The organism is Microbulbifer harenosus (assembly GCF_005771435.1).
Classification (GTDB): Bacteria; Pseudomonadota; Gammaproteobacteria; order Pseudomonadales; family Cellvibrionaceae; genus Microbulbifer; species Microbulbifer harenosus.
Window position 1 is genome coordinate 115,343 of the sequence record NZ_VANI01000002.1, and the last position, 57,671, is coordinate 173,013.

Annotated in this window: 43 protein-coding genes (2 of these 43 running past the window's edge); 31 read left to right on the forward strand and 12 right to left on the reverse strand. The window is 60.6% G+C overall.

The annotated features are described in order from the left end of the window. A protein-coding gene (gene gatA, locus FDY93_RS01635; RefSeq protein ID WP_138234006.1) for an Asp-tRNA(Asn)/Glu-tRNA(Gln) amidotransferase subunit GatA crosses the window boundary here: on the reverse strand, positions 1 to 1,206 show its 5' portion. 249 nt of this gene lie to the left of the window's left edge; only the first 1,206 of its 1,455 coding nucleotides appear in the window; it begins with the start codon at positions 1,204 to 1,206; its stop codon lies off the left edge, out of view. Positions 1,207 to 1,254: 48 nt separating this feature from the next. Continuing rightward, a complete protein-coding gene (gene gatC / locus FDY93_RS01640) occupies positions 1,255 to 1,542 on the reverse strand; it encodes an Asp-tRNA(Asn)/Glu-tRNA(Gln) amidotransferase subunit GatC (RefSeq protein ID WP_105103605.1) in 288 nt (95 codons plus the stop codon). 637 nt (positions 1,543 to 2,179) lie between these two features. On the opposite strand from gatC, the gene FDY93_RS01645 reads away from it, so the two are divergent. The 7 genes from FDY93_RS01645 (at position 2,180) to FDY93_RS01675 (ending at position 12,347) form a co-directional block, all read left to right on the forward strand. Further along, the gene (locus FDY93_RS01645; protein WP_138234007.1) at positions 2,180 to 3,214 is read left to right on the forward strand and encodes a rod shape-determining protein; all 1,035 of its coding nucleotides are present in this window, start codon (positions 2,180 to 2,182) and stop codon (positions 3,212 to 3,214) included. 162 nt (positions 3,215 to 3,376) lie between these two features. Then, on the forward strand, positions 3,377 to 4,240 hold the full coding sequence (mreC, locus tag FDY93_RS01650) for a rod shape-determining protein MreC (protein WP_138234008.1): 864 nt from the start codon (positions 3,377 to 3,379) through the stop codon (positions 4,238 to 4,240). Between the two features lie 4 nt (positions 4,241 to 4,244). After that, positions 4,245 to 4,724, forward strand: coding sequence for a rod shape-determining protein MreD (mreD, locus tag FDY93_RS01655; protein ID WP_138234009.1), 480 nt, complete (start codon positions 4,245 to 4,247; stop codon positions 4,722 to 4,724). A 121-nt stretch (positions 4,725 to 4,845) separates the two neighbouring features. Next, positions 4,846 to 5,475 carry a Maf family protein gene (locus tag FDY93_RS01660; RefSeq protein WP_138234010.1) on the forward strand — a complete coding sequence of 210 codons (630 nt, stop codon included), beginning with the start codon at positions 4,846 to 4,848 and terminating at the stop codon, positions 5,473 to 5,475. Continuing rightward, complete coding sequence (gene rng, locus FDY93_RS01665) at positions 5,472 to 6,959, forward strand: ribonuclease G (protein ID WP_138234011.1); 1,488 nt, start codon at positions 5,472 to 5,474, stop codon at positions 6,957 to 6,959. Before FDY93_RS01660 ends, rng begins: the two co-directional genes overlap by 4 nt. A gap of 87 nt (positions 6,960 to 7,046) precedes the next feature. After that, positions 7,047 to 11,414 (forward strand): YhdP family phospholipid transporter, encoded by a 4,368-nt coding sequence (locus FDY93_RS01670; RefSeq protein ID WP_138234012.1) that lies wholly within the window; start codon positions 7,047 to 7,049, stop codon positions 11,412 to 11,414. Positions 11,415 to 11,507: 93 nt separating this feature from the next. Beyond that, positions 11,508 to 12,347, forward strand: coding sequence for a hypothetical protein (locus FDY93_RS01675; protein ID WP_138234013.1), 840 nt, complete (start codon positions 11,508 to 11,510; stop codon positions 12,345 to 12,347). 285 nt (positions 12,348 to 12,632) lie between these two features. Here FDY93_RS01675 and FDY93_RS01680 read toward each other — a convergent pair whose 3' ends face one another. Both FDY93_RS01680 and ypfJ read right to left on the reverse strand, forming a co-directional pair. Further along, positions 12,633 to 12,956, reverse strand: coding sequence for a peptidylprolyl isomerase (locus FDY93_RS01680; protein ID WP_138234014.1), 324 nt, complete (start codon positions 12,954 to 12,956; stop codon positions 12,633 to 12,635). An 85-nt stretch (positions 12,957 to 13,041) separates the two neighbouring features. After that, positions 13,042 to 13,950: a KPN_02809 family neutral zinc metallopeptidase gene (ypfJ, locus tag FDY93_RS01685; protein ID WP_138234015.1), complete on the reverse strand. Its 909-nt coding sequence runs from the start codon at positions 13,948 to 13,950 to the stop codon at positions 13,042 to 13,044. Positions 13,951 to 14,130: 180 nt separating this feature from the next. Here ypfJ and FDY93_RS01690 point away from each other — a divergent pair, with 180 nt between their 5' ends. The 18 genes from FDY93_RS01690 to FDY93_RS01775 all read left to right on the forward strand — a co-directional run bounded on the left by FDY93_RS01690 (position 14,131) and on the right by FDY93_RS01775 (position 36,075). Next, complete coding sequence (locus FDY93_RS01690) at positions 14,131 to 14,706, forward strand: LON peptidase substrate-binding domain-containing protein (RefSeq protein ID WP_138234016.1); 576 nt, start codon at positions 14,131 to 14,133, stop codon at positions 14,704 to 14,706. 165 nt (positions 14,707 to 14,871) lie between these two features. After that, positions 14,872 to 17,550: a DUF2339 domain-containing protein gene (locus tag FDY93_RS01695; RefSeq protein WP_138234017.1), complete on the forward strand. Its 2,679-nt coding sequence runs from the start codon at positions 14,872 to 14,874 to the stop codon at positions 17,548 to 17,550. A gap of 216 nt (positions 17,551 to 17,766) precedes the next feature. Next, positions 17,767 to 19,047: a glutamate-5-semialdehyde dehydrogenase gene (locus FDY93_RS01700; protein WP_138234117.1), complete on the forward strand. Its 1,281-nt coding sequence runs from the start codon at positions 17,767 to 17,769 to the stop codon at positions 19,045 to 19,047. Between the two features lie 187 nt (positions 19,048 to 19,234). Continuing rightward, the gene (gene nadD, locus FDY93_RS01705; protein ID WP_246068419.1) at positions 19,235 to 19,870 is read left to right on the forward strand and encodes a nicotinate-nucleotide adenylyltransferase; all 636 of its coding nucleotides are present in this window, start codon (positions 19,235 to 19,237) and stop codon (positions 19,868 to 19,870) included. A 32-nt stretch (positions 19,871 to 19,902) separates the two neighbouring features. After that, on the forward strand, positions 19,903 to 20,265 hold the full coding sequence (gene rsfS / locus FDY93_RS01710; protein WP_138234019.1) for a ribosome silencing factor: 363 nt from the start codon (positions 19,903 to 19,905) through the stop codon (positions 20,263 to 20,265). A gap of 9 nt (positions 20,266 to 20,274) precedes the next feature. Beyond that, positions 20,275 to 20,751, forward strand: a complete 477-nt coding sequence (rlmH, locus tag FDY93_RS01715; protein ID WP_138234020.1) for a 23S rRNA (pseudouridine(1915)-N(3))-methyltransferase RlmH — start codon at positions 20,275 to 20,277, stop codon at positions 20,749 to 20,751. A gap of 169 nt (positions 20,752 to 20,920) precedes the next feature. After that, entirely contained in the window at positions 20,921 to 22,843 is a 1,923-nt protein-coding gene (mrdA, locus tag FDY93_RS01720; RefSeq protein WP_138234021.1) for a penicillin-binding protein 2, read from the forward strand. Further along, the gene (gene rodA, locus FDY93_RS01725) at positions 22,836 to 23,981 is read left to right on the forward strand and encodes a rod shape-determining protein RodA (RefSeq protein WP_240914309.1); all 1,146 of its coding nucleotides are present in this window, start codon (positions 22,836 to 22,838) and stop codon (positions 23,979 to 23,981) included. The genes mrdA and rodA overlap by 8 nt, the downstream gene beginning before the upstream one ends. A gap of 156 nt (positions 23,982 to 24,137) precedes the next feature. Next, positions 24,138 to 25,127 (forward strand): lytic murein transglycosylase B, encoded by a 990-nt coding sequence (gene mltB / locus FDY93_RS01730; RefSeq protein ID WP_138234022.1) that lies wholly within the window; start codon positions 24,138 to 24,140, stop codon positions 25,125 to 25,127. Between the two features lie 143 nt (positions 25,128 to 25,270). After that, positions 25,271 to 26,170: a septal ring lytic transglycosylase RlpA family protein gene (locus FDY93_RS01735; protein WP_138234023.1), complete on the forward strand. Its 900-nt coding sequence runs from the start codon at positions 25,271 to 25,273 to the stop codon at positions 26,168 to 26,170. A 97-nt stretch (positions 26,171 to 26,267) separates the two neighbouring features. Beyond that, positions 26,268 to 27,419, forward strand: coding sequence for a D-alanyl-D-alanine carboxypeptidase family protein (locus FDY93_RS01740; protein WP_138234024.1), 1,152 nt, complete (start codon positions 26,268 to 26,270; stop codon positions 27,417 to 27,419). A 187-nt stretch (positions 27,420 to 27,606) separates the two neighbouring features. Next, on the forward strand, positions 27,607 to 27,888 hold the full coding sequence (locus tag FDY93_RS01745) for an HP0495 family protein (RefSeq protein WP_138234025.1): 282 nt from the start codon (positions 27,607 to 27,609) through the stop codon (positions 27,886 to 27,888). Further along, positions 27,888 to 28,613, forward strand: coding sequence for a lipoyl(octanoyl) transferase LipB (lipB, locus tag FDY93_RS01750; protein WP_138234026.1), 726 nt, complete (start codon positions 27,888 to 27,890; stop codon positions 28,611 to 28,613). The genes FDY93_RS01745 and lipB overlap by 1 nt, the downstream gene beginning before the upstream one ends. Before the next feature lie 67 nt (positions 28,614 to 28,680). Beyond that, a complete protein-coding gene (lipA, locus tag FDY93_RS01755) occupies positions 28,681 to 29,670 on the forward strand; it encodes a lipoyl synthase (RefSeq protein WP_138234119.1) in 990 nt (329 codons plus the stop codon). A gap of 412 nt (positions 29,671 to 30,082) precedes the next feature. Next, positions 30,083 to 31,183 (forward strand): TolB family protein, encoded by a 1,101-nt coding sequence (locus tag FDY93_RS01760; RefSeq protein WP_138234027.1) that lies wholly within the window; start codon positions 30,083 to 30,085, stop codon positions 31,181 to 31,183. Further along, positions 31,180 to 31,902, forward strand: coding sequence for a hypothetical protein (locus FDY93_RS01765; RefSeq protein WP_138234028.1), 723 nt, complete (start codon positions 31,180 to 31,182; stop codon positions 31,900 to 31,902). The genes FDY93_RS01760 and FDY93_RS01765 overlap by 4 nt, the downstream gene beginning before the upstream one ends. 265 nt (positions 31,903 to 32,167) lie before the next feature. After that, positions 32,168 to 34,150 carry a cellulase family glycosylhydrolase gene (locus FDY93_RS01770; protein WP_138234029.1) on the forward strand — a complete coding sequence of 661 codons (1,983 nt, stop codon included), beginning with the start codon at positions 32,168 to 32,170 and terminating at the stop codon, positions 34,148 to 34,150. Positions 34,151 to 34,347: 197 nt separating this feature from the next. Continuing rightward, positions 34,348 to 36,075: a glycoside hydrolase family 6 protein gene (locus tag FDY93_RS01775; protein ID WP_181954055.1), complete on the forward strand. Its 1,728-nt coding sequence runs from the start codon at positions 34,348 to 34,350 to the stop codon at positions 36,073 to 36,075. Positions 36,076 to 36,221: 146 nt separating this feature from the next. On the opposite strand, the gene FDY93_RS01780 is transcribed toward FDY93_RS01775, so the two are convergent. Further along, positions 36,222 to 36,512 carry a DUF1540 domain-containing protein gene (locus tag FDY93_RS01780; RefSeq protein WP_138234031.1) on the reverse strand — a complete coding sequence of 97 codons (291 nt, stop codon included), beginning with the start codon at positions 36,510 to 36,512 and terminating at the stop codon, positions 36,222 to 36,224. Positions 36,513 to 36,702: 190 nt separating this feature from the next. Here FDY93_RS01780 and FDY93_RS01785 point away from each other — a divergent pair, with 190 nt between their 5' ends. Continuing rightward, positions 36,703 to 40,242 carry a hybrid sensor histidine kinase/response regulator gene (locus tag FDY93_RS01785; protein ID WP_138234032.1) on the forward strand — a complete coding sequence of 1,180 codons (3,540 nt, stop codon included), beginning with the start codon at positions 36,703 to 36,705 and terminating at the stop codon, positions 40,240 to 40,242. 1 nt (position 40,243) lies between these two features. On the opposite strand, the gene FDY93_RS01790 is transcribed toward FDY93_RS01785, so the two are convergent. Beyond that, entirely contained in the window at positions 40,244 to 40,957 is a 714-nt protein-coding gene (locus FDY93_RS01790; RefSeq protein ID WP_138234033.1) for a response regulator, read from the reverse strand. Between the two features lie 157 nt (positions 40,958 to 41,114). After that, positions 41,115 to 43,070, reverse strand: coding sequence for an acetate--CoA ligase (gene acs, locus FDY93_RS01795; protein WP_246068420.1), 1,956 nt, complete (start codon positions 43,068 to 43,070; stop codon positions 41,115 to 41,117). Between the two features lie 256 nt (positions 43,071 to 43,326). Between acs and FDY93_RS01800 the strand changes: the two genes are divergently transcribed. The 3 genes from FDY93_RS01800 to FDY93_RS01810 are packed head-to-tail and all read left to right on the forward strand — an operon-like array spanning position 43,327 to position 46,736. Further along, positions 43,327 to 44,652, forward strand: coding sequence for a DcaP family trimeric outer membrane transporter (locus FDY93_RS01800; RefSeq protein WP_246068421.1), 1,326 nt, complete (start codon positions 43,327 to 43,329; stop codon positions 44,650 to 44,652). Positions 44,653 to 44,702: 50 nt separating this feature from the next. Next, complete coding sequence (locus FDY93_RS01805; protein ID WP_138234035.1) at positions 44,703 to 45,032, forward strand: DUF4212 domain-containing protein; 330 nt, start codon at positions 44,703 to 44,705, stop codon at positions 45,030 to 45,032. Positions 45,033 to 45,035: 3 nt separating this feature from the next. Further along, positions 45,036 to 46,736, forward strand: a complete 1,701-nt coding sequence (locus tag FDY93_RS01810) for a sodium:solute symporter family protein (protein WP_138234036.1) — start codon at positions 45,036 to 45,038, stop codon at positions 46,734 to 46,736. Between the two features lie 141 nt (positions 46,737 to 46,877). On the opposite strand, the gene FDY93_RS01815 is transcribed toward FDY93_RS01810, so the two are convergent. The 5 genes from FDY93_RS01815 to FDY93_RS01835 form a co-directional block, all read right to left on the reverse strand. Further along, on the reverse strand, positions 46,878 to 48,860 hold the full coding sequence (locus FDY93_RS01815; protein WP_220446078.1) for an alkyl/aryl-sulfatase: 1,983 nt from the start codon (positions 48,858 to 48,860) through the stop codon (positions 46,878 to 46,880). Positions 48,861 to 49,047: 187 nt separating this feature from the next. Beyond that, positions 49,048 to 49,590 (reverse strand): GNAT family N-acetyltransferase, encoded by a 543-nt coding sequence (locus tag FDY93_RS01820; protein WP_138234037.1) that lies wholly within the window; start codon positions 49,588 to 49,590, stop codon positions 49,048 to 49,050. Between the two features lie 105 nt (positions 49,591 to 49,695). After that, on the reverse strand, positions 49,696 to 52,089 hold the full coding sequence (locus FDY93_RS01825) for an autotransporter outer membrane beta-barrel domain-containing protein (RefSeq protein WP_138234038.1): 2,394 nt from the start codon (positions 52,087 to 52,089) through the stop codon (positions 49,696 to 49,698). Positions 52,090 to 52,339: 250 nt separating this feature from the next. After that, positions 52,340 to 54,316 carry a BCCT family transporter gene (locus FDY93_RS01830; RefSeq protein ID WP_138234039.1) on the reverse strand — a complete coding sequence of 659 codons (1,977 nt, stop codon included), beginning with the start codon at positions 54,314 to 54,316 and terminating at the stop codon, positions 52,340 to 52,342. A 43-nt stretch (positions 54,317 to 54,359) separates the two neighbouring features. Continuing rightward, the gene (locus FDY93_RS01835) at positions 54,360 to 56,345 is read right to left on the reverse strand and encodes a BCCT family transporter (RefSeq protein WP_138234040.1); all 1,986 of its coding nucleotides are present in this window, start codon (positions 56,343 to 56,345) and stop codon (positions 54,360 to 54,362) included. A 128-nt stretch (positions 56,346 to 56,473) separates the two neighbouring features. Between FDY93_RS01835 and arfB the strand changes: the two genes are divergently transcribed. Together arfB and FDY93_RS01845 are read left to right on the forward strand one after the other, a co-directional pair. Further along, positions 56,474 to 56,890, forward strand: a complete 417-nt coding sequence (gene arfB / locus FDY93_RS01840) for an alternative ribosome rescue aminoacyl-tRNA hydrolase ArfB (RefSeq protein WP_138234041.1) — start codon at positions 56,474 to 56,476, stop codon at positions 56,888 to 56,890. A 31-nt stretch (positions 56,891 to 56,921) separates the two neighbouring features. Further along, positions 56,922 to 57,671, forward strand: the 5' portion of a protein-coding gene (locus FDY93_RS01845; RefSeq protein WP_138234042.1) for an Ldh family oxidoreductase. The gene runs 309 nt beyond the window's last position; only the first 750 of its 1,059 coding nucleotides appear in the window; the start codon lies at positions 56,922 to 56,924; the stop codon falls past the right edge of the window.

The window sequence follows — 57,671 nt, forward strand, 5'->3', positions numbered from 1 at the left end:
CGGTGCCGTGGGGCCCATGATGACGTCCACTTTCTGAAAGGCGTCGACAAAATCCTGCTTGATCAGGCGGCGCACCTGTTGGGCCTTGTTGTAATAGGCATCGTAATAACCGGCGGACAGCGCATAGCTGCCAACGAGAATGCGGCGCTTCACTTCCTCGCCGAAGCCTTCACCGCGGGAGCGCATGTACAGGTCGCGGAGATCCGCGGGGTTTTCGCAGCGGTAGCCGTAGCGCACGCCGTCAAAGCGAGACAGATTGGCGGAAGCCTCCGCCGGCGCAATGACGTAGTAGGCTGGCACCGCGAGTTTGCTGTGTGGAAGGCTGATTTCCACCAGCTCGGCGCCGAGTTTTTCATATTCCTTCAGCGCTTCCTGCACCCGCGCGCCCACTTCACTGTCGAGGCCTTCGCCGAAGTACTCGCTGGGCACGCCGATTTTCAGGCCGGAAATGGATTCGTTGAGGTTGGCGGTGTAGTCCTGCGTCGGGCGGTCCAGGCAGGTGGAGTCTTTTGTATCCGGGCCGGCCATCACCGACAGCATCAGCGCAGCGTCTTCCGCGGTGCGTGCGATAGGCCCGCCCTGGTCGAGGCTGGACGCGAACGCGATCATGCCCCAGCGGGATACACGACCATAGGTGGGTTTCAGACCGGTGGTGCCGGTCATGGCCGCGGGCTGGCGGATGGAGCCACCGGTGTCGGAGGCGGTGGTGGCGGGTACCAGCTGTGCGGCCACCGCGGCCGCTGAACCGCCGGAGGAGCCGCCGGGAATGCGTTCCACATCCCATGGGTTTTTCACCGCACCGTAGTAGCTGGATTCGTTGGATGAGCCCATGGCGAACTCGTCCATGTTGGTTTTACCCAGGCTCACTGCGCCCGCCTGCAGGAAGTTGTCCACCACGGTGGCATCGTAAGGTGGTACGAAGTTGTCGAGCATTTTCGAGGCGCAGCTGGTGCGGACGCCGTTGGTGCAGAAAATATCCTTGTGGGCGATGGGTACACCGCACAGGGCGGGGGCATTGCCCTGGGCGAGGCGCGCGTCGGCGGCGGCGGCCTGTTGGATGGCCTGTTCGCCAGTGACGGTGATAAAGCTGTTGAACTGGCTGTCCAGCTGCTGGATGCGCTCCAGCAGGTGACTGGTGATCTCGACACTGGAGAACTGCCTGTCGCGCAGGCCTCGGATAATCTCGGCGATGGTCAACTGATGCATGGGAAATCCGGTTTCTTGTCTATTCTGTATTCGCTTGCGGCCGCTGGGTCAATCGATGACTTTCGGTACCAGGTAGAGGCCGGCTTCGGTCTGGGGCGCGAGGGCGAGGAATTCTTCGCGGCGGTTGGGTTCTGTGACCTGATCGCGGCGCAGCACCTGCACTTCGTCCAGCGGGTGAGCCATGGGCTCTACGCCGTCGGTGTTGACGGCCTGCAGCTGGTCAACCAGTTGCAGCACGTCGCCAAGGCGGCTGCTGACGTCGTCGATGGTTTCTTTGGATATGGCGATGCGGGCCAGTTCGGCCAGCTTTTCAACGGTTTGCGCGTCCACGGCCATGGGGATAGAGACTCCAGCTTCTCAAAGGCTTACATACGGCCGCGCCCGGGTGCGGGTGGCCGGTGGAAAAGAAGGGCGCAAATTTAACATATCTGCGGGGGAATCTCCCGAGATGGTTTGTGTGGGCAGCCGAAAGCTCTGGTTAGTGAACTATGTAGAACGTCTGTGGCGGTGCCGCTGCCGGGTACGGCCTGGTGAGACACGAGCTAGGCGCCCCCCCCCTAAACCCAGCCCGGCCGCTCCGTGCACTCGCGGCGCCTTCGGCCCATGGGGGCTCTGCGAAAACATCCATGTTTTCGAAGGTCTCACCAGGCCGCACCCGGCATCGTCACCTTCGCATCCTATTAAACGCCTTACAGAACTGTGGAAATACAGGGGTGGTGATTATTCATCCTTGCTCTGAACCGGCGCCGTTGTTAGAGTTTGCCGATTCTGGCCAGGGGTCTCTCGCCGCAGGCCTATTTGACGAAGATCGGGCGAAAACGCTGCCCGGAACACAGATTTATTTGCGCTGACTAACTACCCTGTAACGCTTTCCCCGCCGGGAGCGCTATTGGGCCGTGTGTCCGCGCTCTACGGCACCTGAACCCGATTGTGCTTCAGGTGTTGTACATCAGAATTAAGGTAATCGAACTCCATGTTTAAACGTTTGCGGGGCATGTTCTCCAGTGATCTTTCCATCGACCTGGGCACTGCCAACACGCTGATCTACGTGCGCGATCGCGGCGTAGTCCTCGACGAACCCTCTGTTGTTGCCATCCGCCACTACAACGGCACCAAAATAGTGGAAGCCGTGGGTGTGGAGGCCAAGCGTATGCTCGGCCGCACACCGGGTAACATTACCGCCATCCGGCCGATGAAAGACGGCGTGATCGCCGATTTCCAGGTCACCGAAAAAATGCTGCAGCATTTCATCAAGAAAGTGCATGAGAACAGCTGGATGCGCCCGAGCCCCCGGGTTCTTGTGTGTGTACCCTGCCAGTCCACTGAGGTTGAGCGCCGCGCGATTCGTGAATCCGCCCTCGGTGCCGGTGCCCGTGAGGTGTGGCTGATCGAAGAGCCGATGGCTGCGGCCATCGGCGCCGGTATCAAGGTGGAAGAAGCCAGTGGTTCCATGGTGGTGGATATCGGTGGCGGTACCACGGAAATCGCCATCATCTCCCTGAACGGGGTGGTCTATTCCGACTCCGTGCGCATCGGCGGCGACCGTTTTGATGAGGCCATCGTCAACTATGTGCGCCGCAACTACGGCAGTGTGATTGGCGATGCCACCGCGGAACGCATCAAGGAAGAAATTGGCTGCGCCTACGCGGGCAGCGAGGTGCGCGAGATCGACGTGCGCGGACGCAATCTGGCAGAAGGGGTGCCGCGCAGCTTTACCCTGAACAGCGATGAAATCCTGGAGGCATTGCAGGAGCCTCTCACCGGTATCGTGCAGGCGGTGAAGAGCGCGCTGGAGCAATCTCCCCCCGAACTGGCGTCCGATATCGCCGAGCGCGGTATGGTGTTGACTGGCGGCGGCGCGCTGCTGCGCGACCTGGACCGTCTGCTGATGGAAGAATCCGGTTTGCCGGTGATCGTCGCCGACGACCCGCTGACTTGTGTCGCCCGTGGAGGCGGCAAGGCCCTGGATATGATGGACAAGAGCCGCCTGTACCTGGTCACCAACTGAACGGGGGAGGCTTGATCGGGCCTCCTGGCCGGATTTTTGTCTGCTCTGGCGGCGCTCAGGGAGAAGCGAGTGCCGCCGCATCACCGCGCATGGATCTGGCGCCTCAGCTTATAACAACATCTTTTACGACATCGCTGCTGAACAGGTCGATGGGAGCTGCCCATTAAACCGCTATTTACCCGAGGTCCTTCGCCGGAATCCCGCATCGTGGTGTTGGGGTTGGCCGCGACTGCGTTGATTCTCGTCAATCTCTACACCGATTGGCTGGACCCCGTGCGCGAGCGCCTTTCCAGCCTCGCGGCGCCTTTCTACTGGATTACCGGAACACCGTCCCGTGTGGGCGACTGGGCGGAAGACCAGCTGCGCACCCGCGAAGAGCTGTTGGAAGAAAACAGCCGTCTCAAGCATCAGGTCATGCTCCTGGAGCAGCAGACTCAGCTGCTCGCCGCCGTGCGTGCGGAGAACACCCAGTTAAAAGAGCTGATGAACTCCGCCGAGAGCGTGGACCAGCGAGTGCTGGTGGCTCAGGTGATTGGCGTTTCTCCGGACCCGCTCGAGCATGTCCTGATTATCGACAAGGGCCGCAATGACGGCATTCGCGATGGCACTGCGATCATGGATGCCAGCGGCCTGCTCGGACAGGTGATTGAAGCGGGGCTTTTCTCCAGCCGGGTACTGCTGATCACCGACGCCAACCACGCGCTGCCGGTACAGGTACTGCGCAACAGCCTGCGCGCAGTGGCTGAGGGTACCGGCGATCTGTACCGTCTCAAACTGCGCCACCTTGCCAACACCAGCGACATTCGCGAGGGGGACCTGCTGTTGAGTTCTGGCCTTGGCGGCCGCTTCCCGGCGGGTTATCCGGTGGGTGAGGTGATTGCGGTCAAACGAGATCCGGGCAAGGCCTTTGCCGACGTGGAGGTGCAACCGCGCGGACTGATGAACCGCAGCCGGTTTGTGCTCGCGGTCATCGGCAGCGACGAGCCCGACCCGGCGCAAAGTGTCAACGCCGAAGCGCGGGATTGACATCATGGAAGCCCACAACCGCTGGTTCATCCTGCTGACGTTTATCGTCGCCCTGTTGCTGGCGGTGATGCCGCTGCCGACCAACTGGCTGTGGTTCCGCCCCTCCTTTTGTGCCCTGCTGGTCATTTTCTGGATCACGCGCATGCCGGAAAATCTGGGGGTGGGGTTTGCCTGGCTGATGGGACTGCTGGAGGATTTGGTAACCGGTTCGGTTCTGGGCGCCCATGCCCTGTCCCTCGGAGTGATCGCCTACTTCAGTCTGCTGACATACCGCCGCACCCGCGCATTCAACCCCGGCCAGCAATTGATGTGGGTGTTCGTTCTGGCTGGTATCAACCAGCTGCTGGGCAACTGGGTGCATGGTCTCGCCGGAAAGACGGTGCCCGGGCTTACGTTCCTGTGGCCGGCACTCACCACCGCACTGCTGTGGCCGCTGGTGACACCCTGGCTGGCAGGTATGGCCTCGCGCCTTAGGGTTCGCTGAACATCTGGCTGCAAATAAGTGTTAAGTCGCACCAACGGGGCGGTTATTTTTCGAGCGGGGCCGCTATAATCAGGCCTTCAGCCGAACTCCTAGTCCGAATTGATAACGATAAGTCGAACCCGTGCCAAATCCACAGTCTACTCAACGCCTGATTCTCGCCTCCGCATCGCCGCGGAGGGCGGAGCTGTTGCGGCAGATCGGTGTGCCGTTTGCGGTCGCGGCCACCTCGGTGGAAGAGCGCCGCGGTGCCGATGAGTCCCCGCGCGATTACGTGCTGCGCCTGGCGCAGGAGAAGTCTCGCGCCGGCCTGGCACAGGCACATTCGCAGCGCGATGTGTGGTCTCTGGGCGCGGACACCCTTGGCGTGGTTGACGACCAAATCCTTGAGAAACCCCACGATTTTGCCGATTTTAGCCGCATGATGCGTCTCATGTCCGGTCGCGAACACTCGGTGCTCACGGCGCTGTGTCTGAGTGGCGCTGGCGCTGAATTCAGTGAGGTGGTGGAGACCCGGGTGCGCTTTCGCGCGTTGGACCGCGCATTGATTGAGGGCTACTGGCATACCGGTGAGCCCCAGGACAAGGCGGGTGGTTACGGCATTCAGGGCATGGGCGCATTGCTGGTGGCGTCCATTCGCGGCAGTTACAGCAACGTGGTGGGGCTGCCGCTGGAGACTCTGGCGGAGTTTCTGGAGCGGGCAGGTATCGCCTATTGGCAAACAGGGATGAAGTTGGGAGTATCCAGCCCGTGAGCGAAGAATTACTGATCAACGTGGCGCCGATGGAGACCCGTGTGGCGCTGGTGGAAAATGGTGTGCTGCAAGAGGTCTATCTCGAGCGCAGCGCGCGCCGCGGTATTGTCGGCAATATCTACAAAGGCAAGGTGGTACGGGTGCTGCCGGGCATGCAGGCGGCATTTGTGGATATCGGCCTGGAGCGCGCGGGATTCATCCACGCGTCGGATATTGCGCCGCTGGACGAACACGGTATGGAGTCCCGCGAAGGCGAGGTAGCGGACATCCGCGCACTGGTGCGCGAGGGGCAGTCGCTGGTGGTGCAGGTGGTGAAAGACCCCATCTCCAGCAAGGGGGCGCGCCTCACCACCCACCTGTCGGTTTCCGCGCGCTATCTGGTGTACATGCCCCAAACCCGGCATATCGGTATTTCCAACCGTATTGAAGACGAGGCCGAGCGCGAGCGCCTGCGCGCACTGGTTGATCTGGCGGCCTCGAAACTGGCGGAAGAGGGCCACAGCGGCGACGGCGGCTTTATCCTGCGCACCGTGGCCGAGGGGGTGAGCGAAGAGGAACTGCTGCGGGACATTCCTTTCCTGTACAAGCTGTGGAAGGAACTGGAGCAGCGTATAAAGGTCGAGAAGGAACCGGCGATCATTTACGAGGACCTGCCGCTGTTCATGCGCGCGCTGCGCGACCTGGCGCGGCCGCACACGGAAAAAATCCGCATCGATTCCCGCGAGGCGCACGCGCGTGCCGCCAAGTTCACCAGCAAGTACGCGCCGGAAATCGCCCCGCGCATCGAACACTATCCCGGCGAGCGGCCGCTGTTCGATCTCTACGGGGTGGAAGAGGAAATTCGCAAGGCGCTGCAGAACAAGGTCACGCTCAAATCCGGCGGTTACCTGATCGTCGAGCAGACCGAGGCCATGAGCACCATCGACGTCAACACTGGTGCGTTTGTGGGCCACCGCACCCTGGAAGAGACTATCTTCAAGACCAACCTGGAGGCGGCCACCGCCATCGCCCGCCAGCTGCGCCTGCGCAATCTCGGCGGCATCATCATCATCGACTTTATCGATATGCAGGACCCGGAACACCAGCGCCAGGTGCTGCGCACTCTGGAAAAAGCTTTGGAGCGGGATCACGCCAAGAGCAGTATCACCGGAGTGTCCGAGCTGGGACTGGTGGAAATGACGCGCAAGCGCACCCGCGAGTCCCTCGGCCAGATGCTCTGTGAGCCATGCAGCGTCTGTTCCGGGCGCGGTACCCTGAAAACCGCCGAAACCGTGTGCTATGAAATCTTTCGGGAGATCATCCGCGAGGCGCGCGCCTACGACAGTGACAAGATCATGGTACTGGCGAGCCAGGTGGTGATCGATCTGCTGTTGGACGAAGAGTCCGCCAATGTGGCGGATCTCGAAGAATTTATCGGCCGCCCCATCCAGTTCCAGGTGGAGCCCATCTACAACCAGGAGCAGTACGACATTGTACTGGTGTGAGTCAGCTACCGGCACCCTGCGCGCGCGCCGCCGACACGACGCCGCGATAGGGACCCTCCGTGGAACCATCATCGGGAGCCGTACCTGATGCTGTGGCTGCGCTGGTTTGCCCGCAAGTTCTGGCTGCTGGTGGTCACCCTGGTGATCTCGCTGGCCATTCTGGTGCAGACCGGGCGCATCCTCTCGCCCCAGGTCGGCAAGTACAGTCCCCAGATCGGCCACTGGTTGTCGGAGCGCCTCGGTGCGCCGGTGTCGCTGGATCACATCTCCCTGCGCTGGCAGGCGCTGGAAGTGGCGCTGCAAATCGATGGCCTCAATATCGGCGCCGACAGGCAGGTGAAACTGCGCCGCGGTCTGTTCCACCTGGATCTGTTGTCGAGCCTGTGGAATCGCGAGCTCATCTGGAAAAACCTGGAAGTGGACGGCTTTTCCGCGCAGCTGCAGCAGCGCGCGGAAGGGGGCTGGCAGGTGCAAGGGTTCCCACTGGCGAGTGCCGCGGCACCCACACAGGATGCGGATAAAACCGCGGGCGTCCGCCTCGGCGATCCGGCGCGTATTTTCCAGTTGGGGCCCAAGGTGCAGGTGCGGGATGCCAGTATCGGCCTGACCCTCAGCGGCGGCCAGTCGGCCAATCTCGATCTGCGGGAAATCCAGCTGGAGAATATTGGCAATTTCCACCGCTTGGTGGCCAGGGCCTATGTCACCGGGGCCATGGAGAGCCTTCACCGCGGTGAGGAAAGTTTTCATCTGGTGCTGGAAGGCCGCGGCAACCCGCGCCGCAGCGACGAGTTCTCCCTGCGCGGTTATGCGCAGCTGAACGATCTGCTGGTGGACGCGGATCTGGTGGGGCTGCTCTACCAGCTGTCGCCGCTGCCGGAAAAACTGTATTGGCCCGGGCGCAAGCTTGCGGGCGGTCGCCTGTGGCTCAGTTCCGATGCGAAGGACGGCTACCGTCTGCGCGGTGACCTGAGCCTTGCGCAGTCGGCTGAGGGCCTCGCGGAAGAAACGCAACCGACGGCCCCCCAGGCCGGCGACCGGTCCCGCGGCGCGCTGGAAACCCTGAATGCGCTGTCCAGCAATATTTCCGGGCGCTGGCGTCCCGGTGAATCCTGGGAGCTGGTGCTGCAGCAACTGGGACTCAACTGGCAACAATTGGAAGTGCCCGACGTCAACTTGCAGGCGAGTGGCGACCAGCAGGGCAATCTGCAGCTGGCGGTGGACCAGATCGAGTTACAGGCGTGGCATCGGGTCCTGCGGGTACTGGAGCTGATTCCGGAGAAGGCCGACGAGTGGCTGCAGGCGTTGGAGCCCACCGGTGAACTCATGAATGTGCGCCTGTCGCGCCGCGATGGCGATGTCAGTGTGTCGGCCAATTTGCAGAACGTGGCGGCTGGTGCTCATCTGGGGGCGCCAGCAGTGACGGGGGTCAATGGGTACGTCTCTCTCAATGGCCAGGGCGGCCGTGTGGAGCTCGACAGCGGTCCGGGTTTCAGCGCGCATTTTCCGCAGCTCTACGCGCGACCGTTTTCTTTCGGCGCCGCCCGCGGCACCGTGGCCTGGGATATTGACCGCGAGCACAACACGGTGTCGGTGTACTCCGGCCCGCTGATGCTGGACGCCGCGAATGAACTTCCCGGTGGCGATGCTTCTCTCCCGTCTGGCGGCGCCTTTCGCGGTCAGTTCCTATTGCAGATTCCACTGATTCCCCACAGCCGCGCCGCTGATTTCACACTGGCCCTGGGTTTGCGCGATGTTGCGGTGGCGGAGCAGCACAACCTGGTGCCCACGGTGGTGAGCGATGACCTGCGCCAGTGGTTGAATCAGAGCATCGGCAAGAACAACAAGGGCCGTATTCCCAGCGCCGGATTTGTGTACCGCGGCTACAGCTATCGCGAAGGGGAAGATCGGGACCTGTTGGCGCTCGGTCAACACGAATTCCGCCATACGGTGCAGTTGCAGGCGGATATTGCGGACAGCAGCCTGGAGTACGCCCCCGGTTGGCCGGTGGCGAAGAATGTGGACGGACATCTCGGTATCAACGACCGCGACGTGCTGGTCGTGGCGCCGCGGGCGCGACTCTGGCATGTGGATGGCGCCAATATCGCGGTGCGTGTATCGCCGGAGGAAACCGGCTCGCGCCTCGATGTGCGCGCGGAACTGGCGGGCCCGGCGGCGGACGGCCTCAAGCTGTTGCGGGAGTCGCCGCTGCGGGACAAACTCGGCAAGGCGTTCGATCACTGGACGCTGGATGGTGCTATGCAGGGTGCCCTGCACATTGCCCAGCCTCTCGGCGGTGCGGATGTCGCGTCCAGTCAGCAGATCGACCTGCAACTGAGCGATGCGCACCTGAAGTTGCAGAACCTGAAACTCGATGTCGAACAGCTGAACGGCAATCTGCGCTATCACAGCGTTGAAGGACTCAAAGGATCTACCTTTCAGGGGCAGCTGTGGGGGCAGCCGCTGAAGGCGTCCATTCAGCACCTGGGTGAAGGTGAGGAGCGCGATACCCAGGTGGTGGTGCGCGGCCAGGCGAACACCGAAAGCGTCGCGCAGTGGAGTGGCCGCCCTGAGCTGCAGTGGCTCGACGGCGCCCTTGATTACACCGCGCGTATCACCATTCCCGCCAGCGCCAGGCACAAACCCTACGGTGCAGTGCTGGAACTGCAATCGGATCTCGAACAGGTGGCGGTGAACTTGCCTGCGCCCCTGACCAAACCCTCGGGACAGAAATCCCGCTTCGTGCTGCGGGTGCCCATCGGCGACCAGGGCAACCTGTATCACCTCAGTTACGGCGAGCACCTGCAGGGGCAGATCTGGCAGGTGGACGGCCAGCTGGAGCGCGCCGCCATTGCTCTGAATGCAGAGGCAAAACTGCCGCCGTCGCCAGGTATCGCGATTGTCGGCGACCTGCCGCTGATTGACCTGCCGCTGTGGAAAGATGCACTCGCGATCTACACGGATGAAAAGACCGAGGTGGCGACGGCGAGCACCACAGAGCATGTCGCCGCCACTGAGACAGATGGGCATTCTGCGGAGCCGGACGCTACCCGGGAGGAAATGGTGGATGCCCGCCGCCTGCCCATTACCCTGGATCTCAGTACGGATCTGCTGCGTATTTCCGAGTCCGCTCAGATCGACAATATCCAGGTGAGCGGTCGCGGACTCGGCGAGGACTGGCAGCTCCAGTTTGAGAGCGAAACCGCCAGTGGTGAACTCTCCGGCATGCTGCACGCCAGTACGCCACTGCAGCTCAGGCTCAAGCATCTGCGCCTGCCGGCGATGAGCGGAAACAAATCGGATGAGGAGGGCGCCGCGGAGCACGCTGCCCCTCCAGCGGATCGCTGGCAGGGATTCGATTTCGCCAGCCTTCCAAATGTGGACTTCAGTGCCGAGCAATTGTGGTTGGGCGAGGAGTCCATGGGCCCCTGGTCCTTCCGCGTGCGGCCGTCGGCGGAGCGCCTGGTGGTGAGTGAAATTCGCGGCGCCATGCGCGGTATCCAGATCGAGGGGCGCGGCGAAGGGGATAACCGTCTCGGTGCGCAGTTGATGTGGATGCGCGATGACGCCGGTCGCGAGTCGTCGCAGTTTATTGGCCGTCTGAACGGCGGCAACCTCGGAGACGTACTGCAGGCTTGGGGGCAGGAGGCGGCGATTGAGAGCCGCAGCGCGGTGTTTGATACCGCGCTGCGCTGGAGTGGTTCCCCCGCCATGGTGAACCCCGGCAGCCTCAATGGCGAGATCCGTATCGATATCCGCGACGGCCGTTTCCTGCGCGCCAGCGATAGCGCCGGTACTTCGCTGCTGCGGTTGCTGTCTCTGTTCAACTTTGATACCTGGGCGCGGCGCCTGCGTCTGGACTTTTCCGATCTGGTACAGAGCGGCCTGACGTTTGACCAGGTACACGGTGAGGTATTTTTCGAGGGCGATGGCGAACTGCTGATCGCGGTGCCGATCCAGGTGGTGGGCCCCACCAGTGAATTGCAGATGGCGGGCCGCGTAAACCTGCAGCGGGAAGATCTGAACTTGACCCTGGTGGCGACGCTGCCGGTGGGCAACAATCTGGCCTTCGTGGCTGCGCTCGCCGGTGGCCTGCCGGCGGCAGCGGGGGTTTACCTGATCAGCAAGGTGTTCAAGAAACAGGTAGATCGCGTGGCCAGCGTAAGCTATCGCATCAACGGCGAGTGGTCCGACCCGGAAGTGCGCTTCGACCGTCTGTTTGACGATGGTGCTGCGGACCGGGAGGGCGAGAGCGCCATCGCCGAGCGCCAGCAGGAAATAGATGAGCGCCAGCGGCAAATGGCCGAGGCTGCGGCACGTGAACAGGCCGCAGAAACCCCGGATTCTGCCAGTCCCGGGCCCGCGGCCCGCGGAGAGCCCCCGGTGTCGGCTGCACCCGGCGGAGGCCCGCAGCAGTGGGCACCGGAAGGGCGCGCGCTACCGCTGGGTGCGGGTTAATGGTTGCAATAACCGAATAATTATTCGATATTGGCGTTTCTCAGTAAAAATAATGACAGAAGAATAAAAAACACTATCAGAGGTTCGTTGCCAATGACTGAGGTGGTCTCTTTGGTCGGTATTTCCGTTAACCGCTATACGCTGTTCAAACTGTTCAAATACACCGTCTATTGTCTGCTGGCTTACAATGTTTACGCCTTCTTCGTAGAAAACCACGTCGCTGCGGGTACGATCTTCGCGGACGGGGTCAGCCTCGGCAAGATCATCGAAGCCTACAACGACTCCATCGACACACTGGCCTGGGTTCTGCTTCTCATGGTGTTCGAGCTGGAAACCTGGGTGCTGTCGGACGCAAGACTGAAAGGCGGCACCAAGTGGCTATTGAACGCCGTGTCTGCCTTCTGTTACGTCTTTATCGTTTATTCCTTTTACGGCTATGTCTCGGAGATGGTGTCGCTGACACATCTGCTGCCGATGGCGGGCAGTGCTTGTGATGTGGCGGCGGGCGGCGGCTGGTCGGTGGTGCTGGAGCAGGACGATTACACGCCGCTGACGGTGGCGAACTGCGGCTCACTGGCGGATGTGCATTTGCTGCGTCTCGCGGACGCGCAGATTGTGGGAGACGCGTCTGTGTGGCGGGAGATTCAGTGGCTGGCGTGGGTGGATGTGATCAATGCCGGTGCCTGGCTACTAGTGGTGGCGATCCTGGCCTTTGATGTTTGGCTGCAACTGCGCCACGAACTGTCCGATGCCATTATGCGCTACTCGCAGATTGTAAAAGGGCTGCTGTATTTCACCCTGCTGATCTGTGCCATCTACTGGGGCTACAGCGGCAGCTTGCTGGAGTTCTGGGATGCCTTCCTGTGGCTGGTGGCGTTCTTCTTTATCGAGATGAATCTGTTTGAGTGGCAGGCGGAAACCAGCGCGGAGTGAGCCTGGCTAGTCGAGTGAGTTCTTCGTAAGACAGACCTGTGGCGCCAAGGTGCTGGTGCGAGTATTTCGAATCGCTGTGAATACCCGCAAGCGGGCCCGGCCGCCAATCAAAGATTGGCGTCGTTAGGCTGCTCGCGAAGCAGTGCTTCGCATACGATTGCCTAACCCAAATACGCTCCGGCGCCGCCATCCATGGCGACGACGGTTCGAAATACTCGCACCAGCACCTTGTCTTAACTTCGACCCATTGCGCTCTTATCACTGAGCCGTTGCGGAAAATCGTTACTAGTCTTTACGGCTGGTCACTTCCAGCAGGTGATACCCGAACTGGGTTTTCACCGGGCCGTGCACCTTGTTCAGCTCCTCATTGAACACCACCTTGTCGAATTCCGGCACCATCTGACCCTGGCTGAATTCACCCAGATCACCGCCGCTGCGGCCTGAAGGGCACTTGGAATATTGCTGGGCGATCTTTCCGAAATCCGCACCGTCTTCAATCTGCTTTTTCAGATCCTGACACTGGGCTTCGCTTTCTACGAGAATGTGGCGGGCTGTTGCTTTTGGCACGGGGATCTCCTTTTCTTGGAGTGAATAAAATTTTGAGGGCAGGAGCTTAGTAGGTGAAAAGCCCTACGGCTAGTCGATTTTGATTCTGTTCTGTGCTTTCTCAGCACACTACGAAGAACTTAAATAATTACTGCCCGGATAACGCCGCAAATGTATTGCACTTGTTCACGTCGCCGCTGGTGAACCCCTGTTTGAACCAGTAGGCCCGTTGTTCCGCGCTGCCGTGGGTAAAGGCGTCGGGGGAAACGGCGCGGCCGGCGCGGCGTTGCAGGTGGTCGTCGCCCACCGCGGCGGCGGCGCGCAGGCCTTCTTCGATATCACCGGGCTCCAGCATGTCGCGGTCGCGGTGCGCATAGAAGGCCCAGACACCGGCAAAGCAGTCTGCCTGCAACTCCAGCATCACCGACAGCCGGTTGGCCGTCACCTTGTCCGATTGCATCCGCGCCTGTTGCACCTTCTCCGAAGTGCCCAGAAGGTTCTGCACATGGTGGCCCACTTCGTGGGCGATCACATAGGCGAAGGCAAAATCGCCCGGTGCGCCCAACTGCTTCAGCTCGTTCAGGAAACTGAGGTCCAGGTACACCTTGCCATCACCGGGGCAGTAAAACGGCCCCACCGCGGCGGAACTGAGGCCGCAGGCAGAGCGCACCGCATCGGTATAGAGCACCAGCTTCGGTGCGGTGTACTCGGAGCCGGCCTGTTCGAAAAGCTCCCCCCAGGTATCCTCGGTATCCGCGAGCACCACCGAGACGAACTGCGCCACTTCATCATCCGCACCCGCAGCACCTGGCGCCGTCTGCGAGTCCGGGCCAAGGCCCGGTGGCTCCGTGCCTGGCGTGCCGGTGAACAGGTTGCCGCCGAAGTAATAAAGCGCCGCCAGCGCCAGCAGAATCAGCCAACCCTTTTTGCTCCGCAGCAGAAATGGTGCCAGTGCCAGCAGATTGCCAGGGCCGCCACCCAAGCCGCCGCCACCGGGCGCGGGTTCTCCGCGGCGATCCTCCACATTCGAACTTCTGCGACCCTGACGCCAGCGCATGGTGCACCTCTATGATTCACATCCGCGTATTGACTTCAGCATAGAACAGCTGGCGCGGATTTCCGTTTTATCTTCGCGACCATATCCTTACCCAGTAGCTGGCAGTGGTATCTTTGTCGCCTTATACGGCCCATTCTGGGCCGAATGGGCTGTTGATGAATTGATCGCGGGGCGGATATTTTGTCGCTGATTCCACTTTTCCCTCTCCACATGGCGTTGTTTCCAGGCGTGACCCTGCCGTTGCGGATTTTTGAACAGCGCTACCTGCGTCTTGTGAGTGAGTCCCTAAAGACGGACACCGGCTTCGGCGTCGCGCTGATCCGCAGTGGTCGCGAGGTTGGGCCGGCGGAAGTCTGGCCCATCGGACTCTATGTGCGCATTGTCGACTGGAGTCAGGGCGAGGAGGGGTTGTTGCATATCGAGGTGACAGGACAGTCGCGTTTCCGCGTGCTGGAAACCTACAGCGAGGACGACGGCCTGCTGATGGCGGATGTGGAGTGGTTGCCGGATGAGGAGTCCCACCCGGTGCCCGACAGCTGTGACGGTCTGCTCGCGGTGCTGAACGAACTGAAGCAGCATGCGGCGATACTTGCGCTGAAGTTTGCGCCGGTGGAGAGCGCCGAGGCGCTGTCGTGGCAGCTGGCGCAGCTATTGCCACTGGACGACGCGGTGCGGCTGGAACTGTTGGCCAGCCACGACCCTCTGGAGCGGCTCGCGCACATTGCCGCCAACCTGGATCGGTGGGCCAGGCAGTAAACCGACACCGGGCGCCGGCCGGTGGCGAGCCCTTGAAATGTCAGCGAGTCCGCGTGTGCACGCTGCTATTTCTGGGGGGACGAGCGGAACTATCAAGGCGATATCGCTGATCGCCGGGTCAATAAGCGGACAGCGAATAACGATAAACGGCTGTTTTGGGGGCGTATGGACAATCTGGTGTTACTCGGCGTGCTGCTGATTCTGACGGTGGTCGTCGGTTCTTTCCTGGGGATTTTTGCCTTTGCCGAAGTGAAAAGCCTGCGCGGTGAAGTGCGCCGGTTGCGGCAGGCGGTTGAGTTGGCATCCGGCAATGCGCCTGCTGCCGGCCGCACTGCTGCGACTTCTCCGGCACAAGTTTCACCGGGCGGTGCGGCTGCCCCTGAACCCCGTGTTGCCGGAGGGTTACCGCCGCGCGCCAATGTGCCTGAGCAGGCGCCGCCCGACGAGCCGGCCCCGCCAGAGCCGGTTGCGGCCGCCGGATCTGCTGCGCGCACAGAACCATCCCGGGCGGCGGTTGCAGTGCCCGCTGGCGATACTTTCTGGGAGCGCATGCAGCAGAACTGGATGGTGTGGCTCGGTGGTGCCTGTGTGGCGCTGTCGGGAGTTTTTCTTGCGCGCTATGGCATCGAGCAGGGGCTGCTGGGCCCGCGGGTGCGGGTAGCGCTGGGGCTCATAACTGCGCTGGCCTTGTATGTCGCTTCCGAAGTGTTGCGGCGTCGAACCGGCGGCAGCCATCCCACCTTTGCCGCGCTGGCGGGTGGCGGCGCCATTACGGCCTTCGCCGCCATCCTCTCAGCGGTCCATTTGTACCAGCTGTTTGAGCCAGGCCCCGCCTTCGCCATGTTGGCTCTGGTGGCGCTCGTCACCATGTGGCTGGCGCGGCTGCACGGCCCTGTGCTGGCGGGCATCGGCATGCTCGGTGCTTACTCGGTGCCGATACTGGTGTCCACCGGCGGCGGCAATGTGCTCGGCGCCATGGTGTACGCGCTGATCATCACCACCTCGGTGCTGTTGCTGCTGCGCCATGTGTATCGCAACTGGCTGTGGTTTGGGCTGCTTGCGGGCGCGCTGGCCTGGTGGCTGATCTCGATGTTCGGGCACCAGGCCGACAGCTGGCGGGGGCCCTATCTGGCAGCGTTGGCGTACCTGTTGCTCGCCGTCGTATCCGGAGACTGGCTGCTGCAGCGGCGCGCTGGTGACGCTCGGGACGAGGCGGTTGCGGGCGCGAGTGGCGTTGATCCACTGCTGTTGCCCAGCCTGACGTTGCCGGTCGCGGCGCAGTGCCTGTCGATTTTCCGCGAAGGCTTTGTGTCCTCGTCCCTCACCTCCGCGCTCTGGGCCTGGAGCCCGCTGCCGCTGGTGCTGTTTGTTGCCGCCCGCCGCCGGGCCGCACTGGCGCCGCTTCCCTGGGTGCTGCTGCTGGGGCAGCTGGCGGCGTGGCTTGCGGGGAGACTGGATCAGTGGGGAGAGGCATCGGTGCGGTTGCTGCCACTGCCCGCGGAACAGCAAGGGGGGTTCCTGGCGCTTCTCGCACTGACTGCGGTGCTGTTTTCCGCCTGTGCGCTGATCAATTTCCGCATGGGCATCGCCCGTTTCTGGTGGGCATCGCTGGCGGTGATGGCACCGCTGCTGTCGCTGCCGGTGGGGTATATGCTGGCGGGGGACGCTCTGTCGCGCTATTGGTGGTGCCTGTACGCGGCGGTGTTCGGTGCGGTATTCCTGTATCTCGGCAGTCGCGGCGCCGGGCGCGGCTGGCACAAATCCATGGTGGTTTGGCTGTTTATTGCCGGGCATTTCGCATACAGCCTGGCGGCCTGTCTGTGGCTGGAGCAGGCGAGCCTGACGCTCGCCATGGCGCTGCAACTGGTGTCGCTGGCGTGGATTATCCGTCGCTTTGACATGCCTGCACTGGGCTGGCTGTTGAAGGGCGTCCTGCTGCTGGTGGTGGTGCGTCTCACCTTGAATCCATGGCTGTTGAGCTACGGCGATAACAGCCACTGGTCCCTGTGGACTTATGGTGGCGCCGCGCTGTGCGCCTGGCTTGCCACCCGCATCCTGCGGCATCCGCAGCCGGCTCTCGCGCGCTGGGCCGAAGCGGCGGCGCTGCACCTGCTGGTACTGACGCTCTGGGCTGAGAGTCGCTACTGGCTGTACGACGGCCACGCTTTTGCCGCGGACTTCCGCTTTGCCGAAGCGGTAATCAATATGTGGCTGTTTGCCGGCCTGGGGCTGGTGTATTACCGCAAGAGTCTGCTTGCCGGCAGCTTCTCCCGCTGGTACGACGGCTACGGGCGTCTGCTGATGCTGGCGGCGGCGGTGAACTACCTGGGAATTCTGCTGGCCACCGCCGCCAGCGAGCCCTGGGTATGGCGCTCGGTGGGAGCGCGGCCACTGATAAATATGCTGTTGCCGGCATTTGCCGGCCCCGCACTGCTGGCGTGGCTGGTGCACCGCTGGTACCTACCGGGGGTGCGCCGGTTGGCAGGATTGGTGTCGGCGCTGGCCGCGTTTATCTGGATTTCGCTGGAAGTGCGCCACCTGTGGCAGGGCAATATTCGCCTCGACAGCGCCACCGCAACCGGAGAGCTGTACACCTACTCGGCGGTGTGGCTGGCGCTTGCGGTAGCGGCGATCCTGATTGGCAGCTGGCGCGGCTGGCGCAGCTGTTACCGGGGTGGAATGGCGGTGCTTGCACTGGTGATCGTCAAGCTTTTCCTGGTGGATATGGCCGGACTGGAAGGGCTGTTGCGGGTGGCCTCATTTATGGGCATGGGACTGGCGCTGCTTGGCATCGCCTATCTCCACCAGAGGTTAGGGCACAGGCACCCCAGTCCCGGTCAATAACACGAACACGCCCGCTCCATATCAAACGGGAGTGGGGGCGGTATTCCCGCGAGGTTACGGTATACTGCGCGGCCATTTTCCGCACGCGCCGTCGCGCGCGCAGCGAGAACTGCGTGGAAAATAGATGGGATCGAGGCAAATCCCCGCGTTTTTGCATGAAATGAATGGAGATCAGTAGTGAACAGTGTCAGTGACAGCGCCGCCGCTAATGCCGCTATTAGTGCTACAGCGCATGAGCAGGACTCCACCGAAGCCAGGTTACAGGCCATGGGTCGCGCCGCGCGCGCTGCCGCCCGTCTGATGGCCCGCGCTGATACCGGCAGCAAAAACGCCGCGCTCAAAGCCATCGCCGCGGAGCTGGACGCCCAGCGACCGCAGCTGGCGGCGGCCAACGCCAAAGACATGCAGAAAGGCCGCGACAATGGCCTTGACGCCGCGCTGCTGGACCGGCTGGAACTGACCGATGCGCGCATCGACGGGATGATCGAGGGACTGCTGCAGATCGCAGAACTGCCGGACCCGGTGGGCGAAGTCAGCGACCTTAAATACCGCCCCACTGGCATCCAGGTGGGCAAAATGCGCGTACCGCTCGGCGTGGTCGGGATCATTTACGAATCGCGACCCAATGTGACCATCGACGCCGCCAGCCTGTGCCTGAAGTCCGGCAACGCGACCATTCTGCGCGGCGGCAGCGAGGCACTGCACTCCAACGGCGCCATCGCCGCCTGTATTGCCGCCGGCCTGCGACAGGCTGGCCTGCCGGAGACGGCGGTACAGGTGGTGGATACCACCGACCGCGCCGCGGTGGGAGCACTGATTTCCATGCCGGAATACGTGGATGTGATTGTTCCCCGCGGCGGCAAGGGCCTTATTGAACGCATCAGCCGCGAGGCGCGGGTGCCGGTGATCAAACATCTGGACGGCATCTGCCACGTCTACCTGGACGACCGCGCCGACCCGGAGAAGGCATTCAACATCGCGCTGAACGCCAAGACCCACCGCTACGGTGTGTGCAACGCGATGGAAACCCTGCTGGTGGCCGAGGCGGTAGCGGCGGAATTCCTGCCCCGCCTGGCGGCGGCTTACCTTGAAAAAGGCGTGGAGCTGCGCGGTTGCGAAAAAACCCGTGCCATCGTGCCCCAGGCACTGCCGGCGACGGAGGAAGACTGGGCCACAGAATACCTGGCACCGGTGCTGTCGATCCGCGTGGTGGCGGACATGGATGCGGCGATGGACCACATCGCCCGCTACAGTTCCGGCCACACCGAGTCCATCGTCACCGAGGATTACAGCCGCGCGCGTCGCTTTCTCGCAGAGGTGGACTCCAGTTCGGTGATGGTCAATGCCTCCACCCGCTTCGCGGATGGCTTTGAATACGGACTGGGCGCGGAAATCGGCATCAGCACCGACAAAATCCACGCCCGTGGCCCGGTGGGGCTTGAGGGGCTCACCTCGCAGAAATGGATCGTGTTTGGCGACGGACACATCCGCCAGTAGGTGCGAAAAGAGTGTTATTTCCGGAAAGCACATGGGCGGTACTGCTACCGGGTGCGGCTTTGTGAGACACGCCGTGAACCCATCCATGGGGGCTCGGCTGCGGCCATCCAGGCCGCAGACGGTCTCACAAAACCGCACCCGGTAGCAGCACCTTCGCGTAACGTAAGGTGGCTATTTGGGAGCGTATTTGAAAACCATCGCCCTGTTCGGCGGCACCTTCAACCCGGTGCACTTCGGTCACCTGCGCATGGCGCTGGAGCTGAAGGAAGCGCTGGGGTTTGACGAAATGCGCCTGCTGCCTTCCCACCAGCCGGCGCACCGCGCCGAACCGGGGGTGAGCGCCGAGGCCCGGCGCGACATGCTGGCGCTGGCGCTGGAAGGGTGTCCCGACCTGACGCTGGACGAGCGCGAACTGGCGCGGGAGGGGCCCACCTACACCGTGGATACCCTCGAAGAACTGCGGCAGGAATTGGGGAATAACGTCTCCATCAGCTTCTGTATGGGGCTCGACTCCCTGCTCGGCCTGCCCGGCTGGCACCGCTGGGAGCGGCTGCCGGAACTGGCCCACCTGGTGGTGGTGACCCGTCCCGGTTGGCAGATGCCGCGGGATGGTGAGGTGGCGGAACTGTTGGCCCGCTGCCGTGGAAGCATGGACGATATTCGCGGGGAGCCTGCCGGGCGCATCCTGATGCGGGAGCAGACCCTGCTGCCCATCTCCGCCACCGCAATTCGCAGCCTGATCGGCCGCGGCCGCTCGGCGCAGTTTCTACTGCCGGAGCGGGTACTCAACTACATTCAGATTCATCAGCTCTACAAGAGCTAAAAGCAGGGGCCCGGGCCCCAGATACAGGTGTTATGACTGATCTCAAGACAATTGCCGTAAATGCACTGGAAGACCTCAAGGGCCAAGACATCACCGCCCTCGACGTATCCGAACTCAGCGATGTGATGGAAACCCTCATCATCTGCACCGGTACCTCCAACCGGCAGGTGAAATCCCTCGCCAACAACGTGGTGGAGGACGGCAAAGAGGCCGGTTTCCGCCCCATTGGCGTCGAGGGCATGGAAACCGGCGAGTGGGTGCTGGTGGACTACGGCGATGTGGTGGTGCACGTGATGCAGGCGGAAACCCGCCGCTTCTACGACCTGGAAAAACTCTGGTCCATGACCCCCAACACCCGCGCCAATGCGGACGGCAGCGATCCGCACACGGACTGACATCCGGTCATGAAGATCCGAATTCTGGCCGCCGGCGGCAAGATGCCGGCCTGGGTACAGGAGGGCTACGGCGAATACGCCAAGCGCCTGCCCCGGGAGCTCACTCTGGAAATGGTGGAAATTCCTCTCGGCAACCGCGGTCAGAAAAACGCCGCTGCGCTGGTGGAAAAGGCCCGCCAGAAAGAGGGGGAGGCCATGCTGGCAGCCATTGCGCCCCGCGACCATGTGGTGGCGCTGGAGGTGACCGGCAAGGCCTGGAGCACGGAACAGTTGTCGCGGGAACTGGCGGGCTGGCAGCTGGGGGGCAGCAATGTGTGCCTGCTGATCGGCGGGCCGGACGGACTGTCGAAAGAGTGCCTGGCGCGGGCCAACCAGAAATGGTCACTGTCGGCGCTGACCATGCCGCACCCGCTGGTGCGGGTATTGCTGGCGGAACAGCTGTACCGCGCCTGGACCCTGCTGGCGGGGCATCCCTATCACAAATAGCTGAACCACCTCTCCGTGAACACGGGCCGCTGTGCTTCTTCCCGTGAACTTGCGCGCGGCTCAGCAGTCAGAAGAACCCTGGAGACTCTTCCAGATACTCTGCAGGGACGGCAAAACTGTGTACACTTCGTGGTCATTTTCGCGCCACCGATAATCCCACTGCACCCAAATGTCTGAAAATCTGCGCTTCAAAGACCACCACACCGAACAGCGGTTGTTTCGCAACCGTATGCTGGTGGCCATTATTGGCGTGGCTGCCCTGCTCGGTGTACTGGTGGCACGGCTCTACAACCTGCAGATCGTCAATTACGAAAGCTACCGCACCCAGTCGGATGAAAACCGTATCCAGGTGCGCCCGGTACCCCCTACCCGCGGGTTGATCTACGACCGCAATGGCGTACTGCTGGCAGATAACCGCGCCAGCTATACCCTCGCCATCGTGCGCGAGCGGGTGAAGGATATGGATGCGACCATCCAGTCGCTCGGCAAGCTGGTGCAGCTGGACGAAGCCGATGTGGAAAAGTTCAAGCGCCGCCTGCAGCGCCGCCGCCCATTCGAGCCGGTGCCCTTGCGCTACCTGCTGACGGAAGAGGAAATCGCCCGTATCAGTGTCAATGAATTTGATCTCCCCGGCGTGTCGGTGGAGGCCGAACTGGTGCGCTATTACCCCGAAGACAAATTGTTCGCCCACAGCGTTGGCTATGTGGGGCGCATTGCCGAGCGGGATCTCGCGGCGTTTTCCGAAGAAGACGTGAGTCGCTACCGTGGCACCCAGAGCATCGGCAAGGTGGGGCTGGAACGCTCCTACGAGGATCTGTTGCTCGGCGAAGTGGGTTTTGAAAATGTGGAAACCAATGCCCGCGGCCGTGTGCTGCGGGTACTGGAACGCCACGATCCCAAGCCCGGCGCCGAGCTGACCCTGCATCTGGATACCCGCCTGCAGGAAGTGGCTTCCAATGCCCTCGGTGATCGTCGCGGCGCCGTAGTGGCTATCGATGTCAAGACCGGTGGAGTGCTGGCATTTGTCAGCAGACCGTCTTTTGACCCGAATCTTTTCGTCACCGGTATCAGCTTCAAGGATTACAGTGAACTTCGGGACTCCCTCGATGTTCCCTTGTTCAACCGCGCGGTGCAGGGCCAGTATCCACCCGGTTCCACTCTCAAGCCCATGATGGGCCTGGGTGCGCTGGAAGCAGGGGTGATCACCGCGGATACCACAATCAACGATCCCGGCTTCTACAAATTGCCGAACGATTCGCGTATCTACCGCGACCATATTCGCTGGGGCCACGGCAAGAAGGTCGATCTGATCCAGGCGCTGGAACAGAGTTGCGACACCTTTTTCTGGGATCTGGCGGCGCGCTGGAACATCGACGGTATGCACGATTTCGCTGTTCGCTTTGGCCTCGGCTCCAAAACCGGCATCGATGTGCCAGTGGAGCGCCCCGGGATCTTTCCCTCGCGGGACTGGAAGCGCGGTGCCCGCGGCATGTCGTGGTTCCCCGGCGACAGCCTGAATGCGGTGCTGGGGCAGGGATTCGTGCTGGCCACGCCGCTGCAATTGGCGGTAATGACCGCAACCATCGCCAACCGCGGCACCCATTACCGCCCGCAGATGGTCATGGCGGTCGACGGGGTGGAGCAACCACCGGAAGTGCTACACCACGTGGATGCGCGTCCGGAGAACTGGGATCTGGTGTTCAAGGGGATGGAAGCCGTGGTGTACAACGCCCGCGGAACCGGCAAGCGCGCCGGTGCGGGGCTGGACTTCCGCGTCGCCGGTAAATCCGGCACCGCCCAGATCGTGGGTATTGCCCAGGGCGCCAAATACGATTCCGAAGCGCTTCAGGAGCGCCTGCGCGACAATGCGCTGTTTGTCGCCTTCGCACCGGTGGATGATCCGCAGATCGCAGTATCGGTACTGGTGGAAAACGGTGAGAGCGGCGGCCGGGAGGCGGCGCCGGTGGCGCGGGAGGTTCTCGCCGAGTGGATGTCGCGCGATTTCGAAGACACCGCGGGCCTGTCATCCTGGCGGCCGCCGATGGCGCCGTTGTTGTCGTTACAGTCTGAGGAGATGCGCGCCCGTGGCTAGTCGCGATTATATGCACCGGCTTCCGGATGCTGGCAGTAGCCTGCGCCGTCCGGAGAGCCTTTCCCGCCGCTGGCATATCGACTTGCCACTGCTGTTGTTGCTGCTGGTGCTGGCCTGTGTGGGGCTGGTGGTGCTCTACAGTGCTTCGGGTGAGGAAATACACTACGTGAAGCGCCAGGCCGTGTTTATGGGGCTGGCCTTTACCGGCATGCTGATTGCGGCGCAGATTCCGCTGGAATTTTATCGGCGCTGGTCGCCCTGGTTTTATCTGGGCGGCTGCTGTCTGCTGGTGGCGGTGCTGTTTATCGGCGTGGGTGCGAAGGGCGCGCAGCGCTGGCTGGAGATTGGCGGTTTCCGCTTTCAGCCCTCGGAGGTGCTCAAGCTGGCGGTGCCCATTGCCGTGGCGGCCTTCCTGCACTCACGCACGCTGCCGCCGTCGTTTCTCACCGTGGTGGGGGCGCTCGCGATCATCGGCGTGCCGGCTATGCTCATCGTGCGCCAGCCGGATCTGGGAACCTCGATTCTGATCGCGGCGTCCGGACTGTTCGCACTGTATCTTTCCGGTCTCAGCTGGAAAATGATCGGCAGCGCTGGTCTGCTGGGCGCCCTGGCTGCCTGGCCCATGTGGATGTGGGGCATGCGGGACTACCAGCGGCAGAGGGTACTCACTCTGTTCAACCCGGATGCGGACCGTCTCGGTGCGGGCTGGAATATTTTCCAGTCCAAAGCCGCGATCGGTTCCGGTGGCTGGGCTGGTAAAGGCTATATGGAGGGAACGCAGTCACAGCTGGATTTTCTGCCGGAAAGCCATACTGACTTCATCATCGCGGTACTCGCGGAAGAGTGGGGTATGCGCGGCGCGCTGATTCTGCTGACCCTGTACCTGCTGATCATTGCGCGGGGCATCTATATTAGTTTTACGGCCCAACATGTGTTTGGGCGCTTGCTGGCGGGCAGTATCACGCTCACATTCTTCGTGTATGTGTTTGTGAATATCGGTATGGTCAGCGGCCTGTTGCCGGTGGTGGGGGTACCCTTGCCTTTGGTAAGCCACGGCGGCACTTCGGTAATTACGCTGATGGCGGGATTCGGGATCCTGATGGCCATCAGCACGGAAAGACGCAGAGTACTCTTTTGAACCGGACCCTGAACTGTTTCAGGTGCGGTTCAGGCTGGCTTCATTTTTTGTTGTGTATCGTGCCACTTTTTGGCGCGTTTGCAGTCACAACAACGCACCGATTTTAATAAGCGACGAACTAGCCGGAAGTACTTTATGAGAACAGGAGCGGTTGTTTTGAAATGGACCACCGGATTGTTGGCGGGCCTCGGGCTCGTAATCAGCGCCTGTGCCCAGGAGCAGGGGCACGGTGAGAACGCGCAGGCCCGGGCCTTCGTGGATTACATGGTGGCCGAACACAATTTCAACCGCGAAGAACTCGTGGCGCTGATGCAGGAAGCCAAACGCAAGGATTCGATCCTCAAGGCGATCAAGCGACCGGCGGAAAAAGCCAAGCCCTGGAAAGAGTATCGCGAGATCTTTATCACCAATGCCCGCATTAGCGGCGGCGTGGATTTCTGGGACAAGAATGCCGATGCACTCAAGGCGGCGGAAGAAAAATACGGCGTACCACCAGAGCTGATCGTAGCCATCATCGGCGTGGAAACCCGCTACGGCGGTAATATGGGCAGCTACCGGGTACTGGATGCGCTGACCACGCTGGCCTTCGATTATCCCCGGCGCTCCAAGTTTTTCACCAAGGAGCTGGAAAACTACCTGCTGATGACGCGGGATCAGAATATCGACCCCACTTCCCTCAAGGGCTCCTATGCAGGCGCCATGGGCTTTGGCCAGTTCATGCCCTCCAGCTACCGCCACTACGCAGTGGACTTCAACGGTGACGGCCGCGTGGATATCTGGACAGACACCGAAGATGCCATCGGCAGTGTGGCCAACTACTTCGTGGAACATGGCTGGAAAGCCGGTGAACCGGTTACCGTGATCACCCAGCCACTGCCGAATGCCGACATGACCATCGTCAATGACGACCTCCAGCCGAAGTGGACCATTGGCGAGCTGGCAGCCAAGGGCTTCCCCACCACCGCGAAAGTGACCAAGGATATGCCCGCCAATGTGTTCTCCCTGGATACCCGGGATGGGGAACAGTTCTGGATCGGATTGAATAATTTCTACACCATTACCCGCTACAACCACAGCCGTCTTTACGCCATGGCGGTGTACGAACTGGGCCAGGAAATCATCAAAGCGCGCGGTGGCCGCTCCTGATCCGGGAGCAGCTTTCACTCTGCAACGCATTAGAATGCGCCGGGGGCAATGCAGTGCCCGGCACCGGTTGAAAAACAGACTCGAATAACGAGTACGATAGAACGCGGTTGCGGGCGCTGTTTGTCCTGCACCGGGGGGAAGCCATGAAAAAAACGATTGTCCTGGGCGCGGCCCGGGTCGGCACTGCTTTTTTGCTGACCATACTCACCGCCTGCAGCACCGTTCCAATGAAAACCGCCGACAAGCCCGCGGAAAAAGGTGACGTGCCCTTTGATCAGCAACGCGACAGCGGTCCCGCGGTGCCGGTGGATATGCTGGCCACCCCGGAGGTGACCCCCGTACGCGAACCTATCGGCGTCGCTGGCAACAGATCCCCCTATGTGGTGGATGGCGTGCGCTACAAGGTTCTGAATAAAGTGAAAGGCTACCGTGAGCGCGGGCACGCTTCCTGGTACGGCACCAAATTCCACGGGCGTAAAACCGCCAACGGCGAGGTCTACAACATGTACGCCCTGTCGGCGGCGCACAAAACACTGCCACTGCCCAGCTACGCGAAGGTCACCAACCTGGACAACGGCCGCAGTATTATTGTGCGGATTAACGATCGCGGCCCCTTCGTACCGGGACGGATCATTGATCTCAGCTACACCGCGGCACAGAAACTCGGCTACATCAATAAGGGCGTGGCGCGGGTGGAAGTTGAAGCACTGGACCCGGAGAGTCTGCCCAGCGCGAACGAGACATTGGCAATGGAAAAAGATCCAGCCGCACGCAAGGGACTGCCCGAAGATGCCAGCTTCAAACTTCCGGAAAACACCTTCCTGCAGGTCGGTGCCTACAGTTCCGCCGGCCAGGCTGAAGAGATTCGCGGACAACTGGCCGCAGCATTCGGCTATCCTGTATCCGTCAGCCCGGTGAAGAGCGGCGGAAAAATGCTCTATCGGGTGCGTATCGGGCCCATTGCCCAGCAGAGGGCACTGGTTGCATTGCGGGAATCCGTAGAGCAGCAGAAATTTGGCCAACCCCAGGTCGTGGTGGACTGACCACCTCGCCTGCAACGCCCCATTCTCGGCTAGCAACCTTAGGGCGGCTGGAGCCGGGTTTTGACACACATCGAATGTAAGGAATGAAGAGAGACTCATGTTCAAACGCTTATTCGCCTGTCTGCTCCTGATCGTCAGCGCCAATGGTGTGGCCCAGGCCGATAAACCGCTGATTCCCGCACCGCCGCAACTGGCGGCCACCGCCTACCTGTTGATCGATGCCCATACCGGCCAGGTACTGGTGGAGCATGATGCCGACAAGCAGATTCCGCCGGCCAGCTTGACCAAAATGATGACCAGTTACATCGTGTCGGAAGAGCTGGAGAAAGGTGCGATCAAAGAGCAGGACCCAGTGAATATTTCGGAGAAAGCCTGGCGCATGGGCGGCTCCAAGATGTTTGTGAAGGTCAATGACAAGGTCCCCGTCATCGACCTGCTGCGCGGCGTGATCGTCCAGTCCGGCAACGATGCCAGTATTGCGCTGGCGGAACATGTTTCCGGCAGCGAAGAGGTTTTTGCCGAAGTCATGAACCAGCAGGCCGAACGCCTGGGCATGACCGACACCCATTTCGTCAACGCCACCGGATGGCCGGCGGAGGGCCATTTGACCACGGCCCGCGACCTTGGAACGCTGGCGCGCGCACTCATCAACGATCACCCGGACCACTACGCGCTTTACTCTGAAAAGTACTTCCGCTTCAACGGCATCAACCAGCCCAACCGCAACCGCCTGTTGTGGCGCGATCCCGCGGTCGACGGCATCAAGACCGGCCACACTGAAGAAGCGGGTTACTGCCTGGTAGCCTCCGCAGTGAAGCGCGGCATGCGCCTGATCTCCGTAGTGGTCGGCACCGACAGCGACGAAAAACGCGCGGCCGAGACCCAGAAACTGCTGGCCTACGGCTTCCGCTATTTCCAGACCCACAAGGTGTATGGCGCCAATGACGTACTGCAGACCGAGCGTGTCTGGGGCGGCAAGGCCGATTCCGTGGGAATTGCGGTGCAGAATGACGTTTTCGTGACCATTCCCCGCGGTGGCGAAGAGAGCATCAAGGCTGACCTGATCATCGACGGCGAACTGAAAGCCCCACTGGCCAAAGGCCAGCAGGTGGGCAAAGTGATCGTGACCCTGGACGGCCAGACCGTTGCCGACATCCCGGCCGTAGTGGCGGAAGATGTGGAAGAGGGCGGCTTCTTCAAGCGCCTGTGGGATTCCATCAAGCGCTTTGTGATGGGCTTTTTCCAGTAAAAATTACTGAAATTCTCCGTTGCATCCCGGCGGTGTATGCCGCCGGGGTCGCTTCAAAGCCGTTTCTCCTGCAATCTTTCTTCCCTGTCCAGTGCATGGTCGGCACTGTATAATCGCTGCCCGGCCGCAATCCCCGCTGGGTTTCCCCCGCGTCTCCATTCCTGACCTGCGGCCCTGTGAGTGTGGTATGACCCAGGATTCAGAGCAGCAGCCCCCGAAAATCGAGTTTCCCTGTGAAGACTATATGGTCAAAGTGGTGCGCGACAGCGACGGCCAGGTGCACGAATTTGTGCTCGAAGTCATGCGCCGCCATGTGCCGGATCTGGATGAGAGCAGGCTGAAGCACACGCCCAGCCGCAACGGCCGCTTTACTTCCATGACCTTCTTCATCGTCGCCACCGGCGAACCCCAGCTGAAGGCACTGTTCGAAGAGCTGAAGGCCCACCCGGGCGTGCACATGGTACTGTGATGTCGGCGCCGAGTTCTTCCATTAATAACCTGGCCATCTGCAACCTGGGCCGGCGCGACTACGAAACCGTATGGCGCGCCATGGCCCGCTACACCGATACCCGTGGCAACGACGCCGCAGACCAGATCTGGTGTGTCGAGCACCCCCCCGTATTCACCCAGGGCCAGGCCGGCAAAGCTGAACACCTGCTCGATACCGGCGATATCCCGGTGGTGCAGGTGGACCGCGGTGGCCAGGTGACCTATCACGGCCCCGGCCAGCTGGTGGTCTATCCGCTGCTGGATCTCAGGCGCGGCAAGATTGGCGTGCGCGACCTGGTGAGTGCGCTGGAAAATGCGACCGTGGACATGCTCGCGGCATACGGCATCGCCGCCGCGCCCCGCGCCGACGCCCCCGGGGTATATCTCACCGAGGGGCTGCGCGCGGGCAACAAGATCGCCTCCATTGGCCTCAGAGTGCGCCGCGGCTGCTCCTTCCACGGTATCGCAATCAATATCAACATGGATCTGGCGCCCTTCCTGCGCATCAACCCCTGCGGCTACGCCGGCATGCAGATGGTGCAGATGGCGGAGCTGATCCAGCCCACCCCGGAATGGCTGGGTGTGGCGGAAACATTTGTCGCTGCGCTGGCGCGCCGGCTGCAACTGCCGGAGGCCCAGTGGCAGCCGGTCGACGAAACTATGTTTTTGGTGCCTGCCACCGAATCAGGAACAAGCAATGTCTGAACGAATCGATGCCGACAAGCCGGAAATCATCGCCACCTCCGCCGTGAGTGAGGGCGCTGCGGTGGATATGGCGGTACCGGAAATCACTCCGGTAAAACGCACCCGCCGCCTGCAGCAGGGGGAGAAGCTGCGCGATGGCGACAAGGTCGAGCGCATCCCGGTGAAAGTGATCGCCAGCGACCAGACCCTGCGCAAGCCGGACTGGATTCGCGTCAAGGTGCCCTCGGTCAAGGCGTCCCAGGAAGTGGACCGCATCAAGAGTATCCTGCGCTCGCAGAAACTCGCTACCGTGTGTGAAGAGGCCAGCTGCCCGAACCTCGGCGAATGTTTCAGTGGCGGCACCGCCACCTTCATGATCATGGGCGAGATCTGCACCCGCCGCTGCCCCTTCTGCGACGTGGGCCACGGCAAGCCGAACCCGCTGGATCCGAACGAACCGCAACACCTGGCGGAAGCCATTGCCGCCATGAGCCTGCGCTATGTGGTCATCACCTCGGTGGACCGCGACGATTTGCGCGACGGCGGCGCCCAGCACTTCGCCGACTGTATCAAGCGCTCCCGCGAGCTCTCTCGCAATCTGCAGGTGGAAATTCTCACCCCAGATTTCCGTGGCCGTATGGAAGTTGCCCTGGACATCCTTGAGGCCGAAGCCCCGGATGTGTTCAACCACAACCTGGAAACCGTGCCGCGCCTGTACCGCGAATCGCGCCCCGGCGCCAACTACAAGTGGTCGTTGAAACTACTGCAGGAATACAAGAAGCGCCGCCCGGACGTACTCACCAAGTCCGGCCTGATGGTCGGCCTCGGCGAGACGCGCGAGGAAATCTTCGAAGTGATGGACGACATGCGCGCCCACGATATCGATATGCTCACCATCGGCCAGTACCTGCAGCCGAGCAAGGAGCACCTGCCGGTGCAACGCTACGTGCACCCGGATGAGTTTGAAGAGTACCGCCGCTACGCCGAGCAGATCGGCTTCAAGCACGCCGCCTGTGGCCCGATGGTGCGCTCTTCCTACCACGCCGACAAACAGGCGCACGGCGAAAAAGTCAGTTGACCAGCTGCCGTCCTAGCCCGCTCATGATCCCGGCTCCGCGCCGGGATTTTTGTTTCTGCTGACTTCCCCCCTCTCTGCTTTCACAAGTTTTCCCGGCGCCGCCCCGTGACGTCGTCATCTTGTTTTTTGCGTCCTATTTCACATCCCGGCCACTCTGTTGCGTTTTTGGTGTCGCAAATCCAAAAATTTGGCTCGAAAGTCATCTTTTTGCGGGGCTGTTTTGCTTTTCAGGCACGTTGCAGGAAGAGGACGTGTCGCTGCGCACTGATGGTGCATCGAGACCGATGAACATTTTCCGTGTGAGATTTCCATCGCTGTGGGTAGATCGTTGTTTCAGAAAAGAACAGATACATCGCAGGCGGTAAGCCGCTATCTCGGTGTTACTTCCACGTTCGGCGCAGGCATTTTTACTGTGTTACTAGCCTTTTCCTCCATGGCGCAGGGGGATGAGTTGATTTTTAGCGCGCGGGTAATGGGGCCCGTGTCGAATATTTATGGCGTATCAGCAGATAAGGCGTTGAGAAAAATTACCGAAAACATTCGCTGGCGAGACATTGACGCGGATGTCTCCGTGCAGGGAACTGTGGTGTTTTCCTCCAACCGCGAGACAGACCAGAGCATTGATATTCATCGCCGCAGCGAAAGCTTCGACCTGTATGTCACCGACGGCCGTGGCGTGATAACCGCGCTGACTGATACCCCTCAGAACGAAATGTTGCCTCGATTCAGCCCGGATGGAACGCGGGTGGCTTTTGTGCGTGCGCGCCGGCAGCTGGTACTGCTGGAGTTGGCATCGCGGCGCGAGCGGTTGTTGTATGAGGCGGGAGAAATACTGGATTTCGATTGGGCGCCAGACGGCTCGGCAGTGGCGATGGCCGCGCGCGACCGACAGCGGGGAGTAATCCTGCAACTGCACTGCGACGCGGATTGCCTGGCTGGGCCACTGAATCCACAGGTGTTGAAGCAGTATCCGCGTCTGCAACACAGCGATGCGATACAAGCGGTTGATGATGAAGTGTCGGACTTCGGCAGTGTGGATCACCTGCGCTGGTCACCGGGAGGGAAAACCCTTGCGTTTATTTTTCATCCCGATGGACAGGCAGCGCGCAGCCTGCATCTGCTGTCATTGGAAAGCGGAGAGAGCGCGCGAATTTCGGACGAATCACAGCAGGTGCAGAGCCCGCTCAGCTGGTCGCAGGATGGGGACTCACTATTGTATGCGGCACTGGTGAATTACCGTTTTTATTTCGATGAAACCGCGCAGAAAAAAGTCTACCAGGGCGCGATGCAGATATTTCGCAGTGAACTCAATGGCAAAGTCCAGCGCCTGACGGACAACACCGTGGCGGCGCGCGCCCCGGTTTTTGTGGGCGAGAACCAGATTGCCTATCTGCAGGCAGACCAACTGGCCGCGCGTCAGTACGCGCTGGTGATGCGGGATCTCGATGTCGGTAGTGAGCGGACGGTGTTCGACGCAGTAACACCGGAATCCCGGTTGGTGGTGCGCCGATGAAAGTCCTGCAGAGTTTCAGGTCCGGCGGCGTGGACTGGGTGAGTATTTTTTCCCTGCTGATCATCGCGCTGGCACTCCTGGGCGTACTGAAAACCTTTTCCGGTAGTGACGCCGCCGGCAGTGATTTTACGGTTGTCGCACCTCGAGACCGCGGTGTTCCCGATTCGGCCGGTGGGGCGGCACAACTGGATCAATCGCGTGGGGCCGGACTCGCACAACATCCGCGCGACGCGCACAAAGAAAACAGTGGTGAGCCGGGTGCGCTGGAAATGAAGAGTGTGGATCTTCTCGGTGTCTCTGTGCAGCTGCGCGAAATGCGCACTGAAACGGAAGATGGCGGCGCAGGTGAAATTCGCAATATCGAATTCTTTATCCGCGAGGGGATCCGGCCGCGCCGGTTGTTTGATGATGCCTCGCAACTGGTCACGGGGCACTGGCCGCTGTTTCACAACAACGTCGGCTACGGCGCGACCACGGTGCGCATTCTGTATCAACTGGTGGATACCGACACCGATGGCGATGGGGTATTGACGAAAGCTGACAGGAAAAGTCTCGCTTTCAGCCTGCCGGATGGCAGCCGGTATCGGGTGCTTGATCGCGATGTCGGCGAAATTAGCAACATGAACTACTTGTCGGATTCCAATGAATTGCACTTGGACATTTCCGTGGGTGGAGAAATACAGCGGCGGGTGTACTCACTCGCTACCGGATCTCGATGATTTATCGCGAACTCAGTCACAGGATGGATTTTTTCGCAGCAGTGCGGGCAGACGGTGCCCGCTGCGCAGGAATGGGGTAAGGCAGGAAGCCGGGTATGGAACTGGCCGGAAGTAGCCGTCGCTGTCGTCAGGCAGGAGCGGTGCGGTTCTTTACCACAAAAAAGCATGTTTGAAACTCTGCGGTGCGTGCGCCTGACGGCATCCACACATCGTGATTTTCAACAATGCAAATACTGAAACGATTCCCAGCGAGTGGAGAGAAGTGATGGAAAAAATAACAACGGCGCAGATTCAGCGTCGACCGATGTATCGGGCCTTTGCCAAAGCCGGACTGGCGTTTTGGCTGGGCACAGCTTCCGCAGCCCTGATGGCCGCGGAAGCGGAAATGCTCATTTCAAATGACTGGGGCAGCGGCTTCCAGGGTGAAATTGTGGTCACCAATGACGGCGACACACCGCTCACCAACTGGTCTGTTTCCTTCAATATGGATGTGGAAATCAACAATCTCTGGAACGGTGTGATCCAGTCCCAGAGTGCCAGCCAGTATGTGGTGGGTGCGGCGGCTTACAACAACACCATCGCACCCGGTGGTCAGGTAAGCGTGGGCTTTGTCGCTTTCCCGGGCGGGCAGTCTCCGGTCGTGGTGACCGTCGAGGGTGAAGGTGGCGGTTCATCTTCTGGTGGCAGTTCCTCGAGTTCATCCAGCAGCTCTTCGAGCAGTTCATCGAGCTCCTCCTCAAGTTCTTCCGGCGGCTCCAGTTCTTCCTCCAGTTCCTCGTCCGGCGGCAGCTCCAGCGGCAGCAGCTCTGGCAGTAGTTCTGGTGGCAGTTCATCCGGCGCCGGTCGTTTCCGCGTAGATGAATCCGGCAACATCACCAAGAACGGAGAAATCATTCCAATGAATTGCGGTTCCTGGTTCGGCCTCGAGGGCCGCCACGAACCCTCTGACGACCAGAGCAACCCGAGCGGCGCGCCGATGGAGCTGTACATCGGCAACACTTTCTGGGCCAACGGCAACTCCGGCACCGGCCGCACCATCCAGCAGACCATGAGCGAGATAACCGCCATGGGCGTAAATGTGGTGCGTTTCCCGGTGGCTCCGCAGACCCTGGACCCGAACGATCCGCAGGGCACCGGCAGTGTGCTGAAAAACCACGAATCTGTACTGGTGCCGAATGCGCGCCAGGCGATGGAGGAATTCATCATCGCTGCGGATGCGAACAATATCGAAGTGATGCTCGACATCCACTCCTGTTCCAACTATGTGGGTTGGCGTGCGGGCCGCCTCGATGCGCGTCCGCCTTATGTTGATCGCGACCGCGATATGTACGACTTCCCCCGTGAAGACAGCTCCTGCGCCGCCACCGGCAACCCGAGCTCGGTTACCCGCGTGCAGGAATACAACCGGGACATCTGGCTCGACAACCTGCGCGAGCTGGCCAGCCTGGAAGAGGAATTGGGCGTAGACAACATTATCGGTATCGACATTTTCAATGAACCCTGGGATTACACCTGGGAAGACTGGAAAAGTCTGGTGGAGGACGCTTACGTTGCGATCAACGAAGTGAACCCCAACACGTTGCTGTTCGTGCAGGGCATTTCCGGTACCGCCAACAACCAGGACGGCACCCCGGAGACCATCACCCAGGTACCACACGGTGATGCATCCACCAACCCGAACTGGGGTGAAAACCTGTTCGAGGCCGGCGCCAATCCGCCTAACGTACCGAAAAACCGTCTGGTCTGGTCTCCGCACACGTACGGACCGTCAGTATTCGTGCAGGCGAGTTATATGGACGTAGCGTCGCAGCCAGAGTGTGAAGGGCTCGAAGGCGATGCCGCCGGCGATGCCGATTGCAACATCGTGCTCGACCCGGAACACCTGCGCCTGGGCTGGGAAGAGCACTTCGGCTACCTGCGCGACATGGGATACGCCGTGGTCGTGGGTGAGTTTGGCGGCAATATGGATTGGCCGGCCAAGGCTACCCTGCGCGATCAGGCGCGCTGGTCTCACATCACCCCCGGTGTGGTCGACATCCAGTGGCAGGATATCTTCGTCGACTACATGGTTGAGGAGAATATCCAGGGCTGTTACTGGTCCATCAACCCTGAGTCTGGCGATACCGGTGGCTGGTACGGTCATGCTTATGACCCGCAGAGCAATACCGCGGGCTGGGGCGAGTGGCTCGAGTTCGATCAGCGCAAAACCAACCTGCTGAATCGCCTGTGGAGCAACACGTCCGAGTAATTCCGGCGGCTTGAACTAGCCGGTGCCCGCAACGGCACCGGCTTTTTACTGCCTATTTACCCGATAAAAATAATCAACGGATAGCGATCATGAATCTGTCTTTAAAACAACGTACAGCTGAAAAGTTGCTACTCGCGTGTGCCTGTGCGCTGGGGTCCCTGTTTTACGGGATCCACGCACTCGCCGCGGAAGCGAGTATGAAAGTGGTAAACGACTGGGGCGGCGGTTTCCAGGGTGAAATTACGGTACTGAACGACGGCACCGCACCGCTGACGAACTGGACACTGGAATTCGAAATGCCGGTGGACATCAATAACATGTGGAACGGCGTTATCGAGTCCCACAGTGGCAACACCTATGTCGTTGCCTCCGCCGGATACAACAATGAAATTCCTGCGGGTGGTGAGATCAGTATCGGCTTTATCGCCTTTCCCGGTGGGCAAGCCCCGGTGGCGGTGACGGTTGAAGGCGATGGCGGTGGCAGCGGCTCGTCCGGCGGCTCTTCGTCCAGCAGTTCATCCTCATCGAGTTCGTCATCCTCGAGCTCATCTTCATCGAGCTCTTCCTCATCGAGCTCGTCCAGTTCGTCATCCAGTTCCTCGGGCTCGAGTTCGTCTTCCAGTGGAAGTTCCAGCTCAAGCTCTAGCTCTGGCAGCTCCTCCGGCAGTTCCAGCGGCAGTGGTGGTCGTCACGATAACCCCTTTGCCGCCTCCAGTAAGTGGTATGTCAACCCGGACTGGGCAGAAAATGCCATGAACGAGCCGGGCGGCGCCGCCATTGCCAATGTCAGCTCCGCGGTGTGGATGGACCGCATCGGTGCGCTTACCGATGGCCGCGGCCTGAAGGGCCACCTGGATGAAGCGCTGAACCAGGGGGCCGATCTGTTCATGGTGGTGGTGTACAACCTGCCGAACCGCGACTGCGCGGCGCTCGCCTCCAATGGTGAACTGCGGATTGCGGAGAACGGATTCGAGCGCTACCAGACCGAGTACATCGACCCGCTGGTGGCCATTCTCGCAGACCCCGCCTACGCGGATCTGAACATCGTTACCATTATCGAAGTCGATTCGCTGCCGAACCTGATCACCAACATCAGCCTGCCCGAGTGCCAGGAAGCCAACGGCCCCGGCGGTTATCGCGATGGCATCCGCTACGCGCTGAATCAACTGTCGCAGCTGGACAATGTCTATTCTTATCTGGACATCGCCCACTCCGGCTGGCTCGGCTGGAGCAGCAATTTCGGCCCCGCGGTGAACCTGATAGGTGATGTGGTCGAATCCACGGATGCGGGCTGGGGCAGCGTGGCCGGCTTTGTCACCAACTCCGCAAACTACACTCCGGTGGAGGAGCCCTATCTGCCCGACCCGACGCTCAATGTGGGTGGCCAGCCGGTGCGTTCCGCGGACTTCTACGAATGGAATGATTACCTGGAAGAGCTGACCTTCGCCCAGGACTGGCGCGAAGCCATGATCGCCCGCGGCGCACCGCAGACCCTGGGTATGCTGATTGACACCGGACGCAACGGCTGGGGCGGTCCTGAGCGTCCCACTGGCCCGTCTACCAGCACCGACCTCAACACGTACGTGAACGAGTCGCGCATCGACCGCCGGGTTCACCGTGGCAACTGGTGCAACCAGGCCGGTGGCGTGGGCTTCCGTCCGCAGGCGGCACCGGCTCCGGGGATCGACGCCTACGTGTGGGTCAAGCCGCAAGGGGAATCTGACGGGGTCAGCGACCCGAACTTCACCCCGGACCCCAACGACCCGGCGAAGCAGCACGACCCCATGTGCGATCCGTATGCCCAGAACCGCTATGACAGTTCCGTCGGCACCGGTGCCCTGGACAATGCGCCGCACGCGGGCCGCTGGTTCCCGGAAGCCTTCCAGGTTCTGGTGGAGAACGCCTACCCACCGCTGGAAGAGTAACTGCCAGCTGTTGCCGCCATTTCGCGGCAGCAAATGAAAAAAGGCCAGCAGGGAAATCTCTGCTGGCCTTTCTATTTCGGTGTCCTATTGCCGGCTCCTGGCTCCGACGTTTTTTGTCTTGCCGGATTTCGGCGCCGGATTCGCGATCAGTGCGTGTAGGTCAGGCAATTCACCGAGTCACCGCTATAGCCCAGTTCTATGTGATCCGCACTGCACTCAAAATCCACATTGTGATCGCAGTTGGTCACCTTGCAGGCACCGACGCCGGCGATGCGTTCGCGGCTGGTGTGGCGGTTGTTGCTGAAAAAGGTGTCGCAATCCGGGTCTTCGCCTTCGCCAATGGTGATGGCACGCGCATGGCAGGCAGAGTCGGTATTGTATGCGCACTCAATAGCGGCGCAGCGGCTGACTTCGGGCATATCAGTGGCGATGATCATGGCGCATTTCCCGTTGGGTGGTGGTCGAAGGATTTACATCCCGTTATGAGCCTAGTTCACGGCCGGTGAGTGTCAAACGGCTGGCGCAAAATGCGGTATTGGCCTTCCGGAACCTTCCACGATTCGCTAATTGCGCAATGTCCCTGCCATCGGGTATACACGGATACAGAACCCGGTGCGCGAGGAATTCATGATTGGTAAATCCCTGTTGCTGCTTTTTGCCCTGCTGTATGTACTACTGCTGTTTGTGGTGGCGTGGCGCGCCGGCAGGCACAAGCAGTGGATGGAGCATTTCCGCCCGGTCATTTACGGCCTGACACTGGCGGTGTATTGCAGCTCGTGGACGTTTTTCGGCGCCGTCGGGCAGTCGGTCAGCGATACCTGGAGTTACCTGCCGATCTATCTTGGGCCAATCCTGCTGTTTCTGTTTGCCGGCGGTTTCCTGCGCAAGCTGGTGCAGGTGGGCGAGCGGCAGAAGGTCACCTCTATTGCCGATTTCATCGGCTCGCGCTATGGCAAAAGCCGCGGCCTGTCCGCGCTGGTAACGCTGCTCGCCATCGTTGGCAGCCTGCCGTATATCGCACTGCAATTGCGCGCAGTGACCATGGGCTGGGAGGTGGTTGGCGGCACGAATGAGACCGACCGTTTCGTCAATCTCGATACCGCGCTTGCGACCGCACTGCTCATGGGCTTGTTTGCCATTCTGTTCGGTACCCGCCACCTGGAGGGGCGCGAGCGCAATGTGGGGGTGGTGGCAGCGATCGCGCTGGAGTCCCTGGTCAAGCTGTTTGCGTTCGCCGCGGTGGCGATGCTCGCACTGTGGCTGCTGGTAACCGGTGGCAGTGGGTTGGCGGTGGACAGTCTGCAATGGCAGCCGCGGTTGCAATGGCGGGCACCGGACATCAATTTTGTCACTCAGACGCTGCTGGCCATGGCAGCGATCATCTGTCTGCCGCGCCAGTTCCATATGGCGGTGGTGGAATACCGCAACCCGCAAGATCTGGCTACCGCGCGCTGGTTGCTGCCGGCTTACCTGGTACTGTTCTCGGTACTGATTCTGCCCATCTCGCTCGCCGGCCAACCCCTGGTGGCGGCGGGCCTGAGCGAGCCGGATAGCCTGGTGCTTACCCTGCCATTGCAGGGCGGGCACGACACACTCGCCGTACTTGCCTATATCGGCGGATTCTCCGCCGCCACCGGGATGGTGATCGTCGCGGTGTTGACCCTTGCGGTGATGGTGTCAAATGAGCTGGTCGCTCCGGTGTGGCTGTTCCTGAGCCGTTACAGCCGTCTCACCGCGGTGTCCCTTGGCAATCACCTGCGGCTGATCCGACGGCTCAGCATCCTGCTGCTGATGCTGATGAGCTGGGGTATGCACCGGGCGATTTCCGGCACCGAGGCGCTCGCGTCCATCGGCCTGCTGTCGTTTGCCGCCGCCGCGCAACTGGCGCCGGCCCTGATCGCCGCACTCTACTGGCGTGGCGCGCACCGGCGCGGTGTGTGGGCGGGCCTGATCGCCGGTTATGGCCTGTGGCTTTTCTGCCTGGTACTGCCCGCCGTATACCCGGAGGCGGAGCTGCTGCAGCGCGGGTTGTTTGGGCTGGACTTCCTGCGCCCACAACAATTGTTTGGTCTCGCCGCATTGGACCCGCTGAGCCACGGCGTTTTCTGGAGTCTGCTCGGCAATCTGGCACTGTTGGTGGGGGTATCCCGCATCAGCCGCCAGGCGTCGCAGGACCGGCGCCAGGCTTTGGCCTTCGTAACGCCGGAGCAGGGCGCTGCGCCGGCACCGGATCTGGTGCCCACCGGCATCCGCATGGGGCAGGTGCGCAGTTTGCTGCAGCCGTTTGTGGGCGCTGCGCGGCTGGAGGAAATCTGGAGTGACTTCGAACGCCGCAGCCAGCAGCGCCTGTTGCCGGACGACGCTGCCTCGCGCTTCGTGATCGCCGACGCCGAGCACATACTTGCCGGCATCGTCGGCTCCGCCGCTGCGCATCAGGTGATGGGCCTGCTGCACAGCAACCGTCCGCTGAAGCTTGAGGACATCGCGCGGTTGGTGGACAGCACCTCCCAACGTCTGCGTTTCAGCCAGGAGCTGCTGCAGACGACGGTGGAAACCATCAGCCAGGGGATCAGCGTGGTGGATGTGGAACTCAGGCTGGTGGCCTGGAACCGCCAGTACCTGGAGCTGTTCAACTATCCCGAACGGTTGCTCTACATAGGTTGCCCGGTGGCATCACTCTACCGGCACAATGCGGAGCGCGGCCTCTATGGCGACACCGACGACGCCGAGGCGCTGGAGGCGCATGTGCAGCGGCGCCTGGATCTGCTGCGCCACGGCAGCGCCCACCGCTTTGAACGCCGCCTGCCCAGCGGCGCTATCGTCGAAGTGCGTGGAACCCCCATGCCCGGTGGCGGTTTCGTCACTACGTTTACCGACATCAGCGAGTACCGCGCGGCGGTGGATGCCCTGGAGGAAACCCGCCGCAGCCTGGAAGACCGGGTACAGCAGCGCACTGCGGAACTTTCGGAAAGTAACCGCGCGCTGCAGGAGGAGAACCGCCGCCGCAGCGAAGCGGAAATGAAAATCCGCGAGTTGCACGCCGCCAAGACCCGCTTTCTTGCCCACACGAGCCACGATCTGCTGCAACCGATCAATGCCGCGCGCCTGTTCATCGCCTCGCTGCAGAACAAGGCCGCTGCCGGCAGCTGGCGGGAAATGGGGGACGATATCCACTATATCGACAGCGCGCTGACCTCCGCCGAACAGCTGATCGGCGCGCTGCGGGAAATCAGCCGTCTGGATGCGGGCAACCTGAAGCCGAAGCGGGAACATTTCCCGTTGCGTCAGCTGCTCGATGGACTCAATGCGGAATTTTCCGCGCTCGCCAGTGAGCGCGGCCTGGCCCTGCACTACGTACCCAGCAACGCCTGGGTCGTGAGCGACCGTCACCTGTTGCGGCGGATACTGCAGAATTTTCTCAGCAATGCATTGCACTATACCGCTCGCGGTCGTGTGCTGTTGGGGATGCGCCGGCGCATTGGCAGCGACGGCAACCCCGAGCTGGAAATTCAGGTGTGGGACACCGGCCCGGGTATCGACCGCAGTGCGCGCGAGCGGATTTTTGATGAGTTTGTGCGCCTTGGCAGCAGCGAGCGCAACGCCGACAAGGGGCTCGGTCTCGGTCTCGCCATCGCGCGGCGCAGTGCGGACCTGCTGGGGCATCCGCTGGGACTCGAATCCACCCCCGGGCGCGGCTCTATGTTCAGCATTCGCGTGCCGGTTGGGGAGGCCCGCGCGGCACCGGTGGAGGAGCCCACGGTCAGCGAAGTGGGGAATGTGTCGGCGGTGCCGGTGCTGTGCATCGACAACGAGCGGCAGATTCTGCGAGGGATGCAGAGCCTGCTCTCCGGTTGGGGATGCCGGGTAGTGACCGCGATCTCACTGCCGGAGGCCTTGGTGCGCTGGGATTTGCGCGATCCGCCGGCGCTGGTGATCGTGGACTATCACCTCGACCGCGACGCCACCGGCATCGACGCACTGGAAGCACTGTGTGAGCACTGGCGCGCGGAGCTGCCGGGTATTGTCGTCAGCGCGGATACGTCCGAAGAAATCCGCAGTGCCGCCACCGAGCGCGGCTGGTTCTACCTACCGAAACCGGTGAAGCCGGCGGTATTGCGCAACCTGGTGCGGCGGTTGGCGCGCACCGCCGGGAACAATGTCAGCTAATTTACTTGGAGTTGGCGTCCGGTTGCTGCGGCGGCGCAAATTGCCCTGGCGCTTCTACGTCCAGGCTGCTGAGTGCCAGTACGGCCTGGGTGCGGGAGTTGACGCCCAACTTGCGAAACAGCGCGGTGAGGTGCGCTTTTACGGTGGCCTTGGTGACCTGCATTTCGTAGGCGATCTGCTTGTTCAGCAGCCCCTCCGCCAGCATGGTGGCAACGCGAAACTGCTGTGGGGTTAGGGTTGCAATGACATCCGCTACGCCGACATCCTGCGCGGAGCCCTCCTGGTAGCGCTCGGCGACCGCCGGCGGCAACCAGATTTCGCCGGCGAGGCTCTGCTGCAATGCCTCCGCAATCTGTTCCACTGGCGCGGACTTGGGGAGAAAACCACAGGCGCCGTAGTCGATGGCGCGGCACATGATTTCCGGTTTTTCATTGGCGGATACCACCATTACCGGCAACTGCGGATACTGGCCACTCAGGAAAATAAGTCCGCTGAATCCATGGGCGCCCGGCATATGCAGGTCCAGCAACAGCAGATCGCAATCGGGGTGTTCCGCCACGCACTGCTGCAGGCTCTGTAAATCGCAGGCTTCAACAATGGTGGCGCCGGGAAAGGTCTGCTGGATGGACAGGCGCAGGGCATTGCGGAACAGCGGGTGGTCGTCCGCAATAATGAATTGGCGGGCGGGGTGTCCGCCCTCGGTGTGATCGTTCATCGCTATGCATCCCTAACCGATGGGATTTTCCCGGTACCTTGCACGCGTATTCGCGTGGCCCAGAATGTTGGACGAAAAGTGTACCGGGAAAACCCCGCCGCTTCCTGTTGTTATTTTTTATCGGGGTCTGCTGCTGAGCGTTGTGGGGCGGTATCTGTTAAGCGGTGGCCGCCGCGCGGTTGGCCACGAGGTGTTCTACCACTCCCGGGTCGGCGAGCGTGGAAGTATCACCCAGCTGATCGCATTCATCCGCCGCCACCTTGCGCAGGATGCGCCGCATGATCTTGCCGGAGCGGGTTTTCGGCAGGCCCGGTGCCCACTGGATCACGTCCGGAGTGGCGATGGGACCGATCTCCGAGCGCAGCCAGTCGCGCAGGGTTTTGCGCATTTCTTCGCTGGGCTCAATACCGCTGTTAAGCGTGACGTAGATGTAAATGCCCTGGCCCTTGATGTCGTGCGGGTAACCCACCACCGCGGCCTCGGCCACCGCCTCGTGGGCCACCAGCGCGCTTTCCAGCTCTGCGGTACCCATGCGGTGACCGGAGACGTTGAGCACATCGTCCACGCGACCGGTGATCCAGTAGTAGCCGTCTTCGTCGCGCCTGGCGCCGTCGCCGGTGAAATACATGTTTTCAAAGGTACTGAAATAGGTATCGGCAAAGCGCTGGTGATCGCCGAATACGGTGCGCATTTGCCCCGGCCAGCTGCCCAGCAGTACCAGATTGCCCTCAGTGGCGCCGTCGAGAATATGGCCCTCGTTATCCACCAACGCCGGTTGCACGCCGAAGAACGGGCGAGTGGCGGAGCCGGGTTTGAGCGGGGTGGCACCGGGCAGTGGCGTGAGCATGGCGCCGCCGGTTTCGGTCTGCCACCAGGTGTCCACGATGGGGCAGCGGTTGCGACCGAAGGTGCGGTGATACCACTTCCATGCCTCCGGGTTGATCGGCTCACCCACGGTGCCCAACAGGCGCAGGCTGTCCAGACTGGCGCCGGCCACTGGCTTGTTGCCCTCCGCCATCAAGGCGCGGATCGCGGTGGGGGCGATATACAGAATATTGATCTGATGATCGTCGATGATCTGCGCCACCCGGGTAACGTCCGGATAGTGGGGCACGCCCTCGTACATGACCGTGGTGGCGCCGTTGGCCAGCGGTCCGTAGAGAATGTAGCTGTGGCCGGTGATCCAGCCGATATCCGCAGCGCACCAGTAGCGTTCGCCACGTCGGTAGTCGAACACATATTCGTGGGTGAGCGAGGCGTAGGTAAGATAGCCGCCGCTGGTGTGCAGCACACCCTTGGGTTTGCCCGTGGAGCCCGAGGTGTAGAGGATAAACAGCGGGTCTTCCGCGCCCATGACCTCCGCCGGGCAGTCGTCACTCTGCGCCGCGATCAGCGCCGCGTAGTCGCGGTCGACGGCCGGATTCCAGTCGCTGGCGTCATCCGTGTAGTTGAAAACCACAACGTGTTCGATGCTGGTTTCGCGGCACAGCGCCACGGCCCTGTCGACGTTCTGCTTCAGCGGCACCGAGCGGCCGCCGCGGCGGCCGGCATTGGCGGTGATCAGAATACGGGACTGGCCGTCGTCCATGCGCCCGGCCAGCGCCTCCGGCGAGAAGCCGGCAAACACCACCGAGTGCACAGCACCAATGCGGGCACAGGCGAGCATCGCCACTGCCGCTTCCGGAACCATTGGCATGTAGATGGTTACCACTTCGCCTTTCTTAACCCCGAGGCTTTTCAGACCGTTGGCCAGGCGGCACACATCCCGGTGCAGTTCGCGATAGCTGATCTCGCGATGCGTACCGGGTTCGTCGCCCACCCACAGTATCGCGGTGTCATCACCGTGCTTTTCCAGATGGCGGTCGAGACAGTTCGCCGCCACATTCAGTTTGCCGTCGGCAAACCAGCGGATATGCAGGTCATCCCTGGAGAAGGAGACATCCTGGACCTGGGTAAAGGGCTCGATCCAGTCGATGCGCCGGGCCTGTTCTCGCCAGAAGCCGTCCGGATCCTGAATTGAGCGGTTGTACTGCGTGAAATAGCCGTCTTCATCCAGCAGCGAGTTAGCCGCATAGGTTGCGGGTACCAAATAGGTTTCTGATTGACTGCTCACGGGAATGCCTCTCATCAGTGCAGATTCTTATGCTGTGCATTCTGGCACCGGGACTTGGACAGGTCGTATTAGACAAAAGTCGAAAGGCAGGGGAATAAGAGGAGCGGTACTATCTCGGCGTACCCATTGGGCATTTAGACATTGGTCGAATTCGACAGCCGATTTAGACCAATGGTGAATACCAGAGTGCTCCGTGAAGTTGTCTGCTTGGAATTGCTCACGCTAAACCAAACAAACAACGGCGAGGACAACGGCTATGTCAGTAACAATAATAAAAAGCACACTGGCCGGCGCAGTGGCGCTGGCGTCGATGGTGAATGGTCTGCCGGCGATGGCTGCGGCAGAGACCGAATTGTTGTCAGCGGAACAGCTGCAAAAACGGATTGCGGAATTGCAGGTGCAAGTGGACCAGTTGGCGGCCGGTCAGGGAGTGCAGACGGTGGAGAATCCGGAGCCGTCAACGGGGAACAGCTTCGGCAATACCAACATCCAGATCGGCGGGTACGTCAAACTCGATAGCATTGTTACTGATTACTCCGATGGCAGTGCCGCCACCGCAAGCCTGGGGGAAGACTTCCTGGTGCCGTCCACTATTCCCATCGGCGGTGACGGCGGTGATGTGCACTACAACGCGCACGCGAAATCCACCCGCCTGTATTTCAAGTCCTCCACCGAAGCGGGTGCCGGCAGTGTGGATACCCACATCGAGATTGACGCCATGGCGGGCAACCAGGGCGACGAGCGCATCAGCAATTCCTATGCCCAGCGACTGCGCCACGCCTATGTAAACTGGAATATCGACGGCGACCGCTCACTGCTGGCGGGCCAGGCGTGGTCCACGTTTTTCAACGTTGGCGCACTGCCGGAAGGGCTGGATTTTGTCGGCCCGGTGGGTACCGTGTTTGAGCGCCAGCCCCAGATTCGCTATACCCAGGGGCTTGCGGGCGGCAAGGTGCAGTTTGCCGCGGAAAACCCGGCGACGACACTCTACAACGGGAGCGAGAATCCCTACGACGACAACAGCCGTCCGGATCTGATCCTGCGCTACGACAACAGTATTGGCGATCTCAGCTATTCCATCGCCTCCATGAGCCGTGAACTGGCCTACGACCGCGCCGAAGGTGGCAATGAGTCCGAACAGGGCTACGCCATCAGTCTCGCCGGCAAATGGCAGTTGGGGCGCGACGATCTGCGTTTCATGTACAGTCATGGCAATGCGCTGGGGCGCTATCTGGGACTGAACAGTTACCGCGGGGGTATTATCGATCCCGCCAGTGGCGATATTAAATTGATCGACCAGCGGGGTGGCTTTGTGGCGCTGCGGCATTTCTGGAGCGAGCAGTGGCGCAGCAATCTGGTGCTTTCCGCCACTGCGGCGGACAACCCGGAGACGGTTTCCGACATGACGCCGTCCGCTTACCGGAGCCTGCACTTGAATCTGATGTATTCGCCGGTGCCGAAAATGACTTTGGGTGGCGAATATATTCTCGCGAGCAAGGAGGTGGAGAATGTGAGCGGACTGCTGAATGACGACGAAGGAAAACTTCAGCGCATGCAGTTTTCCGTGCAGTATGTATTTTGATGTGCCTATAAAAAATCCGAAAATCTAACAATAAGTATGGAGTGAAGACGATGAGTTTCGAGAGTAAACAGAAGGCCAGTGATTACTGGCGGGAAAACCTCAAGCTGATGTTCAGCTTGCTGGTCGTGTGGTTTGTGGTGTCCTTCGGCTGTGGCATTTTATTGGTGGATGAGCTGAACCAGATCCGTATGGGAGGCTTCAAACTCGGCTTCTGGTTCGCACAGCAAGGCGCCATTTACGTATTCCTCGCGCTGATTTTTGTCTACGTGTACAAAATGAATCAGCTGGATCGCAAGTATGGCGTGTACGAGGACGACGAGACCGCAGCGCAGGCGGAGACCGTTCAACCAGCCGCGCAACAACTGCAAGGGGAGCACTGAACCATGGATGTACAGAGCCTTACTTTCCTGATCGTCGGTGCCACCTTTGTACTCTACATTGGTATTGCCCTGTGGGCCCGCGCCGGTTCCACCAATGACTTCTATGTAGCCGGTGGCGGCGTACACCCGGTGGCGAACGGCATGGCCACAGCGGCGGACTGGATGTCGGCAGCCTCGTTTATTTCCATGGCCGGCCTGATTTCCTTTATGGGGTACGACGGCGCGGTGTATCTGCTGGGCTGGACCGGCGGCTACGTGCTGCTGGCGCTGTGCCTCGCGCCCTATCTGCGCAAGTTCGGAAAATTCACCGTTCCGGATTTTATCGGTGACCGCTACTACTCCCAGGCGGCGCGTACCGTGGCCGTGATCTGTGCCATCTTCGTGTGCTTCACCTATGTGGCCGGACAGATGCGCGGCGTGGGCGTGGTGTTCTCCCGCTTCCTGGAAGTGGATATCACCACCGGCGTTATCATCGGCATGGGGGTCGTGTTCTTCTATGCGGTACTCGGCGGCATGAAGGGTATTACCTACACCCAGGTGGCGCAGTACTGTGTACTGATTTTTGCCTACATGGTGCCGGCGATTTTCATTTCCATCATGATGACCGGCAACGTGCTGCCGCAACTGGGCTTCGGTTCCACCCTGTCCGATGGCACCTATCTGCTGGATAAGCTCGACGGTCTCTCCACTGAGCTTGGGTTTGCGGAATACACCTCGGGAACAAAAAGCACCATTGATGTGTTCTTTATCACCGCCGCGCTGATGGTGGGCACCGCCGGTCTGCCGCACGTGATCGTGCGTTTCTTCACCGTGCCGAAAGTGCGCGACGCGCGTAAATCCGCCGGCTGGGCGCTGCTGTTTATCGCGCTGCTGTATACCACAGCACCGGCCATTGCCACCTTTGCGCGTGTGAACATGATCGATACCATCAACGGCCCCGACGGCCAGGGTACCCCTCACGCAGAAGCGCCCAGCTGGGTGTCCAACTGGGAAGAAACCGGCCTGATTCAGTGGAACGACAAGAATGCCGACGGCAACATGTTCTACTCCGGTGACGAGCGCAACGAGATGACCGTCGACCGCGACATCATGGTGCTGGCGAATCCTGAAATCGCCAATCTGCCGGCCTGGGTGATTGCACTGGTGGCCGCCGGCGGTGTGGCTGCGGCACTGTCTACCTCTGCGGGGCTGCTGCTGGTGATCTCGACGTCGATTTCCCACGATCTGCTGAAGCGGAACCTGATGCCGAATATCAGTGAGAAAAAGGAATTGCTCTATGCCCGTTCCGCGGCGGCGGTGGCTATCTGTATCGCCGGTTACCTCGGTATTAACCCACCGGGCTTTGTGGCGCAGGTGGTGGCGTTTGCCTTCGGGCTCGCGGCCTCGTCCTTCTTCCCGGCGATTATCATGGGGATCTTCTCCAAGCGTATGAACAAAGAAGGGGCAATCGCCGGTATGCTTTCGGGCATCCTGTTTACGGCGGCCTATATCTGCTACTTCAAGTTCATCAATCCAACGGCCAATACTCCGGATAACTGGTGGTTCGGGATTTCCCCGGAAGGCATCGGCACTCTGGGGATGATCATCAACTTCGCTGTTGCCATTGGTGTGGCCAAGGTGACCCGCGAAGCGCCGGAAGAGGTTCAGGAGATGGTGGAAAGTATCCGCTTCCCACAGGGCGCCGGCCAGGCCAGCGCGCACTGACACGACTGGTAAAAAAGAGCGAAGGACTCTGAGTCCTTCGCTCTCCAGTTTTTATCGATGCACCTGCGAGAGCCAATGTACCTGCGAGAAAAATAGTTCTCGCAGGTTTTTTCTTTGTCAGGCGGGTGTAAAAAGCCCTGATCAGGGCGTCACGATGTTGAACCAGAACGGGAAGCTGTCCAGCAACCCGGTGAACAGGGTAAAGCTTTCCGCATTGCCGTCAATTTTGACTTTCCCTTCGCTGACGGCGGTATCCAGGTCTGATTCCCCCAGCTGAATCGAATCCAGTACGGTTTTCGGAATTGTCACGGTGGCATCCGGTTTCTCCAGGGGGGTAGTGAAATAATTCAGAACCCCGTTCTCCACTACCAGTGCGTATTTCTTTTTCAAATCCGGAAAATTGATATTGAGGGCAATCTTTTTACCAGTGGCTTTGGGGCCGTTGAGCCTGACTGCCAGATAGTCGAACAGCATTTCGGGCGACATGGCGCGGATGGTGTCCGGGCTGGCGGAACTGACGCCGCCGGATGACGGCGTGCCATTGCGCAGTTCGAATGCCGCCTGCAGATATTCCGAGCGCCAGCTGCCAGCCTCGGCTTGGTAACCCAGTTGTTCATAGGTATCGGCCAGCAGATTTTTGGCGGCGGTATTGTTGGGCTCGGCAAAAACCAGCTGGTTCAGTGCTTCCGCGACCCAGCGGTAATCGCCTTTGTCGAAGTCCGCTTTGGCGCGTTTCATGATCGCCGCGGAACCACCCATATACTCCACATATTTTTTCGATGCCTTTTCCGGTGGCAGCCGATTCAGGTGTGCCGGATTGCTGTCGTACCAGCCCATATAGCGCTGGTATACGGCGCGGGCATTGTGGCGAAGGGTTCCGTAGTAACCGCGGTTCGGCCAGAAATTGTTGAGCTCCGGCGGCAGTTCGATCATGTCGGCAATTTCAGGCCCGGTGTAGCCTTTGTTCAGCAGGTTTACGGACTGGTCATGGATGTATTTGTACAGGTCCCGTTGCTTCTTCCAGTAATCCAAAATTTCCTTATTGCCCCACATGGGCCAGTGGTGGCTCTGGAATTTCACCTGGACCTTGTTGCCGTAAAGGGCGATGGTCTCGTTCAGGTATTTAGCCCAGATCAGTGGATCCCTTACCTCCGCTCCGCGCAACGTCAGAATATTGTGCATGGTGTTGGTGGTGTTTTCGGCCATCCACATGGCATCCCATTGGGGAAACCACGTATTCATTTCCGCTGGCGCCTCGGTACCGGGTGTCATCTGGAACACCATCTTTACGCCGTCTACGGTGATTTCGGTCCCGGTTTTGGAGACGATTTCCGTCGGCGGAATAAGCGTGACGGTGCCGGTGGAGTTGGACTGGCCGAGGCCTGCATTCACGCTGCCCTGGGCATTGCGGGGCAGCACAGCGCCGTACATGAGTACCGCGCGCCGCGACATGGCATTGCCAGCGAGGATCATTTCGCTGACGGCATGTTCCATAAAGCCTTCCGGGGCAATGATTTTCACCTTGCCGGAATCGACGTCCGCCTGCTTCACGATGCCTTTGATCCCGGCGTAGTGGTCAACGTGGGAGTGGCTGTATACCACGGCCTTGATGGGCCGTTCTCCCAGCTCCTTGGTCACCAGCTCGTGGGCGGCTTTGGCGGTTTCTGTGGAAATCAACGGGTCGAAGACAATCCAGCCGCTGTCGGTTTTCACATAAGTGATATTGGTGATGTCGTAGCCGCGCACCTGGAAAATGTTGTCGGTGACCTTGAACAGACCGTACAGCATGTTCAGTTGCGCATTGCGCCACAGGCTCGGGTTTACCGTGTCCGGGGCCGGCTTGTCGAGGTCGATAAATTTTTTGTAGGCCTCCATATCCCACACCACATTGCCCTTGGCATCTTTTACCGTCAGGGTTTCCGGGCGTGCGATGAATCCTCGCTGGGCATTTTCAAAGTCGGCCTTGTCATTGAAAGGCAGAGTTTTCTGCACCTCGGCATTGGCTGCCTTGGTGGCAGCCGACGCCGGTTTGGGTTCTTGCGCGAAGGTCGTAGCGGACTGAGAAAGAAGAACGGCACCGAAGAAGGTGCACATTGCAGTTTTGATCAGGCGGAATTTTTCCATAAGGCGTCAGCCATCCCATTGACCATTTCGTGGATATGCAAAAAGCCTAGATCAAATTTTTTTACCCCGGCACAGATGGAAGCGCACGCGACGTTTTATGCAGCGGCAGTGAGGTGAGTGACGACGCATTTCTGAGGCAAAAATGTCGGAAAAATTATCGAAGGAAATGTTGGTTTAGATGAAAACACTATCGGCAGCAGGAGAGTGCTTTTGAGCGCCCGGAATGCCAACCTAGCAGAACAAGGTTCTCGTTACTGCCGGGAAGCCGGATCATTCTTTCCCTTTTCATGCCAAGCGTCTCCAGCAGGTGGAGGGAAGCCCTGTTTTCCGGCGTGGCGATGGCGACGATTCGGCGGAAGCCGAGGCATGTTTCGCCCCACTTTAACATCGCCTGCGCCGCTTCCAGCGCATAACCCCGGCCGCGGTACTCCGGCAGGAACGCGAAGCCGATGTCCACATCGTCGAGCCCATCCCGTTTCAACAGTCCGCACTGACCGATGGCGGTGCCGTCTTTTAATTCCACCCGCAACATACCAAAGCCGTGGTCGCGGTACATGGCGATGGGCCCTCGCAGATTATAGTTGCGCGCATCTTCCACAGTGCGTACACCGCGGTCACCGATGTAGCGATGGAAGTCCGGGTCGCTCATCAATGCCAGGGTGAAACGTGCATCTTCGTCACTTTCCGTGAGTTCGCGCAGTTGCAGGCGTTCGGTGCTCAACAGGTACATGGGGATATCCAGAAAATCAGTCGGCGTGAGAATGACAGAATTTTGCCAGCTACAAAAGAAAACGCCCTCGGAAGAGGGCGTTTTCACCGGGCGCGACGGAAAAAATCAGAAGCGGTAACGCACACTGATCGAGCCGTGCTCCGAGGTCGGGCGGGCGGTGAGGTTGGTGCTGATGGCAATGGCTTCCGCCGCCTGCCAGCGTAGGCCGAGGAGGGCGCCGGCACCGCTTTCGAACAGACCGGTATCCGCACTGGCATAGCTGGGCATGGCATTCATATTGCCCCCCATGGATTTGATACCCACTTCCAACGCGTCGTTTTCAGTACCTGTCGTGTCCTCATACCACAGTTGGCCATAGGCGCTGATGTTGTCCCAGGTTTTGTCCACAAATGCGCCCACCCGCAGGGTGGTATAGCGCCGCTGTTGTTCGCCAAACTGCATGCCCAGCGGGTCCTGTTCGGCTCCGTTGGCGTCGGTGTAGGTAAAACCCGCGAGGGCATTTTCGGTGTAGCCATCCACGTCCGCGGTGACCTTGGTGACACCGGCAAACGGGCCGTAATGGGCAACGCCGCCGGACATGTTGATACCGCCCATCAGGTCGAGTGTCAGGTTTTCGCCGCTGGTGCTCGCTTCCAGGGTGCCGTCAAATTGGCTGCCGAGGGCAATATGACGGCCGACGCGATCGTAATCCACGTCGGTTGTGGTCGCGCTCGCGTCCACGAAAAACTCGTTGTAGTGGAAGCGAGCGAACAGACTGTAATTGGTGGAAGTGGAATCCACGGTAGACAGCGCACTGTCCAGCTCCGCTTCAGAGCGGCTGACGGCGAATCCGAGCTCGGTGTTGTCGCGCAGTGCATAGCTGGCGCCGATCACGCTGGCATTGCGGTCGCCACTGGCGGAGGGAGCGCCGCTAGCGGAAGGCGCGAAGTTACTGTCATAGTCACTGCTGCCAAATACGCCGCTGACAAACACGCCGGTTTGCGCGGGGTGGTAGCGGGCGCTAACCAGGTTTTCCTCCAGGGCGTAGACGTGGCTGCGCGCCGCCTGCACACCGATGTCTGGCAGTTGCCCCGCAGCCTGCGCGGCATTCACCACGCCGGTGTAGTAGTCGGCCAGCACCTGTTGTGCGGCCTGGGTCGGGTGTACCGCATCATTGAAAATCAGCCGGTCCGCATCCGGGGCCGTGCCATTTTTGCCATACACCGGGTGCTCGATGCAGCTGCCGCTGCCGTCGTAGCAGAACCGGGTGTGATCGGTCTCGGCATCAAAGCCCAATGCCGCGGCGTTGGCGATCGACACCTGCAGCACGCCGTTCTGATCCACCAGCAGCACGCCATCGATATTTCCGGCGTCGGCAATCAGTGTGCTGTTGAAAATATTCACCCCTGCGCTCGCCTGTGCCAGGGTGGTGTCGATGGCGGCATTCAGCTGGGCATCGGCCTCGTCCTGGGTTATCAGGCCGGCGTTCACTGCATCCGCCAGTTGTGCCGCTTGCGAACTCCCGGCAACGGCCTGGCTGACGGCGGCATACATGCCCGGGGTCTTGCCGATGTCCGGCGCGTTGGACAGCAGGATGTAATTGGCTCCGGCATCGGCCAGCGCCTGGGCGCCGTCGGCCAGCATCGTCGCGGCGACGCCGACACGGTCGCCGAACTGCTCGGCGCTCATCACGCCAGTGAGCGAAGCGCTGAAACCGCTCAACAGATCGTTGCCACCACCGTTGATCCAGTACAGTGCCTTGCCGTCGGCGCGGCCATTGCTGGCTTCCAGGTAGCCGAGGCCGAGCGGGTGCGGATTACCGGTAATACCGGAATTGGCAACGGTGGCTGCGGGCGCGGCGTCGATTTGCGCCTGTAACGCATCCGCCTGGGCGGTGAGTGCGGCAGCGGTATCGCTGTCTCCGGCCGCTTCCGCCTGCGCGGCACCGGCGCGCAGCTGGGCGACGGCATCGGGGCCCTGCAACAACAGGCCGAGCAGATTCAGGTCTGCGTAGAGACCGGTGCTGGTGTCGCGGGTGGGGTCGGGAAGCAGTGCGCTGGCAAAATTGTGGGCGACCCCATTCAGAGTGAGGCCCTGCGCGCTCAGGTACTCCATATAACCTTCGGTGCCAAGGATATTCAGCAGCACGTCGGCGGCGCGGTGACCGCCCACGGCCCAGCCTCCGCCCACACTCGACAGGGAGCCGCGCACCTGGGCCTGGGCCGCAGCCAGCATTTCATCCTCGGGCAGGCTCGTGTCCACATCCGGCAGGCACAAGTACATGCCGGCGCAGGATGGCGTCACCGGCCCCAGCCCCAGTTGTTGCGACAGCAGGCTGATCGCCGCCTGTTTGTTATCGCCGCTGGTGAAGACACCGGCGTTGCCCACATCGCTGAGACTGTCGCCGAAGGCAATGACTTGTGAAAAGGGCGACTCGCCGGCGGAAGCGCTGGTGGCAAAGGCAGGTGCAAGGGTGAGACAGGCGATGGCCGCCGCAAGGCGGTGTTGCGCGATAGGCATGACGTATTCCTTTCAACAGCACACTGATCGGAAGTTCCAGCAGACGGAATGCGGTGATCAGGCGCTCATCATTATTGTTTTTTGATATTTTTTTGTTGGATGTTTCCGGTGGCCGGAAACGCTTTGATAGTAACCAAGCCGAATGGGTATGACCAGTGGTTCACCTGCAGTCACCGGAAGTTTGTGTGACCGGGCAGTTTTTCGGTTTATGGGAGGCATCTGGCACCGTCAGCCCGACGTTACGCCAGTATCAGCGCAGTGAATGCAGAAACTGCAGGTGTCGCTCGTACTGGGAGAGGATGTCGGTAAGCAACTGGTCGCTGGTCCAACCCATCACATCGTAGTCCTGTCCCCCCTCTGCAAGATGGACCTCCGCGCGGAAATATTTATCGGGGGAGCCGTCGTCGAAGGTGTCGTCGAGCACCGTGTCGGCGTTACTGGCATTGGGTTTCAAGTGTGCTCTGGGGTGGATGCTGTAGACGAAGTCCACTTCCTCTCCTTGATACACCGTCAGGTAGATCCGGGCATTTTGTTCCCGCCGGACTTCAGCCACAAAACCATTTTTTTGCATTTGCGCGGCGAAATTCGTCATCGCCGGCTCCGCAATCTCGTCGATGTATTCGTGCACTTCCGTGAGCGACGGGAGTTGCACCAGATTGCGCAGACGGCGCTCCCAGGAAACGGGGTTGCGGGCGCTGATCGGCGCAACTGGCGCGGACTGTGCGTCCCGTTTGGCCGAGTCCATACGCAGTGCTTTTACCAGGCCGTAGATCGCCACCAGCAGGATGACAGAAAACGGCAGCGCGCTGGCAATGGCGGCGGTCTGCAGCGAGGCGAGACCGCCCGCGAGCAGCAGCGCTATGGCAACCACGCCGATAATGGCCGACCAGAATATCCGTTGCCACACCGGTGTGTCGTCGCGACCGTGGGACGACAGCATGTTCATGACCATGGCTCCGGAATCCGCCGAAGTAATGAAAAATATCACCACCAGAACGATGGCAAGCCCGGATAAAACCTGTGAAAACGGAAACTGCTCAAGAAACTGGAACAGGGCGAGGGACTGATCCTTTTCGATGATGTCCGCGAGCGATTGCAGACCCTCCTCGCGAATCATGCGGATGGCGGAATTGCCGAATACCGTCAGCCAGAGAATGGTGATGAGCGTCGGCATCAACAGTGTGCCCACGGCAAATTCGCGAATGGTGCGCCCGCGCGAGATGCGCGCAATAAACAGGCCCACAAACGGTGACCAGCTGAGGCACCAGCCCCAGTAAAAAATGGTCCAGCCGCCGATCCAGTCGGTGGGCGCATAGGCGTAAAGGTTGAAGGTGCGGTTGACCAGTACGGAAAGATAACTCCCCAGATTCTGGACAAACGCCTGAAACAGAAACACGGTGCTGCCGAGAATCAACACGGTGAAGCAAAGCAGCGCCGCGAGCCCCATGTTCAATTGCGACAGGCGTTTGATGCCCGCATCCAGCCCGGCCACCACCGAGACGGTAGCGAGTGCGGTGGTGACGACAATGAGAACGACCTGGGTGGTCTCACCCACCGGAATGCCGAACAGGTGATTCAACCCGGAATTCATCTGCAACACACCGAAGCCGAGCGTAGTGGCGACACCGCACACGGTACTGACGATGGCGAATACGTCGATAGCGTGGCCGATAGGCCCGTGAATACGCTCGCCGATCAGCGGGTAGAGGGCGGAGCGCAGGGTCAGCGGCAGATTGTGGCGATAACTGAAATAACCGAGGATCAGCGCCACCCCGGCGAATATTGCCCAGACGTGGAACCCCCAGTGGAAAATACTCAGAACCATCGCATCCCGCGCGGCCTGCACGCTGCCCGCGCTGGCGTCCGGAGGGTTCAGGTAGTGCATCACCGGCTCCGCCACCCCGAAAAACAGCAGGCCAATGCCAATGCCCGCGGAAAACAGCATGGCGAGCCAGGACCAGAATCCGTATTCGGGCTTTTCATGCTCCGGGCCCAGTTTTATGTCGCCGAGCCTCGACATACTGATGATAACGACGGTAACCAGCAGGATGGCGACAATCAGAACGTAGTACCAGCCCATGTAGGTGACGATGGTTTCCTGCATGCTCTGGAAACGCGCGGTGGCATCTTTCGGGAACAGCACCGCGTAGACAACCAGTATCAATAGAATACCGGTGGCGGTATAAAACACCGGTGGATCGAATCGGGCTTTACCTTCTTTCGTCATGCGCAGTTACATTGGTTCATTCATCTTCTCTGCCGGTGGAGGGCTAGCGCACCGTGTGTAAAAACTGCAGGTGGCGCTCGTATTGGGCCAGGATGTCTGTGAGCAGCTGGTCTCTGGTCCAGCCCATCACGTCGTAATCCTGGCCGCCCTCCATCAGATAGACTTCCGCACGGAAATATTTTTCCGGGTCGCCGTCGTCGACGGTATCGTCCAGCTCTTCGTCACGCGGCGCGGCATCTGGTTTCAGGTGGGCCTTGGGGTGCAGACCGTAGAGAAAATCCACTTCTTCCCCGTGAAATACCTCCAGGTAAACATAATGGTTGCTTCCGCGGGAGACCCGCGCGGAGGAGCCGTTCTTTTCCAGCTCGCTGGCAAATTCCCGCAACGCCGGTTCGCCGGTGTCGCGGATATAGTCGTGAACTTCCACCAGCGAGGGCAATCGCAACAGATTTTTCAAGCGTCGCTGCCAGGACACGGGGTTGCGCGCGCTGATCGGCGCAATGACGGCACTTTGCGCGTCGCGTTTGGCGGTTTCCGTGCGCAGCGCGCTGAGCAGACCGTAGATAGACGCAAGCAGGATGAGCGAAAAGGGGAGGGCGCTGGCGATGGTGGCGGTCTGCAGGGAACTGAGGCCTCCCGCCAGCAGCAGGGCAATTGCCACTGCGCCAATGATGCCCGCCCAGAAAATCCTTTGCCACAGCGGAGTATCGTCGCGGCCATGGGAAGACAGCATATTGACCACCATGGCACCGGAGTCGGCGGAGGTCACAAAAAACACCACCACCATGACGACCGCCACCAGCGAGAAGACACCGGAAAAAGGAAACTGCTCAAGGAACTGGAACAGAGCCAGTGACTGGTCTCTGCTCACCACTTCCCCCAGTGACGTGAGGCCTTCGTCGAGAATCATGTGAATCGCGGAGTTGCCGAAAATGGTCATCCACAACAGGGTGACCATGGCCGGCACCAGCATGGCGCCGATGACGAATTCGCGAATGGTGCGACCGCGCGAAATCCGTGCGATAAACAATCCCACAAACGGCGACCAGGACATCCACCAGCCCCAGTACAGAATCGTCCAGCCGCCAAGCCAGTCGGTGGGCGCGTACGCGTAGAGATTGAACGTGCGGCTGACGAGCACCGAAACGTAGCTGCCAAAGTTCTGCACAAATGTCTGCAACAAATACACCGTGCTGCCGAGGAACAGCACCATCAGCAGCAACAGTGCGGCGAGCGCCATGTTGAGCTGCGACAGCCGCTTGATGCCGGCGTCGAGCCCGGCAACCACGGAGACGGTGGCGAGCAGCGTAGTGACAACGATGAGTATCACCTGTGCTGTTTCGTTCACGGGCACGCCGAACAGGTGATTGAGCCCCGAGTTGATCTGCAGCACGCCGTAACCCAGAGTGGTGGCGACGCCGCACACGGTGCCGAGGATGGCAAACACATCCACGGCGTGGCCAATGGGGCCGTAAATGCGGTCGCCGATCACCGGGTAGAGTGCGGAGCGCAGGGTGAGCGGCAGTTTGTGGCGATAACTGAAATAAGCGAGGATGAGCGCCACAATGGCGTAGATAGCCCAGGCGTGGAATCCCCAGTGAAAAAACGTCAGCACCATGGCGTGGCGCGCCGCTTCCACGGTGCCGGTTTCACCTTCCGGAGGGTTCAGGTAGTGCATGACCGGCTCGGCAACGCCGAAAAACAGCAGCCCGATGCCCATGCCGGCGGAAAACAACATGGCGAACCAGCTGGCGAAATCGTAATCCGGTCTGGAGTGTTCCGGCCCGAGCTTGATATCGCCAAACCGGGATATGGCAATGCCAATCACACTGATGAGTATCAGCGCGACCACCAGCACGTAGTACCAGCTCAGGTTGAGCACGATAAAATTCTGCACGCCCTTGAAGCGCGCGGTCGCGTCATTGGCAAACAGGACCGCGTAGGCGACTACCAGAATGAGTACCGCGGTAGCACTGTAGAATACCGGCGGATTGAAGTGGGCTTTGTGGGTGGTTAACGGTTTATCCATCTAGGGATATCCCCTGGTCTGATCGCGCGTGTGGCTCGACATCGTCACTGGCATCGTCTGCCACCGGACCCTTTGAGCATAGTTGATTGCGCAGGTTAGTCTGTGAGTGAATATGCAGAGTATTTTACATGTTGATTATTTCTAACCATATACGCCTGCCAGACGCGGAAATCGAGTTCCACGCGGTGCGTGCCCAGGGGGCTGGCGGGCAGAATGTCAATAAGGTGTCGAGCGCGATTCACCTGCGCTTTGACGTAATGGCATCGAGCCTGCCAGAAGAGGTCAAGCAGCGTGTGCTAGCTTTGCGGGACCAGCGGATTTCCTCCGATGGTGTTGTGGTCATCAAGGCGCAGCGCTTTCGCACCCAGGAAAAAAATCGCGAGGATGCGCTCGCGCGCTTGCAGGCGCTGATTGCGGGTGTTTTGAAAACGCCGAAAAAACGTGTCGCCACCAAGCCGACCAAAGGCTCGCGCGAGCGCCGCCTGCAGCACAAGTCACAGCGCGGTAAGGTAAAGTCCTTGCGCGGAAAAGTAACCGATCATTGATTGATACATTGAAAAGAAAAGGGGAGACACCATGTCCCAGCGCTACCGAGCGGAAGATCTCAGACAGTTTGCCTGCGCCCTGTTTACTTCCGCAGGGTTGGACGCGTCGCGCGCGGAAGTCGTGGCCGACACGTTTCTGCAGGCGGATCTGCTGGGGTTCACCACCCACGGTCTGCACCGGGTAACCACCAATCTGCAGTGGTTGCAGTCCGGTGCTTCGCGCTTGCAGGGGGAGCCCCATGTGCTGGCGGACCGCGGCAATGTGTTTAACTGGGATGCAGAATTTCTGCCGGGCCCCTGGGTGGTGCACCGGGCCATTGATCAGGCATTGGCGCGGGTGCGCGAACACGGCGTGGTGACTGCCACCGTGCGTCGCAGTCAGCATATTGCCTGCCTTGCGGCCTATCTACCGAAAATTGTCGAACAAAATTGTGTGGGTATCCTCACCTGCTCCACGCCGGCCGAACACACGGTATCCCCACAGGGCAGTAAGACCCCGCTGTTTTCCGCCAACCCCATCGCCTTCTGCGCGCCGGCCGGAGATTATCCCCTGTTGTTCGACATCAGCATGTCTGTCACCGCCGGCGGTTATGTGTCGCGCGCCGCGCGCGAGGGCAAAAAACTGCCCGGGAAGTATCTCAAGGACCGCGACGGGCAACTTTCCGATGATCCGCGCGCGTTCGCTGATGGCGGCAGCATTCTGCCGGTGGGCGGCGCGGATCACGGCTATAAGGGCGCGGCGCTTTCCGCCATGCTCGAGGTGTTGTCGATGGCGTTAGCC

What these genes read in the sequence shown, in the direction of transcription:
- gatC (WP_105103605.1), bottom strand. Translation starts at nt 1,542, where the DNA reads ATGGCCGTGGACGCGCAAACCGTTGAAAAGCTGGCCGAACTGGCCCGC.
- FDY93_RS01645 (WP_138234007.1), top strand. Translation starts at nt 2,180, where the DNA reads ATGTTTAAACGTTTGCGGGGCATGTTCTCCAGTGATCTTTCCATCGAC.
- mreD (WP_138234009.1), top strand. Translation starts at nt 4,245, where the DNA reads ATGGAAGCCCACAACCGCTGGTTCATCCTGCTGACGTTTATCGTCGCC.
- FDY93_RS01670 (WP_138234012.1), top strand. Translation starts at nt 7,047, where the DNA reads ATGCTGTGGCTGCGCTGGTTTGCCCGCAAGTTCTGGCTGCTGGTGGTC.
- FDY93_RS01675 (WP_138234013.1), top strand. Translation starts at nt 11,508, where the DNA reads ATGACTGAGGTGGTCTCTTTGGTCGGTATTTCCGTTAACCGCTATACG.
- ypfJ (WP_138234015.1), bottom strand. Translation starts at nt 13,950, where the DNA reads ATGCGCTGGCGTCAGGGTCGCAGAAGTTCGAATGTGGAGGATCGCCGC.
- FDY93_RS01695 (WP_138234017.1), top strand. Translation starts at nt 14,872, where the DNA reads ATGGACAATCTGGTGTTACTCGGCGTGCTGCTGATTCTGACGGTGGTC.
- rsfS (WP_138234019.1), top strand. Translation starts at nt 19,903, where the DNA reads ATGACTGATCTCAAGACAATTGCCGTAAATGCACTGGAAGACCTCAAG.
- rlmH (WP_138234020.1), top strand. Translation starts at nt 20,275, where the DNA reads ATGAAGATCCGAATTCTGGCCGCCGGCGGCAAGATGCCGGCCTGGGTA.
- mrdA (WP_138234021.1), top strand. Translation starts at nt 20,921, where the DNA reads ATGTCTGAAAATCTGCGCTTCAAAGACCACCACACCGAACAGCGGTTG.
- FDY93_RS01735 (WP_138234023.1), top strand. Translation starts at nt 25,271, where the DNA reads ATGAAAAAAACGATTGTCCTGGGCGCGGCCCGGGTCGGCACTGCTTTT.
- FDY93_RS01740 (WP_138234024.1), top strand. Translation starts at nt 26,268, where the DNA reads ATGTTCAAACGCTTATTCGCCTGTCTGCTCCTGATCGTCAGCGCCAAT.
- FDY93_RS01745 (WP_138234025.1), top strand. Translation starts at nt 27,607, where the DNA reads ATGACCCAGGATTCAGAGCAGCAGCCCCCGAAAATCGAGTTTCCCTGT.
- lipB (WP_138234026.1), top strand. Translation starts at nt 27,888, where the DNA reads ATGTCGGCGCCGAGTTCTTCCATTAATAACCTGGCCATCTGCAACCTG.
- lipA (WP_138234119.1), top strand. Translation starts at nt 28,681, where the DNA reads ATGGCGGTACCGGAAATCACTCCGGTAAAACGCACCCGCCGCCTGCAG.
- FDY93_RS01765 (WP_138234028.1), top strand. Translation starts at nt 31,180, where the DNA reads ATGAAAGTCCTGCAGAGTTTCAGGTCCGGCGGCGTGGACTGGGTGAGT.
- FDY93_RS01770 (WP_138234029.1), top strand. Translation starts at nt 32,168, where the DNA reads ATGGAAAAAATAACAACGGCGCAGATTCAGCGTCGACCGATGTATCGG.
- FDY93_RS01775 (WP_181954055.1), top strand. Translation starts at nt 34,348, where the DNA reads ATGAAAGTGGTAAACGACTGGGGCGGCGGTTTCCAGGGTGAAATTACG.
- FDY93_RS01780 (WP_138234031.1), bottom strand. Translation starts at nt 36,512, where the DNA reads ATGATCATCGCCACTGATATGCCCGAAGTCAGCCGCTGCGCCGCTATT.
- FDY93_RS01785 (WP_138234032.1), top strand. Translation starts at nt 36,703, where the DNA reads ATGATTGGTAAATCCCTGTTGCTGCTTTTTGCCCTGCTGTATGTACTA.
- FDY93_RS01790 (WP_138234033.1), bottom strand. Translation starts at nt 40,957, where the DNA reads ATGAACGATCACACCGAGGGCGGACACCCCGCCCGCCAATTCATTATT.
- FDY93_RS01800 (WP_246068421.1), top strand. Translation starts at nt 43,327, where the DNA reads ATGTCAGTAACAATAATAAAAAGCACACTGGCCGGCGCAGTGGCGCTG.
- FDY93_RS01805 (WP_138234035.1), top strand. Translation starts at nt 44,703, where the DNA reads ATGAGTTTCGAGAGTAAACAGAAGGCCAGTGATTACTGGCGGGAAAAC.
- FDY93_RS01810 (WP_138234036.1), top strand. Translation starts at nt 45,036, where the DNA reads ATGGATGTACAGAGCCTTACTTTCCTGATCGTCGGTGCCACCTTTGTA.
- FDY93_RS01815 (WP_220446078.1), bottom strand. Translation starts at nt 48,860, where the DNA reads ATGGAAAAATTCCGCCTGATCAAAACTGCAATGTGCACCTTCTTCGGT.
- FDY93_RS01820 (WP_138234037.1), bottom strand. Translation starts at nt 49,590, where the DNA reads ATGTACCTGTTGAGCACCGAACGCCTGCAACTGCGCGAACTCACGGAA.
- FDY93_RS01825 (WP_138234038.1), bottom strand. Translation starts at nt 52,089, where the DNA reads ATGCCTATCGCGCAACACCGCCTTGCGGCGGCCATCGCCTGTCTCACC.
- FDY93_RS01830 (WP_138234039.1), bottom strand. Translation starts at nt 54,316, where the DNA reads ATGACGAAAGAAGGTAAAGCCCGATTCGATCCACCGGTGTTTTATACC.
- FDY93_RS01835 (WP_138234040.1), bottom strand. Translation starts at nt 56,345, where the DNA reads ATGGATAAACCGTTAACCACCCACAAAGCCCACTTCAATCCGCCGGTA.
- arfB (WP_138234041.1), top strand. Translation starts at nt 56,474, where the DNA reads ATGTTGATTATTTCTAACCATATACGCCTGCCAGACGCGGAAATCGAG.